The organism is Nocardioides panacis, from assembly GCF_019039255.1.
Taxonomy (GTDB): Bacteria; Actinomycetota; Actinomycetes; order Propionibacteriales; family Nocardioidaceae; genus Nocardioides_B; species Nocardioides_B panacis.
The window spans coordinates 1,756,039-1,812,045 of record NZ_CP077062.1; the positions used below are offsets into that span (position 1 = coordinate 1,756,039).

Consider the following 56,007-nt stretch of genomic DNA (forward strand, 5'->3'; position numbering starts at 1 on the left):
GATGGTGGACTCCTCGAAGTTCGAGGTCATCGAGGCCGGCCTCAAGTGCGTGCAGGGCAAGCCGATCGTGAACTCGATCTCCATGAAGGAGGGCGAGGACAAGTTCCGCGAGCAGGCCCGCCTGTGCCGCAAGTACGGCGCCGCGGTCGTCGTGATGGCCTTCGACGAGGACGGCCAGGCCGACAACCTCGACCGCCGCAAGGCGATCTGCCGGCGGGCCTACGACATCCTGGTCGACGAGGTCGGCTTCCCGGCCGAGGACATCATCTTCGACCCGAACATCTTCGCCGTCGCGACCGGCATCGAGGAGCACGCCAACTACGGCGTCGACTTCATCGAGGCGACCCGCTGGATCAAGCAGAACCTCCCGGGCGCGCTCGTGTCCGGCGGCGTCTCCAACGTGTCGTTCTCGTTCCGGGGCAACAACCCGGTGCGCGAGGCGATCCACTCGGTGTTCCTCTACCACGCGATCCGGGCCGGCATGGACATGGGCATCGTGAACGCCGGCGCCATGGAGGTCTACGACGAGATCGACCCCGAACTGCGCGAGCGGATCGAGGACGTGGTCCTGAACCGTCGGGCGAACGCCCTGGAGAGCACCGAGCGGCTGCTCGAGATCGCGCCCGACTTCGCCGGTGACGGCACCGTGAAGGAGGTCGCCACCGAGGAGTGGCGCTCGCTGCCGGTGTCCGAGCGGATCACGCACGCGCTGGTCAAGGGCATCGACGAGTTCGCGGAGTCCGACACCGAGGAGCTGCGGGCCGAGATCTCCGCGCGCGGCGGCCGGCCCATCGAGGTCATCGAGGGCCCGCTGATGGACGGCATGAACGTCGTCGGCGACCTGTTCGGCAACGGCAAGATGTTCCTGCCGCAGGTCGTGAAGTCCGCCCGCGTGATGAAGAAGGCGGTGGCCTACCTCATCCCGTTCATCGAGGCCGAGAAGAAGCCCGGTGACGTGGAGGAGAAGAAGGGCACGATCGTGATGGCCACCGTCAAGGGCGACGTGCACGACATCGGCAAGAACATCGTCGGCGTGGTCCTGCAGTGCAACAACTACGAGGTGATCGACCTCGGGGTGATGGTGCCCGCGCAGAAGATCCTGGACACCGCCCGGGAGGTCGATGCCGACCTGATCGGGCTGTCCGGGCTGATCACCCCGTCCCTGGACGAGATGGTCAACTTCGCCGCCGAGCTGGAGCGCCAGGGCTTCGACATCCCGCTGCTGGTCGGCGGGGCGACCACGTCCCGCGCGCACACCGCGGTCAAGGTCGACGGGAAGTACCACGGACCGGTCGTCTGGGTGAAGGACGCCTCCCGCTCGGTGCCGGTCGCCTCCGCGCTGCTCTCGGCCGAGCGCCGCGACAAGCTCATCGCGGACGTGACCGCGGACTTCGACTCGATCCGCGAGCGGCACGCCGCCAAGCACAACGACCGCAGGCTGCTGTCCCTCGAGGCCGCCCGCGCCAACGCCTCGCCGGTCGACTGGGAGGGCTACACGCCCCCCGCCCCGGCCGTCACCGAGCAGGTGACGGTGCTGGAGGACTACCCGCTCGCCGAGCTGCGCGACTACATCGACTGGCAGCCGTTCTTCAACGCGTGGGAGATGAAGGGCCGGTTCCCCGACATCCTGAACCACCCGGCGTCCGGCGAGGCCGCCCGCCGGCTCTACGACGACGCCCAGGAGATGCTCGACCGGATCGTCGAGGAGGGCTGGCTGCAGGCCAACGCCGTGCTCGGCCTGTTCCCGGCGAACGCCGTCGGCGACGACGTCGAGGTCTACACCGACGGCACGCGCACCGAGCGGCTCACGACGCTGCACCACCTGCGCCAGCAGGGCGAGCACCGCGCCGGCGTACCCCACCGCTCGCTGGCCGACTTCGTGGCGCCTCGCGAGACCGGCCTGCCCGACCACGTCGGCGCGTTCGCGGTCACCACCGGCCTCGGCAGCGAGGCCAAGGCCAAGGAGTTCAAGGAGCAGCTCGACGACTACTCGGCGATCCTGCTGGAGTCGCTCGCCGACCGGCTCGCCGAGGCGTTCGCCGAACGCCTCCACGAGCGGGTGCGCACCGAGTTCTGGGGCTACGCCCCGGACGAGAGGCTCGACAACCAGGCGCTGCTCAAGGAGGAGTACGACGGGATCCGGCCCGCCCCGGGCTACCCCGCGTGCCCGGAGCACACCGAGAAGGCCACCCTCTGGCAGCTGCTGGACGTCGAGAAGAACACCGGGATCACCCTGACGGAGAGCATGGCGATGTGGCCGGGCGCCTCGGTCAGCGGCTTCTACTACTCCCACCCGCAGTCGCAGTACTTCGTCGTCGGCCGGATCGGCAAGGACCAGGTCGAGGACTACGCCGCCCGCAAGGGCATGTCCCTGGCCGAGGCGGAGCGCTGGCTGTCTCCGAACCTCGGCTACGAGCCGGAGGACTGATGGGCAGGCCGGCAGCGGTGCTCTGGGACATGGACGGCACCCTCGTGGACACCGAGCCCTACTGGATCGAGTCCGAGTTCGAGATCGTCCAGGAGCACGGCGGCACGTGGAGCCACGAGCACGCCATGAACCTGGTCGGCAACGACCTGCAGGAGTCAGGCCGCTACATCCACCGGCACAGCGGGATCGACCTGGAGCCGGCCCGGATCGTCGAGGAGCTGCTCGATCGGGTCGTCGCCCGGGTCTCCCGCGAGGTGCCGTGGCGTCCGGGTGCCCTGGAGCTGCTGCACGACCTGCGCGAGGAGGGGTGCGCTGCGCGCTGGTGACGATGTCCTACCGGCGGTTCGTCGCGCCGATCCTGGCCACCCTGCCCGACGGCATCTTCGAGGTGATCGTCACCGGCGACACCGTCAGCCAGGGCAAGCCGCACCCCGAGCCCTACCAGAAGGCCGCCGCGATCCTGGGCGTCGACCCGGCGGACACGATCGCGATCGAGGACTCCAACACCGGCGCCCGCTCCGCCGAGGCGGCTGGCTGCACGGTCCTGGTCGTGCAGAACCACGTCCCGGTGCTGCCGGGGGAGCGTCGGATCTTCGTCGACACGCTGGCCGGGATGCTCACCGGCGACCTGCCGGTGCCCGGCGCCCCGGCGCCCGCCTGATGGAGACCGGGGTCCGGGTCACCTCGCTGCACCGCTACCCGGTCAAGGCCTGCGCGGGGGGAGCCGCTGGACGCCGTCGAGGTCGGGGTGGCCGGGCTGCGGCACGACCGTGGGCTGGCCGTCGTGGCCGACGGAGTCGTGCTCACCCAGCGCGAGCACCCGGTGCTGGCGCGGGTCCGTCCGGTCCTCGACGACGCGACCGCCCGGCTCACCCTGTCGTACGACGGGCGCGACCCGGTCGACGCGCTCGTGGACACCTCCGGCCGGACCCGCGAGGTCACCCTGTTCGACGAGACCGTCGCCGTCGTCGACCAGGCTCCGGAGCTGTCGGCCTGGTTCGGCGGCCTGCTCGGTCGGACCGTCCAGCTGGTCGGGGCGCCGGCCGGCACGCGACGTACCAGCCCGGGCGCGGTGCCGAGGCAGACGGTGCTCTCCGACGAGGGCTCGGTCTCGCTGCACTCCGAGGCGTCCCTCGAGCGGCTCAACGGGCTGCTCGCCGCACGCGGGGAGCCGCGGCTGCCGGCCGACCGGTTCCGGGCGAACGTCGTGGTGGGTGGCTGCCCGGCGCACGCCGAGGACGACGCCGCGACCTTCCGGGCCGGCGACGTGACGCTGGCCTTCGCGCGGCTCGACGAGCGCTGCGCGGTGACGACCGTGGACCAGCAGGCGGGGGAGCGGCGCGGCCCGGAGCCGCTGCGCACGCTCGCGACGTACCGGCGTCTCGACGGCGCAGGGGTGGCCTTCGGGGTCTACGCCGCGGTGACGGTCCCCGGCACCCTCCGGCTCGGCGACCCGGTGCTCCTGGACCGCAGGTCGTAGCACCACCGGACAATGGCGGGCTGCCCGTGCCGAGCGCCACGCTGGACCCTCGACCCGAGGAGACCGCCATGACCCGCACCCCCCGCAGGACGCTCACCGCAGCAGCCACGCTCGCCCTCACCGCCGCCCTGGTGGCCGGCACCGCCCCGTCTGCGCTGGCCGGGAACGACGACACGGTGCGCCGCGGGTCCTGCTCCGGTTCGACCGACTGGAAGATCAAGGTCGGGCCCGAGGACGGCCGCCTCGAGGTGGAGGCCGAGGTGGACAGCAACCGCAGCGGCCAGACCTGGCGCTGGCGGCTGACGCACAACGGCTCGCTGTCGGCGAGCGGGACGCGCGGCACCGGGGGACGCAGCGGGTCCTTCGAGGTGCGCCGCACCACCGTCGACTCCCGCGGTGCCGACGGGTTCGAGTTCCGGGCCCGCAACGTGCGCAGCGGCGAGCTCTGTCGCGGAACCGTGAACTTCTGACCCGGTTCGCCCGCATACTGGGCCGTCAGCTGGGCCACCGTCGTCGAGATCCCGGGAGTGTCGTGCGCTACGCGAGGAACCCCGTGGCGCAGTTCCTGGCCGCCGGCCTGGTGGTCCTGGTCGTGGTGGTCGTCGGCACCCTGCAGCTGAGCCGGCACGCCGCGGACGACGAGGCCGTCAACGATGCCCGGGCCACCACCGAGCTGCTCGCCACCTCGGTCGCCCAGCCGGCCATCCCGCGCGGGCTGGCCGCCGGCGAGTCCGGGGCGGTGGACCGGTTCGACCGCACCGTGCTGCGCCGGCTGCTGGTCGGCGACGTGCTGCGGGTGAAGATCTGGACCGCCGAGGGGCGGATCGTCTACTCCGACGAGACCCGGCTGATCGGCGACCGGTTCCCGCTCGGCCCCGAGGAGCTCGAGGTGCTGCACGGCGGCACCAGCGACGCGGAGCTCTCCGACCTCGCCGAGCCGGAGAACCGCTTCGAGAAGAAGGACGTCTCGCTGCTCGAGGTCTACACGCGGGTGCGCTCGCCCGAGGGCGAGCCGCTGCTCTTCGAGGCCTACTACTCCGCCGCCGACATCGCCCGCCAGCGCCAGCAGATCTACCACTCCTTCGGCCCGATCGCCCTCGGTGGCCTGCTCGTCCTGGTCGCCGTCACCACCCCGCTGCTGTGGGCGCTGACCCGGCGCCTCGAGCGCACCGGACGGGACCGGGCCCGGCTGCTGGAGACCGCCGCAGACGCCTCCGAGTCCGAGCGCCGCCGCATCGCGCGCGACCTGCACGACGGCGTGGTCCAGGACCTCGCCGGGACGTCGTACTCCCTGTCCGCGGCCGCCCGGGACCCGGGCACCGCACCGGACATGGCGCAGCGCCTCGAGCCGATGGCCGGCGCGTTGCGCTCCAGCCTGCGGTCCCTGCGCTCGCTGCTCGTGGAGATCTACCCGCCCGAGCTCGGCGCCGACGGCCTGGAGGCGGTGCTCGGCGACCTGGTGGCCACCGCCGCGCCGGCCGGCGTGCACGCCGTGGTCGAGGTGTACGGCGTGCAGGGCGCCTCCGACGACGCGGTCCGCCTCGTGTGGCGGGTCGCCCAGGAGGCGGTGCGCAACGCGCTGCGGCACGCCAAGGCCGAGAACCTCACCGTCCAGGTGGGCACGGTCGGGGAACGGCTCAGCCTCGACGTCACCGACGACGGCCTGGGCTTCGACCCGCACCGGCAGGCCTCGGGGCTCGGCCTGCGCAGCCTGCGCGACCTGGTCTCCGAGGCCGGCGGCCGGCTCGACGTCCGCTCCTCGACGGGCGAGGGCACCACCGTGCACGCGGAGGTGCCCCGATGACGCTCCCGACGACCGGACCGGCGACCGGACCCGCGACCGGTGCGGTCCGGGTGGTGCTGGTCGACGACCATGCGGTGGTCCGGACCGGTCTGGCCCAGCTGCTCACCGGCGCGGGCGGCATCGACGTGGTCGGCCAGGCCGGGGACGGCGCCGAGGCCCTCGAGGTCGTACGACGGACCCGGCCGGCGGTCGTGGTGATGGACCTGCAGATGCCCGGTGTGGACGGGGTCGCGGCCACCCGGTCGATCCTCGCCGAGGAGCTCGGCGCGGAGGTCGTGGTGCTCACGTCGTTCTCGGACAACGCCCGGATCGCCGCCGCCCTGGACGCCGGCGCGGTCGGGTACCTCCTCAAGGACGCCGACCCCGAGGACCTGATCGAGGGCATCCGAGCGGTCAGCCGGGGGGAGTCCCCGCTGCACCCCAAGGTCGCCCGGCAGCTGCTCACCGCCCGGCACGCCGCCCCGGCCAGCGTCGACCTGACGCCCCGCGAGCGGGAGGTCCTCGGCCTGGTGCGGGAGGGGCTGGCCAACAAGCAGGTCGCCCGCCGCCTGGGGATCAGCGAGCGGACCGTGAAGGCGCACCTGACCTCGGTGTTCCAGCGGATCGGGGTCACGGACCGCACCCAGGCCGCGCTCTGGGCCGAGCGGAACCTCTGAGTCAGTCGGTGTCCTCGGCCGACAGGCCGTCCGTGAGCCGCTCGACCGGCTCCGCCGCGGGCAGCGGCGGGGGAGTGCCGCCCCACTCGGGGCAGATCGACTGGTGCGCGCACCAGCCGCACAGCGGGCTCTTGCGGGGGGCGCCAGTCGCCGGTGTCCTGGGCGGTGCGGATCGCCTGCCAGAGCGCCTCGACCTTGCGCTCGGTGGCCAGCAGGTCGCTCTCGTCGGGGGAGTAGCGCAGCACCTCGCCGCTCCCGAGGTAGATCAGCTGGAGCATCCGCGGCACCACGCCCCGGGTCCGCCAGAGCACGAGCGCGTAGAACTTCATCTGGAACAGCGCCCGCGCCTCGTAGGCCTCGCCGGGCGCCCGGCCGGTCTTGTAGTCGACGACCCGGATCTCCCCGGTGGGGGCGATGTCGAGCCGGTCGATGAAGCCGCGCAGCAGCAGCTTGGACCCGAGCAGCGTCTCGACGTACAGCTCGCGCTCGGCCGGCTCGAGCCGGGTCGGGTCCTCGAGCGCGAAGTAGCGGCCCAGCGACTCCTGGCAGGAGGCCAGCCAGGCGCCGATCTCCGGGCCCGCGGAGCCGAACATCTCGGCGATCTCCGGCTCGGCCTCGAGGACCTGCTCCCAGGCGGGCTGCAGCATCTGCGCCGCCCGGTCGGGCGTCCGGTCCGCCGACGGCAGGTCGAAGAGGTTCTCGAGCACCTTGTGCACCACGGTGCCGCGCACCGCGTCCGGCGACGACGGCTCGGGCAGCCGGTCGATGGTGCGGTAGCGGAACAGCAGCGGGCAGCTCATGAAGTCACCGGCCCGGCTGGGGGACAACGACCCGATCACGTGGACGCCGTCCACGTGGGTCCGCTCCACCCCGTCGAGCACCGACGGTCCCGTGCTGCTGGTCATCTCCGCCACCTCACCCGCTCCGCCGCCCACGCCCTGCGGCCGGCCTGCCTCGACAGTAGGGGACCGCACCGACGGAACCGGGGGGCCCGCCGCGATAGCGTGGAGACGTGGACGACCAGCGCACCGCGGAGCCCGGGGGACCGACCGGACCGCGTCCCGACGCGCCCAGGCGCCCGCCCGGCACCCTCCGGATCGGCCAGATCGGCGGCGTGGACGTCCTGGTGCGGTCCTCGTGGCTGCTGGTCGCCGCGATCATCTCGGTGATGCTGGCCCCCGCCGTCGAGCAGGTCGAGCCCGGCCTCGGGGCCGGGAAGTACGTCGCCGGTCTCGCGTTCGCGGTGCTGCTCTACCTCTCGGTGCTGCTGCACGAGGCCTCGCACGCGCTGATGGCCCAGCACTACGGCCTGCCGGTCCGCTCCATCACGCTGCACTTCCTGGGCGGGGTCACCGAGATCGACGGCGAACCGGACACCCCCGGCCGCGAGTTCGGCGTCTCGGTGGTCGGCCCGCTCACCTCGCTCGCGGTCGGCGTGGCCGCGATCCCGCTCGCCGTGCTCGCCCCCGACAGCTCGCTGCTCGACCTGGCCGCCAAGGGCCTGGCCGGGGCGAACCTCGTGGTCGGCGTCCTGAACCTGGTGCCCGGGCTGCCGCTCGACGGCGGCCGGGTGCTGCGGGCGGTCGTCTGGAAGATCACCGGCAGCCCGCACCAGGGGACCGTGGTGGCCGGTTGGGGCGGACGGGTGGCGGCGCTGCTGGTGCTGGCCTACCCCTTCACCCGGCAGTTCCTGCTGGGCGTGCCCGCGGACCTCACCGACTACGTCTTCGCGTTCGTGATCGCCAGCTTCTTGTGGACCGGCGCCTCGGCCTCGATCATGTCCGCCCGGGTACGTCGCCGGCTGCCGTCCCTGCAGGCCCGGACGCTGGCCCGCCGCACGCTCATGGTCCCCGACGACCTGCCCCTCGCGGAGGCCGTCCGGCGCGCCCAGGACGAGCAGGCCGGCAGCATCGTGGTGCTGGACGCCCAGGGGATCCCGAGCGCGATCGTCAACGAGGCCGCGGTGCTCGCCACCCCCGAGGAACGCCGTCCCTGGCTGCCGGTCAGTGCGGTCGCCCGCTCCCTCGAGCCGGGCCTCACGTTCCCGGCCGACATCGCCGGCGAGCCGCTGATCCTGGCCATGCAGAAGGTGCCCGCGTCCGAGTACCTCCTCCTCGACGGGGACGGCAGCATCTTCGGCGTCCTGGTCACCGACGACGTCGACAAGGCCTTCGCCGCAGGCATCTGAGGAGGCCGCCGGGGCGCGTGAAAGAGTGCAGCCCATGTCCCCCGACACCCCTGAGAACTCCTGGTCCGGCGTACGACGCGGGCCCCTGCAGCCCGGCGAGTGGATCCGGCTCACCGACACCAAGGGCCGCAGGCACAACATCCAGCTGGTCGAGGGCAAGCAGTTCTTCACCAACCGCGGCTCGATCGACCACGACGACCTGATCGGCCGGCCCGAGGGGTTCAGCGTGACCTCGACCGCGGGCGGGGAGTACCTCGTCTTCCGGCCGCTGCTCAACGAGTTCGTCGTCTCGATGCCGCGGCAGGCGGCGGTGGTCTACCCCAAGGACGCCGCCCAGATCGTGGCGATGGCCGACGTCTTCCCGGGCGCCCGGGTGGTCGAGGCCGGGGTCGGCTCCGGGGCCCTCACCTGCTCGCTGCTGCGCGCGGTCGGCCCGGGCGGGCTGGTGTCGTCCTACGAGCGCCGCCAGGAGTTCGCCGACCAGAGCGTCCAGAACGTCGACCAGTTCTTCGACGGCCGGCACCCGGCCTGGAAGCTCACCGTCGGCGACCTCGTGGAGAGCCTCGACGACGAGGACGTGGACCGGGTGATCCTGGACATGCTCGCGCCCTGGGAGTGCGTGGACCGGGTCGCCGAGGCGCTGACCCCCGGCGGGCTGGTCTGCGCGTACGTCGCGACCACCACCCAGCTCGGCAAGACCGTGGAGACGCTGCGCGCGCACGGCGGGTTCACCGAGCCGCAGCCCTGGGAGTCGCTGGTCCGGGACTGGCACGTCGAGGGCCTCTCGATCCGCCCCGGCCACAAGATGATCGGGCACACCGGCTTCCTGGTGACCGCCCGCCGGATGGCGCCGGGGGAGACCGCCCCGGCCAAGAAGCGCCGTCCCGCACCCGGTGCCTACGGCGTCGACTACGACGGCCCGCGCCCCACCGGTCTGCCGCCGCAGGTCGCCGAGGAGCCCTTCGACGCCTGATCGGCCCCGTTCGGGGGTTGGGTGTTCCCGCTAGGTTTCCGGCAGGTCACGGTTGGGACAAACGTGACCGACACATGGGAGGTTCCCCACCGGATCCCCCCGCCCGCGAGTAGTGTCGAACGCATAGCACCCACGCTGTGGAGGTGACTTCAGTTGTCAGCATCAGACAGTGGTCAGGACCGGTCCGGGTCGCGCCCTGCCGAGGAGCTGCGCAGCCAGCTCGGGTTCCTCGAGGACGAGGTCACCGAGCTCCGGCGCCGGCTCGCGGAGAGCCCGGTGCACTCCCGCGCCGTCGAGCAGCGGCTCGCCGAGACGCAGCGGTCGCTCGCCGCGGTCACGGCCCAGAACGAGCGCCTGGCCCAGACGTTGCGCGAGGCCCGCGACCAGATCATGACGCTCAAGGAGGAGGTCGACCGGCTCGCGCAGCCGCCGGCCGGCTTCGGCACCTTCCTCGCCCGCAACGAGGACGACTCCATCGACGTGTTCACCGGCGGCCGCAAGCTGCGGGTGAACGTCAGCCCCTCGGTCGACCTCGACGAGCTGCAGCGCGGCCAGGAGGTCATGCTCAACGAGGCCCTCAACGTCGTCGCCGCCCTCGAGTTCGAGAAGGTCGGCGAGGTGGTGATGCTCAAGGAGATCCTCGCCGACGGCGAGCGGGTCCTGGTGATCGCCAATGCCGACGAGGAGCGCGTGGTCCGCATCGCCCAGCCGCTCAGCGAGACCAAGCTGCGCGCCGGCGACTCCCTGCTCCTGGACTCGCGGTCCGGCTACGTCTACGAGAAGGTCCCGAAGTCCGAGGTCGAGGAGCTCGTCCTCGAAGAGGTCCCGGACATCGACTACTCCGACATCGGCGGCCTGTTCGCGCAGATCGAGACGATCCGCGACGCGGTCGAGCTGCCCTACCTGCACCCCGAGCTGTTCGTCGAGCACGAACTCAAGCCGCCCAAGGGCGTGCTGCTCTACGGCCCGCCCGGCTGCGGCAAGACGCTGATCGCGAAGGCGGTGGCGAACTCGCTGGCCAAGAAGGTCGCGGCCCGCACCGGCCAGGAGGGCAAGTCCTACTTCCTGAACATCAAGGGCCCCGAGCTGCTCAACAAGTACGTCGGCGAGACCGAGCGGCACATCCGGCTGGTGTTCCAGCGGGCCCGGGAGAAGGCCAGCGAGGGCACCCCGGTAATCGTGTTCTTCGACGAGATGGACTCGCTGTTCCGCACCCGCGGCTCGGGGGTGTCCTCCGACGTCGAGAACACCATCGTCCCGCAGCTGCTCTCGGAGATCGACGGCGTGGAGACCCTGGAGAACGTCCTGGTCATCGGCGCGTCCAACCGCGAGGACATGATCGACCCGGCGATCCTGCGGCCCGGCCGCCTCGACGTGAAGATCAAGATCGAGCGCCCCGACGCCGAGTCGGCGCGCGACATCTTCTCCAAGTACCTCACCGCCAACCTGCCGCTGCACGCCGAGGACCTCGCCGAGTTCGGCGGGGACCGGGCGGCCTGCGTGGCCGGGATGATCCGGGCCACCGTGGAGCGGATGTACACCGAGACCGAGGAGAACCGCTTCCTCGAGGTGACCTACGCCAACGGCGACAAGGAGGTCCTGTACTTCAAGGACTTCAACTCCGGCGCGATGATCCAGAACATCGTCGACCGGGCCAAGAAGATGGCGATCAAGGACCTGCTCGACAGCAACCAGAAGGGGCTGCGCGTCACGCACATGCTCCAGGCGTGCGTCGACGAGTTCAAGGAGAACGAGGACCTCCCGAACACCACCAACCCCGACGACTGGGCCCGGATCTCCGGCAAGAAGGGCGAGCGGATCGTGTTCATCCGCACGCTCATCACCGGCAAGCAGGGCACGGAGCCAGGTCGGTCCATCGACACGGTGTCCAACACCGGCCAGTACCTCTGAGCCATGCCGGGGGGCGAGCAGATCGGACGCGAGGACGCCGAGGCGTTGCTCGAGGTGCGGCGCGAGCTCGGACCGTCGTACGACGAGGCGCTGGTGGACTCGTTCGCCGAACGCATCGAGCGGGCCGTCGCGGAGCGCGTCGAGGACCAGCTGGCGCGTCGGCGCGAGGTCACCCGGGCGGCCGCCGGCTCCGGTGGCCGCCAGCTGGCGCTGGGGATCGTCTCGATGGTGGCGGCGATCCCGATCAGCATCGTGCTCGGGGTCACCGGCAACTACGCGGCGATGCTCGTGGCCTGGGTGGGCATCGTGCTGGTGAACATGGCACATGCGCTGCAGGGCCGTCCCCGGTCCTGATCTAGCCTGGAACCATGTTCTTCTGGATCGGTGTCACCGTCGTGTTCGTGGTCTTCGTCGGGGTCGTCACCTGGGGCCTGCGCGGCATCGCCGGCCGCGCCCACGAGCCCGGCACCCAGCACCTCGACTGACCGGCGCACGACCGGCGTCCCCCGACCGGCGCGGCGTCGGTTGGATCGGTCGTTCGCGGGTAGAGGGTGAGGGCCCACACCACATCGGAGGCCCCGTGAAGACCATCCTCATCATCATCGTCGTCGTGCTCGTCGTGCTGTTCCTGCTCGGGAAGTTCCGTCCCGGCCGCAAGTGACCGCACCGGGTGCGCATCCACCGCGACGTCAGCGGGGGTCGGTGACGTCCGCGACCAGGGCGTCGAGCTTCTGCACGACCTCCGCGGCGTCGACGGTGACCGCGACACCCGGGGCGCCGGCCCCCAGCGAGACCGGACCGGACAGCGACGCGTCCGCGACCACCGGCCAGGCCGTGGTGCTGCCCAGCGGCGTGATCGTGCCCCGCACGTAGCCGGTCACCTCCAGCGCCACCTCGGCGCTCGGCATCGACAGCCGGTTCAGCCCGAGCACGGCCCGGAGCTTGGGCCAGGCGATCTCCCGGTCACCCGGCACCAGGACGAACCGGTAGTCGTCGTCGGCGAGCCGGACCACCAGCGTCTTCACGACCGCCGCCGGCTCGAGGCCGCGGGCCTCGGCCGCCTCCTCCAGGGACCGCACCGGTCCGTGCCGGGTCACCGTGTGCGCGAGCCCCAGGGACTCCGCAGCAGCCAGCGCGCGGGCCGAGTTGTCGTCGCTCATGCCCAGAATCGTAGGGCGCCGTAGTCGCCGACGCCGTCGCGCGCGAGTCGGCCGAGCAGCTGCCGGGTGTCCGGCACGAACAGCCAGCCGGGGTCGGTGAGCAGGGCGTCGAGCTCCTCCAGCGACCTCCAGGCGCCCCAGACCACCTCTCCGTCGGCGTGCCTGACCGGTCCGTCCCAGGTGGTCTCGTAGCAGTGCTCCACGCAGCGCGTCCCGTCGTCCTCGTAGACCGAGAGGCCCAGCGGCCGCAACGTGGCGCCGGTGACGCCGAGCTCCTCGGCGAGCTCGCGCGCGGCCGAGACGGCCGGCTCCTCGCCGTACCCCATGACCCCGCCGGCGGCGGCGTCGTGGTGGGAGGGTGCCCAGTCCTTGTCGGGCGAGCGCCGGTGCACGTAGATCCGCCCGGCCGGGTCGCGGACCAGCACCGCGGTGGCGGCGTGCAGCAGGTTCTCCCGGCGTACGACGGAGCGCTCGGCGGAGCCCACCACGGCGCCCGTCCGGTCCACCAGGGCCACGATCTCGGTCATGAACCCCATTGTCCCCGCGACGGGCCGCGTAGGCTCGGTGCCATGAGTGTGCGGCGCGTGATGGGGACCGAGACCGAGATGGGCATCTCGGTGCAGGGACAACCCACGGCCAACCCGATGGTGGCCTCCTCGCAGATCGTCAACGCCTACGCCTCGGCCACCCTGCGCGCCAGACGGGCCCGGTGGGACTTCGAGGAGGAGTCGCCGCTGCGCGACGCACGCGGGTTCGACATGTCCCGCGAGGTCGCCGACCCCACCCAACTGACCGACGAGGACCTCGGGCTGGCGAACGTCATCCTCACCAACGGCGCCCGGCTGTACGTCGACCACGCGCACCCGGAGTACTCCAGCCCGGAGTGCACGAACCCGCGGGACGTCGTGAAGTGGGACAAGGCGGGCGAGCAGGTCATGCTCGACGCGTCCCGGTTCGCGGCGGCGATCCCCGGCGCGGCGCCGATCCTGCTCTACAAGAACAACACCGACAACAAGGGCGCGTCCTACGGCGCCCACGAGAACTACCTGATGCGCCGGACCACGCCGTTCAGCGACATCGTCAAGCACCTCACCCCGTTCTTCGTCAGCCGCCAGGTGGTCTGCGGCGCCGGGCGGGTGGGCATCGGCCAGGACGGTCGCGAGCACGGCTTCCAGATCAGCCAGCGGTCCGACTACTTCGAGGTCGAGGTCGGCCTCGAGACCACGCTGAAGCGGCCGATCATCAACACCCGCGACGAGCCGCACGCCGACCCCGAGAAGTACCGCCGGCTGCACGTGATCATCGGCGACGCGAACCTCGCGGAGATCTCCACCTACCTCAAGGTCGGCACCGCCTCGCTGGTGCTGGCGATGATCGAGGACCGGTTCATCACCCGCGAGCTCTCGGTGCAGCAGCCGGTCCGCGCGCTGCGCGACGTGTCGCACGACCCGACCCTGCAGCACCTGCTCACCCTGACCGACGGGCGCAAGCTGACCGCCGTACAGCTGCAGATGGAGTACCTCGACCTGGCCCGCAAGTACGTCGAGGACCGGCTCGGGTCGAACGCCGACGCCCAGACCATCGACGTGCTGGCCCGCTGGGAGTCCGTGCTGAACCGGCTCGAGCAGGACCCGATGCTGTGCGCGCGCGAGCTCGACTGGGTCGCCAAGCTGCAGCTGCTCGAGCAGTACCGCGAGCGCGACGGGCTGGACTGGGACGACGCCAAGCTGCACCTCATCGACCTGCAGTACGCCGACATCCGGCCCGACAAGGGGCTCTACCACCGGCTGGTCCGGCTCGGCCGGATCGAGCGCCTGCTCACCGACGAGGAGGTCGCCGCGGCGATGCACCGGCCGCCGGAGGACACCCGCGCCTACTTCCGCGGCCGCTGCCTGGAGCAGTACGCCGACCAGATCGCCGCCGCCTCCTGGGACTCGGTGATCTTCGACCTGCCGGGCCGCGAGTCCCTGCAGCGGGTGCCGACGATCGACCCGCTGCGCGGCAGCAAGTCGCACGTCGGGGAACTGTTGGACCGTTGTGACACCGCAGAGGCCTTGTTCCGCGCGCTGACTCGGTAGGGTCGGACCCACGGCAGGTCAGAGCTCTCACAGGGAGACCGCATGGCACAGGAGCAGAAGCAACCGAAGAAGGCCTCGGAGACCGAGGACCAGACCGAGGCTGCGCCGCAGAGCGACGTCGCGGAGCGCAAGGAGCAGCTCGACGAGGACATCGACGCCATCCTCGGCGAGATCGACGACGTGCTCGAGACCAACGCCGAGGACTTCGTCAAGTCGTTCATCCAGAAGGGCGGGGAGTAGACGTTGTCCGACTCCCGGCTCGGCCCGGCGTTCCTGCGCGCGGGCTCCTCGTCGTTCGCCGACTTCCTGGGTGAGCAGGCCCCCGGGCTGCTGCCGAGCCGTCGCTCGCTGCCCGAGGGCAACGCCGCCGACCTGGCGCCGCACGGCACCACGATCGTCGCGGCGACCTTCCCCGGCGGCGTGCTGATGGCCGGTGACCGGCGCGCGACGATGGGCAACATCATCGCCCAGCGGGACATCGAGAAGGTCTTCCCGGCCGACGAGTTCTCCTGCGTGGGGATCGCCGGCACCGCGGGCATCGCGGTGGAGATGGTGCGGCTGTTCCAGACCGAGCTCGAGCACTACGAGAAGATCGAAGGCACCACGCTCTCCATGGACGGCAAGGCGAACCGCCTCGCCGCGCTGATCCGGGGCAACCTCGGCATGGCGATGCAGGGGCTGGCCGTCGTACCCCTGTTCGCCGGCTACGACCTCAACGCCGACCAGGGCCGGATCTTCTCCTACGACGTCACCGGCGGCCGCTACGAGGAGACCGCGTTCCACTCGGTCGGCTCGGGCTCGCTGTTCGCCCGCGGGTCGCTGAAGAAGCTCTACCGCGAGGACCTCGACGCCGAGGGCTGCGTCACCGCCGTGGTGCAGGCGCTGTACGACGCGGCCGACGACGACTCGGCGACCGGCGGGCCCGACGTGGCCCGGCGGATCTTCCCGGTGGTCGGCGTGATCACCTCCCACGGCTACCGCCGGCTGCCGGACACCGAGGTGGCCGCGGTCGCGGACCGGGTGATCGCCGCACGGATGAACCGCCCCGACGGCCCCTCGGCCCCCCTGACCTGAGCCTCGAAGGACCTCCACCCATGAGCATGCCGTTCTACGTCTCGCCCGAACAGCTGATGAAGGACCGGGCGGACTTCGCGCGCAAGGGCATCGCGCGCGGTCGTTCGCTGGTCGTCGTCCAGTACGCCGACGGCATCGTGTTCGTCTCGGAGAACCTCTCCCAGGCGCTGCACAAGGTCAGCGAGATCTACGACCGGATCGCCTTCGCCGCGGTCGGCCGCTACAACGAGTTCGAGAACCTCCGGATCGCGGGCGTGCGGCTGGCCGACATGCGCGGCTACGCCTACGACCGCCGCGACGTCACCGGTCGCGGCCTCGCCAACGCCTACGCGCAGACGCTCGGCACGATCTTCTCCAGCGGCGGCGAGAAGCCCTACGAGGTGGAGCTGTTCGTGGCCGAGGTGGGGGACACCGTCGCCGACGACTCGATCTACCGGCTGACCTACGACGGCCAGGTGGCCGACGAGCACGGGTACGCCGTGATGGGTGGCCTGGCCGAGCCGGCGACGACGTACCTCAGGGAGCACTACGTCACCGGCGCCTCGCTCGAGGACGCGGTGCGGACCGCCGTCCAGGCGCTCGGCCAGGGCGAGTCCGAGACCCGGGTGATCCCCTCGACGAACCTCGAGGTCGCGGTGCTCGACCGCACCCGCACCCAGCAGCGCAAGTTCAAGCGGCTCACCGGCGGCCAGCTCGGCGAGATCCTGGGCAACGGCGGCGGACCGGGCGAGGACCCCGGCGCCGGTCCCGGTGCGTCCGCGGCACCCACGGGCCCCGACGACCCCACCGACCCCACCGACACCGTGTCCGACGTCCCGCCCCTGGAGAACCCGGTCACCGGCGAGCCCACCGACCCACCCGTCGCGCCGCCCGCCTCCTGACCCGCCGGCGTGCTTGTGGCCCCTGCCTGCAGGTAGGTCCGCTTGTGGCCGATCCTCGCAACGACACGGCGCGGCGTACTGCGGCCAGGGGCCACGTGCTCCTCCACAGGCCGGCAGACGGGACTTCCACCCGGCTGGCCCAGGTCCGACCGTTGGGGCATGAGAGCAGATCGTGACGTCGTCGTCGGAGAGGTACGTCGCCTCGGCTGGCACCGGGTCGGGGTCGGGCTCTACCGCCGCGAGGGCGTGGCGGACGACCTGCGGGCCGATCTCCTTGCCTGGCAGCAGATCCTGCCCGCCTCGGGGTGCCTCACCCACCTGACCGGCGCGGTGCTGCACCGGATGTGGCTGCCGCCGCTGCCCGAGAACCTGCCGGTGTTCGTCAGCATGGCCAAGCGGGAGACCCGCCCCAAGCGGCCCGAGCTGGTGGTGATGCGGCACACCCAGCCGATCCGTACGACGCGGCGGGAGGGACTCGTCGTGGCCACACCCGACGAGGTGCTGCTGACCTGCGCGCGGGACCTGTCCCTGCTCGACCTGGTCGTGCTGGGCGACTCGGCGCTGCACCAGGGCCTGGTCACCCGCGACCGGCTCCTGGCCGCCGCGGCCCGGCGCCGCTGGGGTGCTGCCGCCCTGAACCGCGCCGTCGGGTGGATGGACGGTCGCGCCGAGTCGCCGTGGGAGTCGCTGCTGCGCGTGTTCCACCGGGCCTGCGGCATCCCGGTCGTCCCGCAGCACACCGTCCTCGACGACGCCGACGGACGGTTCGTGGCCCGGGGCGACCTGTGGATCGTGGCGTCCCGCATGCTGCACGAGTACGACGGGGCCGGGCACCGTGACCGTCGTACGCACCGGGACGACCTCGACCGGGACCGCCGGCTGCTGGCGACGCAGTGGCACCGGCGGGGGTACACCAGCACCGACCTGCTGCACCGACCCGAGGGCATCCTGCGCGACGCCGACCTCACCCTCGGGCGAAGGCATCGCGCCGACCGGCTGGACCCGTGGCTGCGGATGCTCGAGGAGAGCCTGTTCCACCCCACCGGCCTGGACCGCTTCGCCCAGCGCATCACCCCGCCCGGAAGTGGCCGCTCGCTGCGACGACACGCCGGCTGAGCGCGCGGGGAGCGGCCAGAATCGGAGCAACACGCGGGCAGAGGCCACAAAGCGGCCCACCGGGTTGCGTGGTGCGCCTACTCTGAGGAGGTGGACCGCCGGATCTTCGGGATCGAGAACGAGTACGGCGTCACCTGCACGTTCCGCGGGCAGAGGCGCCTCTCGCCGGACGAGGTTGCCCGCTACCTGTTCCGCAAGGTGGTGTCCTGGGGCCGCAGCAGCAACGTCTTCCTCCGCAACGGCGCCCGTCTCTACCTCGACGTCGGCAGCCACCCGGAGTACGCCACCCCCGAGTGCGACGACATCATCGACCTCGTCGCGCACGACAAGGCGGGGGAGCGGGTCCTGGAGGGCCTGCTCGTCGACGCCGAGCGGCGGCTGCACGACGAGGGCATCGCCGGCGACGTGTACCTGTTCAAGAACAACACCGACTCGGCCGGCAACTCCTACGGCTGCCACGAGAACTACCTGGTCAGCCGGCACGGCGAGTTCTCCAAGCTCGCCGACGTCTTGATCCCGTTCCTGGTGACCCGGCAGATCCTGGTCGGCGCCGGCAAGGTGATCCAGACCCCGCGCGGCGCGATGTACTCCGTCAGCCAGCGCGCCGAGCACATCTGGGAGGGCGTCAGCAGCGCGACGACCCGGTCCCGCCCGATCATCAACACCCGCGACGAGCCGCACGCCGACGCCGAGCGCTACCGCCGGCTGCACGTGATCGTCGGCGACTCGAACATGAGCGAGACGACCACCATGCTCAAGGTGGCCTCCTGCGACCTCGTGCTGCGGATGATCGAGGAGGGCGTGGTGATGCGCGACCTCACGATGGAGAACCCGATCCGGGCGATCCGCGAGATCTCCCACGACATGACCGGGCGTCGCAAGGTCCGGCTGGCCAACGGCCGGGAGGCCAGCGCCCTGGACATCCAGCAGGAGTACCTCACCCGCGCCCGGGACTTCGTCGACCGGCGCGAGATCGAGACCCCGCTGATCGCCCGCGCCCTCGACCTGTGGGAGCGCACGCTCAAGGCCGTCGAGTCCGAGGACTTCGGCCTGGTGGAGCGGGAGATCGACTGGGTGATCAAGTGGAAGCTGATCGACCGCTACCGCGCCCAGAACGGCCTGCCGCTGAGCCACCCACGGGTCGCCCAGCTCGACCTGGCCTACCACGACATCCACCGCGGCCGCGGGCTCTACTACCTGCTGGAGAAGCGCGGCGCGGTCACCCGGGTCACCAACGACCTCCAGGTCTTCGAGGCCAAGTCGGTGCCGCCGCAGACCACCCGCGCCCGGCTCCGCGGCGAGTTCATCAAGAAGGCCCAGGAGCGGCGCCGCGACTTCACCGTCGACTGGGTGCACCTCAAGCTCAACGACCAGGCGCAGCGCACGGTCCTGTGCAAGGACCCGTTCCGGGCCCACGACGAGCGGGTCGCTAAACTCATCGAAGGCATGTAGGCCTTCCGGCGCCGTCTGTGGGCGCTCTCAGGAAGCCCCGTTATCGTTGCCGGACCGTCTTTCCACTCGTATCTGAGGTGTTCTTCCGTGCGTCGTCTGCTTGCCCTGCTCATGGCTTCACTCCTGCTGTTCGCCACCGCTGCCTGCGGCAACGACTCCGGCAAGACGAAGGCCGCCGACGTCGACCTGGGCGAGAAGATCAGTGGGCTCTCCGTCTCCGGCGCGTTCGGCGCCGAGCCGAAGGTGACCGTGGAAGCCCGCGATCAAGGCCGACAAGCCGACGACGCAGGTGATCTCCCAGGGTGACGGCAAGCCCGTGGTCGCCAACAAGAAGGCGATGTTCGACATCTTCCTCGCCAAGGGTGACGGCACGAAGCTCTACAGCAGCACCGACCAGGGCACCCCCACGCAGGTCTCGATGAACGAGAAGGAGTTCTTCAAGGTCATCATCGACGGCCTGGTCGGCAAGCCGCAGGGCTCCCGCGTCGCGATCGCCGCGACCGTCAAGGACGTGTGGGGCTCGGCCGGCGCTCCGCAGCTGAAGCTGAAGACCACCGACACCGTGCTGTTCGTGCTCGACGTGCTCTCCGTGGAGCCGACCGACGTGCTCGACGCCCCGCAGGGCAAGGACGTCGCGGCCCCGGCCGGCGCGCCCACGGTCCAGGAGAGCGGCAACAAGGTCACCGGCCTGGACTTCTCCAAGGCCCCGAAGAAGGCCCCGGCCAAGCTCCAGGTCATCCCGCTCGTCGAGGGCGACGGCCCGAAGGCCGAGTCCGGCCGCCTGGTCACGTTCAACTACTACGGCGCCGTGTGGGGCTCGAAGAAGCCGTTCGACTCCTCGTTCAGCCGCGGCGCCCCGGTGCCGTTCGGCGTCGGCGTCAAGGGACTGATCCCCGCGTGGGACAAGGTGATCCCGGGCCTCAAGCAGGGCAGCCGGGTGCTGATCATCGCCCCGCCCGCCGACGGGTACGGCTCCCGCGCGCAGTCGGGCATCCCGGCGAACTCCACGCTGACGTTCGTCGTCGACGTCCTCGGTGTCGACTCCTGATCGGTCAGGTCCGCTGGGGTAGGTTCCTTCTCCAGTGACGATCGTCGGGACCGGGAGCGCAGGTGGGTGTGGACATGACCGCTCGCAAGAGTGAGCGTCTGATGAACCTGCTCATCACGCTCCTGGTCTCACGCACGTACGTCACCAAGGACCGGCTCCGCGAGGCCGTCGAGCCCTACCGCGAGGCGGGCGACGAGGCCTTCGAGAAGATGTTCGAGCGGGACAAGGAGGAGCTCCGCTCGCTCGGCATCCCGATCGAGGTCGGCTTCGTGGACCGTGCGTTCGAGGACGAGCCGGGCTACCGCATCGAGCGCTCCGCGTTCGAGCTCCCGGAGATCGACCTCGCACCCGAGGAGGCGGCCGTGATCGGCCTCGCGGCCCGGGTCTGGCAGCACGCCGGGCTGGCCGCCGCGACCTCCGACGCGCTGGTCAAGCTCAAGGCCGCCGGTGTCACCGTCGACCGGGCCGCCCTCGACGTCGTCCAGCCCACGCTGAGCGCCGAGGAGCCGGCCTTCGAGCCGCTCTGGAACGCGACGCGCACCCGCACGCCCGTCCGGTTCGGGTACCGCACCTCCTCGGCCCCGAAGCCCGCGACCCGGCACCTGCAGCCCTGGGGCGTGGTGTCCTACCGCGGCCGCTGGTACGTCACCGGGCAGGACACCGACCGGGGCGGGCCGCGGGTCTTCCGGCTCTCCCGGGTGCAGGGCGAGGTGACCCCGGACGGCGCCGCCGGCTCCTTCGAGGTGCCGCCGGGCACCGACCTGCGTGCGATGACCCGCTCCCTGGCCCCGCAGCCGGAGGACCGCACGGCCCGGCTCCTGCTCCGCCGGGGCACCGGGCACGGCCTGCGCCGGCACGCCCGGGTGCTCCTCCCCGACGACCCCGACGGCATCGACGGCACCGGTCACGGCGACGTCCCCGAGGGCTGGGAACGGCTGGAGGCGACGTACGGCGCGACGGAGGCGTTCGAGGACGAGGTGCTGGGGTACGGCGCCGACGTGGTCGTCGAGGCGCCGCAGGACGTGCGCGAGTCCGTCGTCCGCCGGCTGCGCGAGGCCGCGGGAGAGGTGGCGTCATGAGCCCGTCGACACGTTCCGGAGGGTCGGGTGCCCGCGACCAGGTCGGCCGGCTGCTGGCCCTGGTGCCCTACATCCAGGCGCGCCGCGAGGTGGAGCTGGAGCAGGCGGCCGGCGACTTCGGCGTCAGCGAGGCGCAGATCGTCAAGGACCTCAACGTGCTGTGGTTCTGCGGGATGCCCGGTCTGGGCATGGGGGACCTGATCGACGTCGACATGGACGCGCTGGAGGGCGAGGGCGTGATCCGGCTGTCCAACGCGGAGTACCTCACCCGGCCGCTGCGCCTGGACAGCTCGGAGGCCTCCGCGCTGATCGTCGCGCTGCGGGCACTGCGCGAGGGCGGCGACGACGACGTGCGCCCGATCGTGGACCGCACCCTGGACAAGCTGGAGGCTGCGGCCGGCGAGGCCGCCTCGGTCGCCGCCCAGGTCGACATCCGGATGCCCGAGCAGGCCGGCCGGGTCGCCGAGCTGCGCGACCGGCTCACCCGGGCCGTCGAGGATCGCCGGCAGGTCCGCCTGGACTACTACGTGCCGGCCCGCGACGAGTCCACCGAACGGGTGGTCGACCCGCTGCGGGTGGTCACCGCCGACGGGAACACCTACCTCTCGGCCTACTGCCACCTCGCCGAGGACCAGCGGCTGTTCCGCCTCGACCGGATCTCCACGGCCGAGGTGCTCGACACCCCGGTCGGGGAGCACGCCGACCTCGAGCCCCGCGACCTCGCCGACGGGATCTTCCAGCCGTCGACCGACGACCTGCTGGTGACGCTGCACCTCCGGCCGGGCGCCCGCTGGGTGGCGGAGTACTACCCGGTCGAGGAGACCCGCGAGGCCCGCGACGGCGGGCTCACCGTCCGGCTCCGGGTGGGGGACCCCGCCTGGCTGGTCCGGCTGATGCTGCGGCTCGGGTCGAACGCGGAGCTGGTGGACCCTCCGGACCTGGCCGACAGCGTTCGCCGGGTGGCCACCCAGGCGTTGCACAACTACGCCTGAGAAGGTGCCCGACGGCCATCCGACCCTCCCACGGTGACGAACCATCCGCGCGTACGATGGTCAGCGCACTCGACTAGCAAAAGAGGTAGACATGACTCCGGTTCTTCCGCTGGCCCTCGGACTCGGGCCGCCCGAGATCATCTTGATCATCGTGGTCGTCGTGCTGCTCTTCGGTGCCAAGAAGCTTCCCGAGCTCGCGCGCGGCAGCGGTCGGGCCCTGCGGATCTTCAAGGCCGAGACCAAGGGACTGCTCGACGACGACGACGACGTCAAGGACAGCGAGAAGACCGAGGCCCAGCTCCAGCTCGACGCCCAGCGTCGCGCCGAGGCCGCGCAGCGCCTGGAGACCCCGGTCCAGCAGCCGGTGCACCCGGTGCACCCGGTGCACCCGGTGCAGCCCGTCCAGCCGCCCGTGGAGCAGCCCCGTCCCGACAGCGACCGCTGACCGCCCGGTCCGCGCACCCGACCAGCTGAGCTGACATGTCATTCGCCGGAGTCATCGGGCTGTTCCGCGCCCGGCCGCAGAACCCCGTCGGCGCCGACGGGCGGATGGCGCTCGCGGACCACCTGCGCGAGCTGCGCGCCCGCCTGCTCCGGGTCGTGCTGGTGCTGGTGCTCGCCGTGATCGTGGCGCTGTTCTTCTACGACCAGCTGCTCGCGGTGATCTACGACCCCTACGAGGCGGCCGTGTCGCAGCTCGGCGCGGGCACCACCACCGTCGCGACCATCAACGGCGTCGGTGGTCCGCTGCTCCTGCAGCTGAAGCTGTCCGGCCTGGCCGCGGTGGTGATCACCAGCCCCTACTGGCTGCTGCAGATCTGGGGCTTCATCGTGCCCGGGCTGCACGCCCACGAGAAGCGGTGGAGCCGGATCTTCGCGGCGATCGCCGGGCCGCTGTTCCTGGTCGGCGTCGCGGTCGGCTACTACGTGCTGCCCAAGGGCCTCGCGGTACTGATCGGCTTCACCCCGGTCGACCTGACCAACCTGGTGGACTTCGGGGAGTACTTCTCGTTCATGACCCGGATGCTGCTGGTGTTCGGCGTCGCGTTCGAGATCCCGTTCTTCGTGGTGCTGCTCAACCTGGCCGGCGTGGTCTCCGGCAAGACCCTCGGCAACTACCGGCCGTGGATCATCATCGGCACCTTCGTGTTCGCCGCGGTCGCGACGCCCTCGACGGACCCGTTCTCGATGCTGATGCTCGCCGTGCCGATGACCGTGCTGTTCATGCTCTCCGAGGTCATCGCCCGGCTGGTCGACAAGCGGCGCCGGACCAGGTCCGTGCTCGCCGGGCTCGACGACGACGTGGCCTCGCCGATCGACGGCCCGGACGCGATCCGGCGCTCGCGCCTCGACGAGGACGAGGACTGATCCCCGGTGACGGCCCCGTGATGACCCGGTGACCCACGACGTGCGGGAGGTCGACCCGTTCGACCTGCCCGACTGGCTGGGCACCAGCGACGTCACCTGGACGGCGCTGACGACGGTCCGCGGGGCCTCGCGGATCGAGGGCCGGCTCAGCGGTGCGGGGGAGGAGCTCGACTGCGACCTGCTCGCCGCCGACCTCGCCTACCCCGAGCCGCTGCTGCAGGGCGCGCTGCGCCGGCAGGCCCACCAGTCCTGGACCCACGGCCAGGTGCTGCTCGTGGAGTACGACGGCCGGCTGACGCTGGCCGTGCCGGGCACCGCGTACTCCGCCGACGGTGTGATGGAGACCGTCGCGCGGCTGGCCAAGGCCGTCGGCGTCCGACCCGGCCGGTTCGTGGTCTGCCTCCGCCTGTGACCCGCCGGCCAGGAGCGGCTCGGATCGGCTCGTCCCGCCGGGGGCGGGAATTCCTCGAGGTGCTTGGTTGCTGCAACCTCTCGTGACCGACACCCAGAGCAGCCAGGTCAACCGCCGGGACATCGGCCTGCGCTCCGCGCGCGGACCGGTGCTGATCGCGGTGATGCTGTCGACCGCGCTGGTGGCGCTCGACCAGACGATCGTCTCGACCGCGGTCCCGTCGATCGTGCGGGACCTCGGCGGGTTCCGGGAGTTCCCGTGGCTGTTCTCGGTCTACCTGCTCGCGCAGGCCGCGACGGTCCCCGTCTACGGCAAGCTCGCCGACCAGTTCGGCCGCAAGCCGCTGATGTACTACGGCATCGGGGTGTTCCTGCTCGGCTCGGTGCTCTGCGCGGTGGCCTGGAGCATGCCGGTGCTGATCGTCGCCCGTGGCCTGCAGGGCCTCGGCGCGGGCGCCGTACAGCCGATCGGGATGACGATCATCGGCGACATCTACACGCTGCGCGAGCGCGCCAAGGTGCAGGGGTACGTCGCCAGCGTCTGGGGGATCTCCTCGGTCATCGGCCCCACGTTCGGCGGCGTGTTCAGCCAGCTGCTGACCTGGCGGTTCATCTTCTGGGTGAACGTCCCGCTCTGCCTGCTGGCCGCAGTCATGCTGCGCCGCTTCAGCGAGAAGGTGGAGCGCGGCCACGTCAAGGTCGACTACGCCGGCGCCGCGCTGCTCACGGTGTCCACCACGCTGGTCGTGCTCGGCCTGCTCGAGGGCGGCCACTCCTGGGCCTGGACGGCCTGGCAGACCCCGGCGATCTTCGGCGCCGCCGCGCTGACCCTGGTGGGCTTCGTGCTCGTCGAGCGGGTGGTGGCCCAGCCGGTGCTGCCGCTGTGGGTGTTCGGCAGCCGGACGCTGCGGACCACGAGCGCGCTCTCGCTGCTGGTCGGCGGCCTGATCCTGGGCCTGTCGTCCTACGTGCCGACCCTGGGCCAGGACGTGATCGGCGCCTCGGCGATCGTGAGCGGCTTCGCGCTCGCCGCGCTGACCCTCGGCTGGCCGGTGTCGGCGGCGCTGTCCGGCCGGCTGTACCTCAGCATCGGCTTCCGGGCGACCGGCCTGCTCGGCGTCAGCCTGGCGGTGGCCGGCTCGCTGGTGCTCGCGCTGATGGACCCGGCCGGCTCGCTGTGGCACGTGGCGCTGGGCTGCCTGCTGATCGGCTTCGGGATGGGCTGGGTCGCCGCCCCGGCCCTGGTCGTCGCCCAGTCGAGCGTCGCCTGGGGCGAGCGCGGGGTCGCCACGGCCACCAACATGTTCTCCCGCTCGGTCGGCTCGGCCATCGGGGTCGCGGTATTCGGGGCGATGGTGAACGCCGTGGTCGGCGACCACCCGACGGCCGCCACCCTGGCGACGGGGGTGCACCGGGTGTTCATCGGCATCCTGGTGCTGGCGCTGGCGATGGGCGTGCTGGAGCTGTTCATGCCCAAGCGGGTCAGCCCGCCCGCCTGACGCCGCCCGGGACCGTCCTCAGCGCAGGCCGGCGATCTCCAGCAGGTCGTCGAGGATCGTCGGCATGCTGGCGAACAGCGAGATGTGCCCCTCGCCCTGCGCGAAGTGCGCGTGCACGCCCGGGATGTTCGCGGCCAGCCACTCGGCGTGCGCGAAGGGCACCATCATGTCCTCGGTGCCCTGCCAGACCGCGACGGGCACCGCGATCTCCTTCACCGAGAAGCCCCACGGCCGCAGCATCGTCAGGTCGTCGTCGTGCCACCCCGCGATGCCCTGCTCGCCGGCCCGCCGGAAGGTCGCCGCGATCACCTCGGCCAGGTCCCCGGTGAGGGCGGCCCGGTCGACCGGGGGAGCCAGGCTGCCCAGCGAGTCCGCCACGTCGGCCGCGGTCGCCGCGAACACGCCCGGCGCGTAGTCCTCGAGCAGGGCGGTGAGCTCGGCGGAGCCGGCCATCGCGGCGGTGAACTCCGCGACGTTCTCCTCGCCCATCCCGTCACGGATGTCCCCGTCGTACTCGGCAGGCGGCACCAGGCCGACGCCGCACACCGCGGCGCGGCACCGGTCGGGCAGCACCGCCGCGCAGGCCAGGCTCCGGGGACCGCCGCCGGACCAGCCCACGCTCAGGAACTCCCCGAGCCCGAGGTGGTCCAGGATCACCGCGACGTCGGCGGCGTCGTCGGCGACCGTCGCGGTGGTCGCCCCGTCGGCGCGCCGGGTGGAGCCGCCGTACCCCGGCCGGGACCAGGCGACCACCCGCAGCCCACGCTCGGCGGCGGCACGCTCCAGCAGCGGGTCCGGTACGGCGGCCTGCGGCGTGCCGTGGTGGAAGACCAGCGGGAAACCGTCGTCGGGGCCGGACAGGAGGACCTCGAGGAGCCGGCCGTCGGGGGCGGGCACGTGCAGCGTCATGCCGTCACGGTAGTGGGCGCCCGCGACCCGAGCGTCGCGACGTACCGGTGACCGGGCGCCGCGTAGGCTCGCCGGGTGGCCAGAGAGATCGCGCTCCTCACGAACCCGACCTCCGGCAAGGGGCGCGGCACGCGCACCGCGGCGATCGCGCTGCCGCGCCTGCGCGAGGCCGGCTTCCACGTCCGGAACCTCGCGGGCCGGGACGCCGACGAGACCCTGGAGCTGGCCCAGGGCTGCGTGGCGGACGGCGTCGAGAGCCTGGTGGTGGTGGGCGGCGACGGCATGGTGCACCTCGCGGTCCAGGCGCTCGCCGGCACCGAGACCGCGCTGGGGATCATCCCGTCGGGCACCGGCAACGACGTGGCGCGCTACCTCGACCTGCCGCGCAGCGACCCGCAGGCGGCCGCCGACGTGGTGGTCGGCTCCCGGACCCGGCGCATCGACCTGGGCCGCGCCGGGGGGCAGTACTTCGTGACCGTGCTGGCCGCCGGCTTCGACTCCAAGGTCAACGAGCGCGCCAACGCGATGTCCTGGCCGCGCGGGCAGATGCGCTACAACCTGGCGACGCTGGCCGAGCTGCGGGTCTTCGACCCGCTGCCGTACACCCTCGAGCTCGACGGGGAGGTGCGGCAGGTCGAGGCGATGCTGGTCGCGGTCGGCAACGGCGAGTCGTTCGGCGGCGGCCTGCGGATCACCCACGGGGCCTCCCTCGACGACGGCTGGCTCGACGTGGTGGTCATCAAGACCATGAGCAAGCTCGGCCTGGTGCGCACCTACCCCCAGCTGTTCACCGGGAAGCACACGCGCCATCCGCAGTACGAGCACCACCGCGTCCGCAGCGTCACCGTCGCCGCGCCCGGCATCGTGGCGTACGCGGACGGCGAGCGCATCGGCGCGCTGCCCCTGACCGTCGACGTCGCGCCCCTGGCGCTGAAGGTGCTGGTGCCCTGATGCCGTCCCCGTCCGAGAGCTACGCCCGCTACCGGCGCGAGAAGAGCGCGCCGGTCTTCGCGGACTTCGTGCAGATGTACGACTTCGCGCTCGACGACTTCCAGGTCCGGTCCTGCAAGGAGCTCGAGGCCGGACGCGGCGTGCTGGTCGCCGCCCCGACCGGCTCGGGCAAGACGATCGTCGGCGAGTTCGCCGTCCACCTGGCGCTCTCCCAGGGCCGCAAGTGCTTCTACACCACCCCGATCAAGGCGCTGTCGAACCAGAAGTTCGCGGACCTCGTGCGCAGGTACGGCGCCGACCAGGTCGGCCTGCTCACCGGTGACAACACGATCAACGGCGAGGCGCCGATCGTCGTGATGACCACCGAGGTGCTGCGCAACATGCTGTACGCCGGATCCTCCACGCTGACCGGTCTCGGCTTCGTGGTGATGGACGAGGTGCACTACCTCGCCGACCGGTTCCGCGGCGCGGTCTGGGAGGAGGTGATCATCCACCTGCCCGAGTCGGTGGCGCTGGTCTCCCTGTCCGCGACGGTGTCCAACGCCGAGGAGTTCGGCGAGTGGCTCGAGACGGTCCGCGGCGAGACCACCACGATCGTCGAGGAGCGCCGCCCGGTCCCGCTCTACCAGCACGTGATGGTCGGCAAGAAGATCTACGACCTGTTCAAGGACGACGTCTCCGACACCCCGCAGGTCAACCCGGACCTGATGCGGATCGCCCGCGACGACTTCCGGTCCACCCGCACCCGCGACCACCGCACCAAGCGCAACGCGCCCCGCACCCGCGCCGGCGCCCGCGGCCAGGGCCCCTCGCGGCAGTACCTCCCGAGCCGGTACGACGTGGTGGAGAAGCTCGACGGCCAGGGCCTGCTGCCGGCGATCATCTTCGTGTTCAGCCGGGTCGGCTGCGACGCCGCGGTGACCCAGTGCCTGAACGCCAACCTCAAGCTGACCTCCCCGGAGGAGCGCGAGCAGATCCGGACGTTCGTCGAGGGACGCTGCCGCAACATCCCGCACGAGGACCTGCACGTGCTGGGCTACCACGACTTCCTCGAGGGCCTGATGCGCGGCGTCGCGGCCCACCACGCCGGCATGCTGCCGACCTTCAAGGAGTGCGTCGAGGACCTGTTCACCAACGGGCTGTGCCGGGTGGTGTTCGCGACCGAGACGCTGGCGCTGGGCATCAACATGCCGGCCCGCTCGGTGGTCATCGAGAAGCTGTCCAAGTGGAACGGCGAGACGCACGCCGACATCACCCCGGGGGAGTACACCCAGCTCACCGGTCGTGCCGGGCGCCGCGGCATCGACGTCGAGGGCCACGGCGTCGTGCTGTGGCAGCAGGGCTTCGACCCCAAGGCGGTCGCCGGCCTGGCCTCGACGCGCACCTACCCGCTCAAGTCGTCCTTCCGCCCGTCGTACAACATGGCGGTGAACCTCGTGCACCAGGTCGGCCGGGCCACCGCCCGGGAGCTGCTCGAGTCGTCGTTCGCGCAGTTCCAGGCGGACAAGGCGGTCGTCGGGCTGGCCCGGCAGCTGCGCAAGGCGGAGAACGCGCTGGAGGGGTACGCCGAGGCGGCCACCTGCCACCTCGGCGACTTCATGGAGTACTCCCGGCTGCGCCGGCGGCTCTCCGACGCGGAGACCGCGCAGGCCAGGACCAAGCGGGCCGACAACCGGGACCAGGTCGTCGCGTCCCTGGAGGCGCTGCGCCCCGGCGACGTGATCGAGGTGCCGGCCGGCAAGTTCTCCGGCATGGCCGTGGTGATCAACCCGGGCATGCGCTCGGACCGGGACGGCCCCCGGCCCTACGTCCTGACCGCCGACCGCAACGCGCGCCGACTCTCGATGGTGGACTTCCCGGTCCCGGTCGAGGCGTTCACCCGGATGCGGATCCCCAAGACGTTCAACGGCCGCAACCCCCAGTCCCGGCGCGACCTGGCCTCGGCGCTGCGGGTCCGCACCCAGGGCTTCCACGCCGCCCCCGCGACGAGCGGCACCGGCCGGCGGACGCGGCCCGGCGGTGCGCCCCGAGGCCGACGGCGAGCGGGAGATCTCCCGGCTGCGCGCCGAGCTGCGGGCGCACCCGTGCCACGGCTGCTCGGACCGCGAGGACCACGCCCGCTGGGCCGAGCGCTACCACAAGCTCGAGCGGGACACCCGGACGCTGCAGCGGCGCATCGAGCAGCGCACGAACACGATCGCCCGGCAGTTCGACCGGGTCTGCGACGTGCTGACCGCGCTCGGCTACCTCGAGGACGACGAGGTCACCGAGACCGGCGCCCGGCTGATGCGGATCTACACCGACATGGACCTCGTCGCGGCCGAGTCGCTGCGCAACGGCCTGTGGGACGGCCTGTCGCCCGCCGAGCTGGCGGCCGCGCTGTCCGCGCTGGTGTTCGAGAGCCGGCGCCCCGACGACGCGGCGGCGCCCCGGCTGCCCGGCGGCCGGCTGCAGGGCGTGCTCGCCGAGATGGTCGCGCTCTGGGCGGACCTCGACGCGCTGGAGCGGGAGAACAAGCTGGACTTCCTGCGCGAGCCGGACCTCGGGTTCGCCTGGGCGGCCTACCGGTGGGCCGAGGGCGCCAGCCTCGACGAGGTGCTCTCCGAGACCGACCTGGCGGCCGGCGACTTCGTGCGCTGGATGAAGCAGCTGCTCGACGTCACCGACCAGGTCGCCGACGCATCCGGCGACGGCGTCCTGCGCAAGGCCGCCCGCGCCACCTCGGCCGCCCTGCGGCACGGCGTGGTCGCCTACTCCTCCGTGTCGGAGTAGGCGAGCCGAGGGGACGGTCGACCCGGGCCTGGGACCAGGTCGACCCGGGCCTGGGACCAGGTCGACCCGGGCCTGGCACCAGGTCGACCCGGGCCTGGCGTTCAGCTGCTGACCGGCCGGCCCTCGTAGGGAGTCGAGAGGACGATCGTCGTCCGGGTGGAGACGTTGGCCACCGCACGGACGCGGGCGAGCAGCTCCTCGAGGTCCGAGGGCTTGGCCACCCGGACCTTGAGGATGTAGGACTCGTCGCCGGCCACCGACCAGCAGCTCTCGATCTCGGTGATGGCGCTCAGCCGGTCGGGCGAGTCGTCGGGCTGCGAGGGGTCGATCGGCCGGATCGAGATGAACGCGGTCAGCGGCAGCCCGACCTGGTCGAAGTCGACCGTCGCGCCGTACCCCTTGATCAGGCCGCGCTGCTCGAGGCGCTTGACCCGCTGGTGGACGGCCGAGGTCGAGAGCCCGGTCGCCTTCCCCAGGTCGGTGAACGACATGCGGCCGTCGGAGGCGAGGAGCGTGAGGATGCGCCGGTCGAGGTCTTCCACGAGCGCCACCCTAACGGTCCCGAGTGCGGTGATCCGGTGTCCCGCCATGGAAGACTCGGGGCGTGACCTCGCGCCTTATGCTGCTCGACACGGCCTCGATGTACTTCCGCGCGTTCTACGGCGTGCCGGACTCGTTCAAGGCCCCGGACGGCACCCCGGTCAACGCCGTGCGGGGCCTGCTGGACTTCATCTCGCGGCTGGTCACGGACTACCGGCCGACGCATCTCGCGTGCTGCTGGGACAACGACTGGCGTCCCCAGTGGCGGGTCGACCTCATCCCGTCGTACAAGGCGCACCGCGTGGAGTACGTCGTCACCGACGGTCCCGACGTCGAGGAGGTGCCCGACGCGCTGGAGATCCAGGTGCCGGTCATCCGCGACGTGCTGGCGGCCTTCGGGATCGCGGTGGTCGGCGCCGACGGGTACGAGGCCGACGACGTGATCGGGACGCTGTCGAAGGACGCCGGCATGCCCGTCGACGTGGTGACCGGGGACCGGGACCTGTTCCAGCTCGTCGACGACGACCACGAGGTGCGGATCCTCTACATCGCGCGGGGGGTCGGCCGGCACGAGCGGGTCACCAACTCCGTCGTACAGGAGAAGTACGGGATCGACGGCCGCCAGTACGCCGACTTCGCGGCGCTGCGCGGGGACGCGTCGGACGGCCTGCCCGGCGTGAACGGGATCGGGGAGAAGACCGCGGCGACGCTGCTGCAGCGCTTCGGCGACCTGCCCGGGCTGCGGGCCGCGGCAGCCGACCCGGACTCCAACATCGCGCCGAGCCCGCGCCGCAAGATCATCGACGCGGGGGACTACCCCGAGGTGGCCGCGCACGTCACGCGGGTCGCCCGCGACATCGACCTGGGGAAGCCGGAGCTGCTGCTGCCGCTGAGCCCGGTGGACCCCGAGGCGCTCGTCGCGCTGTCGGAGAAGTGGAACCTGGAGAGCCCCATCGCCCGGCTCGTGGAGTCCCTCACCAACCTCCGCTGACCCGGGCCTCCCACCAGGTCGACCCGCGCCTCCCGCAAGCTCGACCCGGGCCTCCCACCAGCTCGAGCCGGGCCTCCCGCAAGCTCGACCCGGGCCTCCCACCAGCTCGAGCCGGGCCTCCCGCAAGCTCGACCCGGGCCTCCCGCCAGGTCGAACTTCCCTCAGGCCCGGGTCACCATGAACTTGGGCCCGGGTCGACATGAACTCAAGCCGGGTCGACATGAACTTGGGCCCGGGTCGACAGGAACTGAGGCCCGGGTCGGGTCCGGGTCGGGTCAGGAGAGGGTGAGGGTCTTCTGTGCCTCGGCTGCGGTGCGGGAGGCCTCGGCCGAGCGCTCGGCCTCGGCGAGCACCACGTCGGGGTCGCCGGCGTGCTGGCGCCACCACTCCTGGCCGGCCTCGGGCAGGGTGTGGATCGGGTCGTAGTAGGCGTAGGTCCGGCTGAGCGCCTCGGGGTCGGCCGCCTCGATGGAGGTGCGGTAGTTCTTCGTCCAGTAGGAGATGCCGCGCTCGGTGTCGTAGTCGGCGATCTGGTGCACCCAGCGCTTGCCCACGAACGGTACGTCGCAGACGATCCGCGGCGTCGCGAAGCCGGGGAGGTAGCCCATGATGTGGTGCTGCAGCCGCTGCGCGTCGGCGACCGAGACCCGCCAGTGCTCCGAGAACGGGATCATGTCGCACATGTAGAAGTAGTAGGGCATGATCTGCGCGCCGTCGAGCAGCGTGAAGCAGAGGTCGAGCAGCGCGTCCGGGTCGGCGTTGACCCCGTCGAGCAGCACGCCCTGGTTGCGAACGTCGCGCAGGCCGGCGTCGAGCATCGCCTTGGAGGCCTTGGCGACCAGCGGCGTCACCGACGCGGCGTGGTTCACGTGGGTGTGCATCGCCAGGGACACGCCGCGGTCGCGGGCGGTCCGGGCGACCCGCTCGACCCCGGCGCGGACCTCGTCCTGCAGCCAGTGCTGGGGGAGACCCATCAGCGCCTTGGTGGCCAGCCGGATGTCCCGGACGTTCTCGATCTCGAGCAGCCCGGTCAGGAACTCCTCGAGGCGCGGCCAGGGCATGTTCGCCACGTCGCCGCCGGAGACCACGACGTCGCGCACGGACGGCGTGCGACGGAGGTAGGCCATCATCTCCGCGTGCCGGTCGACCGGCTTGCCGAGGAACTTCAGCTTCTCGATCGTCGGCGTCGAGTTGCCGACGAGGTCCATGCGCGTGCAGTGGCCGCAGTACTGCGGGCAGGTCGGCAGCAGCTCGGCGAGCACCTTGGTGGGGTAGCGGTGCGTGAGGCCCTCGGCCACCCACATGTCGTGCTCGTGCAGCGAGTCGCGGGTGGCGTGCGGGTGCGACGGGAAGTCGGTGCGCCGGTCGGAGAACACCGGGAGCATGTAGCGACGGACCGGGTCGGCGTACATCGCCTCGGTCAGCGACCCCGGGCCGCGGGGCGTCTCGCGCGGCGCCATCGTGTTCATCATCTGCGGCGGCACCAGCATCGACATGGTGGCCCGCTCGGCCTGGTCGCGCTCCATGTCGGCGTAGAACGCCTCGTCGAGGAGGTCGCCGAACAGCGCACGCAGCTGGCGGACGTTCTTGATGCAGTGCGCACGCTGCCACTGCACGGACTCCCACTGCTCGGACGTCACGTCCTTCCAGCCCGGGAAGCGGGTCCAGTCCGGCTCGACCAGCTCGACCCGGCGGTAGGGGTAGGGCTGACCGGTCTCCAGACCGATCGACGTCTCGATGCTCATCACGTGCTCCGTGTTCGAAGAAGAGTGCGCGTCGGGTTTGTACGACGCATCCCGTGCGTGCCACGATACGCAAAGATTCTCCGGCCTGTCGAACGAACCGCCGAAGGATTTCCCGTCATCGATCGACCTGTCAGAGAGGACAGCCGTGAGCGAGCAGGGCAGCCCCGTCGGCCTCCACCGGGTGGTCGCGCCCGCCGGCGTGCTGCCGCAGGCCGCCGAGCGCCTGGACACCCGTCGCGAGCTGTGGCCCGACGAGGTCCGGGTGCGCGTCGAGCGGCTGAACCTGGACGCGGCGTCCTTCCGGCAGCTCGAGCGCACCCACGACGGGGACGGCGACCGGGTCCGCGAGGCGGTGCTGGGCATCGTCGCCGCCCGCGGGAAGATGCAGAACCCCGAGACCGGGTCCGGTGGGATGCTGGTCGGCACGGTCGAGGAGGTCGGGCCGGACTCGCCGCTCGGCCTGCAGGTGGGGGACCGGGTCACCACGCTGGTCTCCCTGACCCTGACGCCGCTGGTCATCGAGGACGGCCTCGCGCGCTGGGACGGCCGGAGCGAGCAGGTCCCCGCGGACGGGTACGCCATCCTCTTCGGCCGCTCCATCGTCGCGGTGATCCCCGACGACCTGCCCGCCGAGCTGTCGCTGTCGGTGATGGACGTCTGCGGGGCGCCGGCCCTGACCGCCCGGGTCGTCGGCCAGTACGTCGCGTCCCTTGGGGGCGCCCCGTCCCTCGACTCCGCAGGACAAGCGACAGGCTCGACGCACGGACCGGTGGTCGCCGTGATCGGCGGCGCCGGCAAGTCCGGGTCGCTGTCGCTGGCCGCGGCCAAGCAGGCCGGCGCGCGCCGCACCGTGGGCGTCGTCCCGCACCAGGCCGAGGCGGACCTGCTCACCGGTGCCGGGATCGCCGACGTGGTCGCGGTCGCCGACGCGCGGGACCCGGTCGCCCTGTCCGCGGCCGTGCAGCAGGCCGGTGGCCCCGCCGACGTCACGGTGGTCTGCGTCGACGTACCCGGGTGCGAGGGCGGCGCGATCCTCTCCACCGCCGACCGCGGCACCGTCATCTTCTTCTCGATGGCCACCTCGTTCAGCGCCGCGGCCCTGGGCGCGGAGGGTCTCGCCGCCGACGTGACGATGCTGGTCGGGAACGGCTACGTCCCCGGGCACGCCGACTTCGCGATGTCCCTGCTGCGCGGGCACGCGGGGGTGCGCAGCCTGTTCGAGCGCCGGCTGTGAGGATGGGGAGGTGACTCGCATCCTGCTCCGCGGTGGCTACGTCCACACGCCCGCCGACCCGCACGCCACCGCCCTCTGCGTCGAGGACGGCACGATCGTCTGGACGGGGGACGACGACGCCTCGGTGCACTTCGCCGACAACGCCGACCGCATCGTCGAGCTCGACGGCCGGCTGGTCACCCCGGCCTTCGTCGACGCCCACGCACACCTGGCGCAGACCGGGTTCGCCGCCGTGAGCGTGGACCTCACCGGGGTCGCCAGCCTGCACGAGGCGCTGGACGCCCTCGCGGCGCACACCCGGGCCACGTCCTCCCCGGTCGTGCTCGGCCAGGGCTGGGACGAGACGCTGTGGCCCGAACAGCGACCGTTCACCCGCGAGGAGGTCGACCGGGCCACCGACGGCCGCCCCGCCTACCTCGGCCGGGTCGACGTGCACTCCGCCGTGGTCAGCACCGCCTTCCTCGACGCCTGCCCGGAGATGGTGCACGCCGAGGGGTACGACGCGAGCGGGCTCGTCTCGCGCGACGCGCACCACCTGGCCCGCGAGGGGCTGTTCCGGCTGCTGCCGCCCTCCGCGCGCGAGGACGCGATCCTGCGCGCGCTCCAGGACGCCGCCCGGCACGGCATCGGCATGGTCCACGAGCTCGGCGCCCCGCACATCTGCCCGCCCGAGGACCTCCAGATCTCGGCTGCCCTGACCGCGCGGGCGACGCTGCCCGAGGTGGTCGGCTACTGGGGCGAGCTCGGCGCCGTCGACACGGCCGTCGCCCTCGGCTGCGCGGGCAACGCCGGCGACCTGTGCATGGACGGCTCGGTCGGCTCGCGCACGTCGGCGCTGCACGCGCCGTACGCCGACGCGGAGACCTCGGGCCACCTGTACCTCGACGCCGGGCAGGTCACCGAGCACGTGGTGGCCTGCACCCGCGCCGGCCTCCAGTCCGGCTTCCACGTCATCGGCGACCGCGCCGTGGCCGAGGTGGTCGCCGGCCTCCGCGCGGCCGCCGAGCTGCTCGGCGCGCCCGCGATCGTGCAGGCCCGGCACCGGCTCGAGCACGTCGAGATGGCCAGCCCGGCGGAGATGGCGGTGCTCGGCGAGCTCGGCGTGACCGCCAGCATGCAGCCGATGTTCGACGGCTACTGGGGCGGCACCGACTCGCTGTACGCCCAGCGCCTCGGCGCCGAGCGCGCCCTGCCGATGAACGCGTTCGCCTCGATGAACCGCGCCGGCGTCGCGCTGGCCTTCGGCTCGGACACCCCGGTCACCCCGTTCGAGCCCTGGGGCGCCGTGCGCGCCGCGGCCTGGCACCACACCGACACCGAGCGGATCACCGTGCGGGCGGCGTTCAACGCGCACACCCGCGGTGGTTGGCGCGCGGCCCGGCGCGACGAGGGCGGCGTGATCGCGCTCGGCGCCCCGGCCAGCATCGCCGTGTGGGACGTGCCCGGCTCGCTGACCGTGCAGACGCCCGACTCCCGGGTCGCCGCGTGGTCCACCGACCCGCGCGCCGGCGTCCCCCAGCTGCCCGACCTGGCCCCCGACACCGAGCTGCCGGCCTGCGTGCTGACGCTGGTCGCGGGGGAGATCGCCTACGAACACGAGGGAGCACTGACCTGATGGTCTCGACAAGCTCGACCGGCCGGACCCCGAGGGGCAAGCTCGACCTCGACCCGGCCACCGTCCGCAAGGCGCGGACCCTGGCCCGGCAGGCCGGCCGTCCGATCGTGAACCTGGCCAAGAAGCACACCACCGTCTCGGTCGAGCGGGCCACCCTGCGGCTCGCCGGCCTGCAGGGCGCGGACGCCGACGGCATCCCGTGGGTGAACCGGCTGCTGGACGCCGTACGCGGGGATGTCGGGCTCGAGCACGGCATCGCGCTCCCGGTCTGGGACGCGCTGGTCCGCGGCGAGGCCGAGGACCTGTCCGTGCTGGCCCAGAAGGCGTCCGCCGGCGGCGTGCGCTTCCGGCTGCCCGAGGGCCGCGACCTGACCCGGGCCCGCACCGCCGCGGGCAAGCAGGTCGGCGCGGGCATCCGTCGCGTCGACGCGCGCCGCCGCGACCGCGACCGGATGGTCAAGAGGCACGGCGACCCGCAGCACCAGCCGTGGATCTACCTGATCGTCGCGACCGGCGACATCTACGAGGACATCCCGCAGGCCCAGCAGGCGGCCCGCGAGGGCGCCGACGTGATCGCGGTGATCCGGTCCACCGGACAGTCGCTGCTCGACTACGTCCCCGAGGGCGCGACCCGCGAGGGCTTCGCCGGCACCTACGCCACCCAGGAGAACTTCCGGCTGATGCGGGCGGCGCTCGACGAGTCGAGCAGGGAGCTCGGCCGCTACGTGCGGCTGACCAACTACGCCTCGGGGCTGTGCATGCCGGAGATCGCCGCGCTCGCCGGGCTCGAGCGGCTGGACATGATGCTCAACGACTCGATGTACGGCATCCTCTTCCGCGACATCAACCCGATCCGGACGTTCGTCGACCAGCGGTTCAGCCGCCAGGTGCACGCCCGCGCCGGCATCATCATCAACACCGGTGAGGACAACTACCTCACCACCGCCGACGCCATCGAGGCGGCCAACACGGTGACAGTGAGCCAGCTGCTCAACGAGTACTTCGCCAAGGAGGCGGGCCTCGAGGACTGGCAGCTCGGACTGGGCCACGCCTTCGAGATCAACCCCGAGGTGCCGGACAGCTTCCGGATGGAGCTCGCGCACGCCCTGCTGGCCCGCGAGCTGTTCCCGAAGGCGCCGCTCAAGTGGATGCCGCCCACCCGGCACATGACCGGCGACGTGTTCCGCGGCTACCTGCTCGACGCGTTCTTCAACCTCGCCGGGGTGCTCACCGGCCAGAGCATCCTGCTGGTCGGGATGATGACCGAGGCGGTGGTCACGCCGTGGATCTCCGACCGCGACCTGGCCCTGCAGAACGTCCGCTACGTCATGGAGGCGGCCGGCAACCTGCACGAGGACTTCGTGCCGCGCCCCGACGGCTTCATCGTCCAGCGCGCCAACGAGGTGCTCGCCGAGAGCATCGACCTGCTGGAGCGGATCCTGGCGCACGAGTCCAGGACCGGGCTGCTCGACGCGATCGCGGACGGCACGTTCGGCCTGATGAAGCGGCCCGCCGACGCCGGACGCGGGCTCGAGGGCGTGGCCCAGAAGGCACCCGGCTACTTCAACCCCGCGACCGAGATCCTGGAGGCGTGATGACCATCCTCAGGCCGTACGGCGACACCACCGGCGACGGCATGGTGCAGGTGTCCTTCACCCTCCCGATGGCCAACTCCAAGGTCGCCGAGGGCGCGGCGGCGCAGCTCGCCAACAAGATGGGCATCGAGCCGGCGCTCGTCGTGCACGCCAAGGCGATGGGCCCGGACTTCACGTTCTTCGTCGTCTACGGCCGGGTCAACCACCTGGTCGACACCTCCACGGTCGAGATCGTCGAGCGCGACTACCCGCTGATGACCCCCAAGGAGGTCAACGCGGCGATCAAGAGCGGCCTGCGGCGCCGCCTGACGGTCGTCGGGGCCTGCATCGGCAGCGACGCGCACACCGTCGGCATCGACGCGATCATGAACATCAAGGGGTTCGCCGGCGAGAAGGGCCTGGAGTACTACCGCGAGATCAAGGTGGTGAACCTCGGCGCCCAGGTGTCCGTGCCGCAGCTGGTCGCCCGGGCGCGCGAGGAGAGGGCCGACGCCATCCTCGTCTCCCAGGTGGTCACCCAGCGCGACGCGCACATCGTGAACACCAAGGAGATGTCCGCGGCGTTCCGGGAGTCCTACCCGAGCGACCGGCGGCCGCTGCTGATCGTCGGCGGCCCCCGCTTCGACGAGAAGATGGCCGGCGAGCTCGGCGTGGACCGGGTCTTCGCCCGCGGCACGACGCCGGGCGAGGTCGCCTCCTACCTCACCCACCAGCTTGTCTCGAACCGGAAGAAGGTCGGCGCATGAGTGGTCTCGACAAGCTCGACCAGCCGGGGGACAAGCTCGACCAGCCGGGGGACAAGGTCGACCGGCCGGGCACGAGGGACCGGGGGGAGATCGTGGGCACGCGGGTGACGCACCGCCGCTACGTGCCCTACTCGCACGCGCACTACGCCGGGAACCTGGTCGACGGCGCCTACTCGCTGGGCCTGTTCGGCGACGTGGCGACCGAGATGTGCATCCGCACCGACGGCGACGAGGGGCTGTTCGCGTCGTACTCCGACGTGCAGTTCCGGGCCCCGGTGCGCGCCGGCGACGTCCTGGAGATCACCGCGGAGGTGGTCACGGCGGGCCGCCGCTCGCGCACCCTGGAGCTGCAGGCCGTGGTGGTGGCCCGGGGCCGGCCGGACCGGTCGGAGTCGTCCGCGGAGCTGCTCGCCGAGCCGGTCGTCGCGACCACCGCGACGGGCGTCGTCGTGGTGCCCGCGCGCCCATGACACACCGGTCCGGCGTGTCGGCGGACGACACGCCGCGCGACGCAAAAAACACGTCCGCACGACCGGTGCAGCGGAAGGGCCGATGACCTGCGCTTTTGGGGCGAACCGCCTGGTCAGGGGGAGGTTGACACCTCCCCGGTCGGCCAGACAGTCTCTCCGGGTTCCATCGAGCAGGCCGTCGTGTCGGGCTGACGTCCAGGTGGCCGCGTGACCGGGTCGGGTACCACGAACCCGGTGCCACGCGGGTCCCGGAGGTCGGCGCGAACTCGGGGGGATGGCACACGAACAAGAGCCCGGCGCCCAGTAGACAACGGCACCGTCCTCCGCACCCAGCGGCGGCGTGGTCGGTCCGAAGGGTCCGGGCTCTTTTCGCGTCCGCCGGTAGGTTGGGCACCCGCACCAGGCGGACGGGACCACTCAGGAGGACATGCGGTGAGGCTGCTCGCCCGCAGCGTGCTGGCCGCACTGGCCGGCGTCGCCGCCGCCCTGGCCTTCGAGCCCTACCACTGGGTCCTGCTGCTGCCGCTCGCGGTCGCCGCGACCACCCTGCTCGCCGCCCGTGCGCCGCGGCCGCGCTCCGGCTTCTGGGTCGGCTTCGTGTTCGGTACGGCGTTCATGCTGGTGCTGCTGCCGTGGCTGCAGGTGATCGGCGTCTACGCGTGGATCCCGCTGGCGGTCCTGGAGGGCCTGTTCTACGGCCTGGCCGGACTCGCCACCCGGGTCGTCGTACGCCTGCCGTGGTGGCCGCTCTGGGCCGCCACGGCCTGGGTGGCGGTCGAGGCGCTGCGGTCGGTCGTGCCGTTCGGCGGCTTCCCGTGGGGCCGGCTGTCCTTCGCCGTCGAGGACACCCCGGTCGCGGCCGCCTTCGCCTACGTCGGCGCCCCCGGCACCACGTTCCTGGTCGCCCTGCTGGGCACCACGCTGGCCTGGGCGGTGCTGCACGGCCGCCGGGCACCCGTGCGCGCCGCCGCGGCAGTGGTTGCCGCCGGGGTGCTGGCCTGCGTGGCCTCGCTGCTGCCCTGGCAGCCGCCGGCTGACGCGCCGCGGGCCACCGTGGCCGCCGTGCAGGGCAACGTGCCGGGGGAGGGCCTGGACGCGTTCTCCGAGCGCCGTGCGGTCCTCGACAACCACGTCGACGCCACCTTCGGGCTGGCGGCCCGGGTGGACGCCGGCACGGCGCCGCGCCCGGACCTCGTGGTGTGGCCGGAGAACTCCTCCGACATCGACCCCTACGCCGACCCGAGCGCGGCCGCGGCGATCGGCGGGGCCGCCCGCGCGGTCGGCGCGCCGCTGCTGATGGGCGCCGTGGTGGGGGACCGGGTCGACCAGGGCTGGTTCAACCGGGCCATCGTCTGGTCGGCCGACGGCACGCCGGGCCGGTACTACGACAAGACCCACCCGGTGCCGTTCGGCGAGTACATCCCGCTCCGGTCCGTGCTCGCCCCGCGCGTCCCGGCGCTGAACCAGATCCCCAACGACATGGTCCGCGGCACCCGGCCCGGCGTGCTGGGGGTCGGACCCGCCACGGTCGGCGTGCTGATGTGCTTCGAGGTCGCGTACGACGGGCTGCTGCACAGCCTGGTCGACGACGGCGCGAACGTCGTCGTGGTGCCGACCAACAACGCGACGTACACCGGGACCGGCCAGATCGAGCAGCAGTTCGCGATGTCCCGGCTGCGCGCGATCGAGACGGGTCGCTGGGTCGTGGTGGCCTCCACGAACGGCATCTCCGGGATCGTCGCCCCCGACGGCCACGTCGTCGAGCGGGCGCCGTCGAGGCAGCGCGCGGTGCTCGAGCACCAGGTGGGCCTGGTCAGCGCGCGGACCCCGGCCGTGGTGCTGGGTCCGTGGCCCGAGCTCCTGCTGTCCGGGCTCGCGGCGGTCACGGTCCTGCTCGGTCTGCTCGTGGGCTATCGTCGTCGGCCGCGCCACAGCCACGACCACGACCACGGGGGAACGCACCGATGAGCACGCACGACGCCGGGGCCCTCGGCCGCGTCCTGATGGTCGTCCCGACCTACAACGAGTGCGACAACGTCGAGTGGATCGTGCGCCGGGTCCGGGTCGCGAACCCGGACGTCGACGTGCTGGTCGTGGACGACGGCTCGCCGGACGGCACCGGCGAGCTGGCCGACGCGCTGGCCGCCGCCGACCCGCACGTCACGGTGCTGCACCGCACCGAGAAGGCCGGCCTCGGCGCGGCGTACCTGCACGGCTTCCGGGTCGCGCTCGACCGCGGCTACGACGTGGTGGGGGAGATGGACGCCGACGGGTCCCACCAGCCCGAGCAGCTCCCGGCCCTGCTGGACGCGTTGCGCGACGCCGACCTGGTGATCGGCTCGCGCTGGGTCCCCGGCGGCCGGGTGGTGAACTGGCCGCTGTCGCGCAAGCTGCTGTCGGTCGGCGGCAACCTCTACGCCCGCCTGCTGCTCGGCATCCCGCTGCGCGACGTGACGGCCGGCTACCGCGTCTTCCGGCGGACGACCCTGGAGTCGATCGACCTGGCCAGCGTCGAGTCGGCCGGGTACATCTTCCAGACCGACCTGGCGTTCCGCACGCTGCGCGCCGGTCTCCGGGTCGTCGAGGTGCCGATCGAGTTCGTCGAGCGGGTCCGCGGCGAGTCCAAGATGACCCGGGACGTGGCCACCGAGTCGCTGCGCCGGATCACCGCCTGGGGCCTGCGGGAGCGCGGTCGTCAGGTCCGCGACGTATTCTCGAGGGCACGACGCGGCCGCAGGTAGGCCGCCGGTCCCGAGGAGCGGCGATGAGGCGATGGGTCCCCTGGTGGGTGCTGGCGCTGCTGTTCGTGGTGCTGCCGGTGCTGGAGATCTACGTGCTGATCCAGGTCGGCCAGGTGATCGGCGCGTGGTGGACGGTGCTGCTGCTGATCGCCGACGGCTTCCTGGGCAGCTGGCTGATCAAGCACGAGGGCACCCGCGCCTGGGGTGCGCTCCAGGAGGCCCTCCAGCAGCACCGGATGCCCGCCCGCGAGCTCGCCGACGGCGCGCTGATCCTGGTGGGCGGCACGCTGCTGCTGACCCCGGGCTTCCTCTCCGACGTCGTCGGGTTCTTCTGCATCCTGCCGGTCACCCGGCCGCTGGCCCGTGCGGCGCTCACCCGGTTCCTGACCCGCAAGTTCCTGTCCGGGCCGGGTGCTCCCGGCTTCGGGCGCCCCGGGTCGGCCACGGTCGGGGGAGACGGGGCCCGGACGCGACAACGCCCCGGACCAGATGGTGTGGTCCAGGGCGAGGTCGTCGACTGACTGTCCTCGAGGTCGAGGTCAGGCCGACTTGGCCTTCTTCTTCGACGGCCGGTGCAGGTGCGCCGGGCCGATCTCGCCGCCGCGGAGCAGCTCGAGGCGCTCGGTGAGGATCTCCTCGAGCTCCTTGATGGAGCGACGCTCGAGCAGCATGTCCCAGTGCGTGCGGACCGGCTTCTCGACCTTGGCCTCCTTGGTCAGGCCGTCGCGGTTCAGGGCCTCGGCACCGCAGCGCGGGCACTCCCACACCGCCGGGACGTCGGCCTCGACCGACATCGGGACCTCGAACTCGTGCCCCTGCGGGCACGCGTAGCCGACGTTCTGGCGGGCAGCGAACTCGATCCCGCGCTCGTCCTCGAAGCTCTGGCCCCCAAGGCGGGCGCCGCGCAAAGTGCGCTCTCCCATGAGCCACCTCCTGGTTTGTGTTTCCCCGTGTGTACGCCGTGCGGCACGAACCAGCCGCCCCGACGCCTTCCACCCCTCCCAACGAACCAGGTGCGGAGGAGATTCCCTCCGCTCCCTCGGTGTGACGGGTGCCGTGCTCTGGGTTCAGTTACCCAAACCGGGCCACGCCACACGCGGGGAACGCGTGACGACCAGCATACCGGCGCCCCGGACCGCTCCCGCGCCGGAAACCGCCGCCAGCTGGTCCAGCCCGCGGCCGGTCCCCGCCCGGCGCCTAGACGACCGACGGCAGGGCGTTGCCGGCCTCGCGGATGCCGCGCTTCGGGTCCAGCCGGAGCAGGAAGAACGCGCCCAGCACGAAGAACACGACCAGCGCGACGATCGCCGGGCGGTAGGACCCGCTGAGCTGGAACACCAGGCCGAACAGGAACGTCCCGAACCACGACGTCCCGCGCTCGCAGGCGTTGTAGAGCGCGAAGTACTCGCCCTCGCGCCCGCGCGGGATCAGCAGGCTGAAGAACGACCGGGAGAGCGCCTGGGTGCCGCCGAGCACGATCGCGATGGCCACGCCCAGGGTCAGGAACAGCGCGACGTTCTTCTCGGGGAGGAACATCGCCAGCACCACGATCACCATCCAGGCGTAGGTGCCCCCCCAGGATCGACCGGTAGGACCCGTAGCGCGCCGCGAGCCGTCCGAACAGCAGCGCCCCGCCGTACGCCACGAACTGGATCAGCAGGATCGTGGCGATCAGCACCGACTGCCCGAAGCCGAGCTGCTTGGAGCCGTACGTCGAGGCGACGCCGATCACCGTCTGGATGCCGTCGTTGTAGAACAGGAACGCGAGCAGGAAGGTCAGCGTCATCGGGTAGCCGCGCATCTCCCGCAGCGTGGTGAACAGCTGGCCGAAGGAGCGCTGCAGGAGGCCGCCGGACTCGGCGACCACGTGGTGCGGCGGGTGGTCGCGCAGCCGGAGCACCGGGATCAGCGTGAAGCCGGCCCACCACACGGCCGCGGACAGCAGGGAGAGCCGCACGGCCAGCTCCTGGGACAGGCCGAGCGCGTCGTGGCCGAGGAACATCACCAGGTTGACCAGGAGCAGCAGCCCGCCGCCGAGGTAGCCCCACGCCCAGCCCCGCGAGGAGACCCGGTCGCGCTCCTCCTCGGTGGCGATGTCCACCAGGATCGCGTAGTAGCTGACCAGCGAGCAGCCGCCGAGCACGCTGCTCAGCACGATCGACACGGCGCCGATCTGCCAGTGGTCGCCCTGCATGAAGAACAGCAGCGCGGTGAAGAAGGAGGCGGCCCAGGCGAACCCGGCCATGTGCAGCTTCTTGCGCCCGGACCGGTCCACGAAGGCGCCGACGACCGGCAGCAGGAACGCGCTGGCGATGGTCGCGAAGCTGGTCAGGTAGAACGGCAGCGAGCCGGCGGCCAGGTGCAGCCCGAGCACGCTGACGGTCTTGGAACAGGTCTCGTCCGGGTCGACGCAGCCGGCGGCGCGGCCCGCGACGGTGATCATGTACGGCGCGAACATCACGCTGAGCACGGTCGTGTAGTACGCCGAGTTGGCCCAGTCGTACCAGTTCCACGCCTTCTGCTGGCGCTGGCGGGCCAGCGGCTCGAGGTTCGCGATCCCGCCCGGGCTGGTCACGTCGGTCATGGTGTCCCCCTCCACAGCCCGCGGTCCACCAGGACCTCGCGCAGCACGTCGGTCCGGTCGGTCATCAGTCCGTCGACCCCGAGGTCGAGCAGCTCGTGCATCTCGGCCGGGTCGTCGACGGTCCACACGTGGACCGGCCGGCCCGCCGCGTGCGCCCGCTCGACGAAGCCCTCGGTCACCAGGGTCGCGCCGCGGAGCCGGTGCGGCACCTGGAACGCGTCCCCGCGGCCGCGCAGCACCATCTCCGCGAGCAGCCGCGGGGCGAAGCGTCCGAGGCTGACGCCGAGCGGTCCGTACGACGTGGCCACCGGCCGCGACACCCGCCGGCGGAAGTCGCGCAGCCGGGTCTCGGAGAACGACCCGATGCCGACCCGGTGGTGGGCGCCGGTGCGCTCGACGAGGGCGGCCAGCACCGGCACCGCGGCGTCGGACTTGAGGTCGATGTTGAAGCAGGTGCGCGGGAACTGCTCGAGCAGGTCGGCCATCAGCGGGATCGGCTCGCGTCCGCCGATCAGGGCGTCGGCGAGGTCGACGTACGCCAGGTCGGCGATGGTCCCGGTGCTCGTGGTGACCCGGTCCAGCACCCCGTCGTGGAAGGCCAGCAGCACCCCGTCGCTGGTCAGGTGCACGTCGGTCTCGAGGTGGGTGTAGCCGAGGCCGACGGCGTGCTCGAACGCGGTCAGGGTGTTCTCCAGGCCGACCAGGTCGGGGTGGTGCGCGCCGCCGCGGTGCGCGAACGCGAGCACGCCGCCGCTGTCCCGACCGGCGTCGAGATACGGGAACCCGGTGTGCGGTCGCGTCACGCGAGCAGTATCCACGTCCATGCGACCACGATGGCCGCGAATCGCGGCCGCGCGCATCCGCGTTCGTACTCAGGGCAGCGTGGCGGGGGAGCGCCCCGAGCCGGTCGGGAGTACCGTCGGCCCCATGTCCCAGGACGCCGAGATGACCTGCCCTCAGTGCCAGTCCCCGATGTCCGCGCGCACGCTCGGCGACGTCACGGTCCACCAGTGCACGTCGTGCGAGGGGGTCTTCCTCGAGCGCGCCGACCTCGGCAACCTGATCGAGGCCGAGAACGACTGGCACCGCGACAGCGGCCCCAAGACGATGCCGCTGCCGCGGATCACCGCCGACATGACCGTGCCGCCGCCCAGCCGCCCGGTGACCCGCGCCTACATCGAGTCGCTCTTCACCTGACCCGGCGACTCTGGCGGCCACAGGCACGCCGACCCGGCGACTCTGGCGGTTCGCGCGCGCTGACCCGGCGTGTCTGGCGGTTCGCGCGCGCCGACCCGGCGACTCTGGCGGTTCGTCGCCGCCAAAGGCGCCGGGTCGGCCGCTTTTCCCCGCCGAAGTCGCCGGGTCAGATGTCGCGGAAGGTCTCGATGCTCGCGCCGAGGGCGTTGAGCCGGGTCGCGAGGTCCTCGTAGCCGCGGTTGATCACGTAGACCGACCGGAGCACCGAGGTGCCCTTCGAGGCCAGCATCGCCAGCAGGATCACGACCGCGGGACGCAGCGCCGGCGGGCAGATCATCTCGGTGCCCCGCCAGCGCGTCGGGCCCTCGATCATCACCCGGTGCGGGTCGAGCAGCTTGACCGAGGCGCCCAGCTTGGTGAGCTCGGTGAGGTAGATCGCGCGGTTCTCGTAGACCCAGTCGTGCAGCAGCGTCTGGCCCTCGGCCACCGCGGCGATCACCGCGAAGAACGGCAGGTTGTCGATGTTGAGGCCCGGGAACGGCATCGGGTGGATCTTGTCGATGGGGGAGTGCAGCTCGGAGTGCCGGGTGGTGATGTCCACCAGCCGGGTGTGCTGGTTCGCTGCGACGTACTCCTCGCTGCGCTCGTAGCGCAGGCCCATCTCCTCGAGCAGCGCGAGCTCGATCTCGAGGAACTCGATCGGCACCCGGCGGATGGTGATCTCCGAGTCGGTGACGATCGCGGCGGCGAGCAGCGACATCGCCTCGATCGGGTCCTCGGACGGCGCGTAGTCGACGTCGACGTCGATCTCCGGGGTGCCGTGCACGGTCAGCGTCGTGGTGCCGACGCCGTCGATGCGCACGCCGAGCTTCTCCAGGAAGAAGCAGAGGTCCTGGACCATGTAGTTCGGGCTGGCGTTGCGGATCACGGTGACGCCGTCGTGGCGGGCCGCGGCCATCAGGGCGTTCTCGGTGACGGTGTCGCCGCGCTCGGTCAGCACGATCGGCCGGGACGGGGAGATCGCCCGGTTGACGGTGACGTGGTAGCTGCCCTCGGTGGCCTTGACCTCCAGGCCGAAGGGCCGCAGCGCCGCCATGTGCGGCTCGACGGTCCGCGTGCCCAGGTCGCAGCCGCCGGCGTAGGGCAGCTCGTAGACGTCCTGGCGGTGCATCAGCGGGCCGAGGAACATGATGATCGAACGGGTACGACGGGCCGCCTCCTCGTCGATGCGGTCCAGGTCGAGGTCGGCCGGCGGGATGATCTCGAGGTCGTTGTCGTCGTTGAGCCAGCGGGTCTGCACGCCCATGCTGGCGAGCACCTCGAGGAGCCGGTTGACCTCCTCGATGCGCGCGACCTTGAGCAGCGTCGTACGCCCGCGGTTGAGCAGCGAGGCGCAGAGCAGTGCGACGCCGGCGTTCTTGGAGGACTTCACGTCGATCGACCCGGAGAGCGTGGTGGGGCCGGTGACCCGCAGGTGCGTCGGGCCGGCGCCGAGCGAGACGATCTCGGAGTCGAGGGCCTCGCCGATGCGGGCGAGCATCTCCAGGGAGAGGTTCTGGTGACCGCGCTCGATGCGGTTGACGGCGCTCTGGCTGGTGGACAGCGTGTCGGCGAGCTGCTGCTGGGTCCAGCCGCGGTGCTTGCGGGCGTCGCGGATGAGGTTGCCGATCCGGGCGAGGTAGTCATCGGTCATGCGGCGGACTTTATCTCACATGTGAGATACGCAAAACCACCGATACCGCGTGTCGCGCGACGGACCTCTCCGGCCTCCGATGGTGCCATGGACAGCGGGGGAGCCGGGTGCCAGGGTTCGACTGATGTCCCGCCTCCGCGCCGCCGCCCTCGCCGCTGCGGCCCTGCCCCTGGCCGTGCTCGCCGGCTGCTCGGCCGACCGGCCGCCCGCGACGCCGGCCACCTCGACCGCGCCCCTGCACCTGGACGCCTCGGTCGCCCAGTTCCGCTTCGACGAGGGCACCCGCAACCTCAAGGCCGGCGTCACCAACGACAGCGACCACGACATCCGGGTCAGCCGGGCCACGATCTCCTGGGACGGCTTCGCGTTCCCCACCGTCCCGATCCCCGACGACGCCGTGCACCCGGGGCAGACGGCCGCCTTCACGATCGCGTACGGCGCGGCGCGGTGCAGCCGGCCACCGGCCACCGACCCGGTGCTGGTCGCGGTCGTCGACGGCCGGACCACCCGGCTGCCGCTGCGCGTCGAGGACCCGGGGCTGCTCGACCGGTTGCACGCCAAGGCCTGCGCGGCCCAGGTGCTCGACCGGGCCGCGTCGGTGCACCTGCGGCTGGCGACGTACACCGAGAGGCTGCGCGGGGAGGAGTACCTGCCCGGCCGGCTGGTGATCCGGCACCGTCCCGGGGCGACCGACCGGGTGCGGCTGGTCGACCTCGGCGGGAGCGTGCTGCTCGACCTCGTGCCGCGGGCCGGGCGCCGCGCGCTGCCGGGGGAGCTCGCTCCGGACGCCGACGTGCTGGCGTTCCCGGTGCTGATGGGATCCGCGCACCGCTGCGACGCGCACGCGCTCGGGCAGAGCTCGCAGACGTTCCTGATCAGCGCCTACGTGCGGCTGGGCAGCGGACCGGTGCAGCGGGTGGTCCTGCCGCTGTCGACCGCGGAGCGCGGCCGGCTGACCGGGATCCTCGACCGCGACTGCCACTGAGCACCAGAGTCGCCGGGTCGGCGGGCTTTCCGCCGCCAGAGTCGCCGGGTCGGCAGGCTCTGCGCCGCCAGAGTCGCCGGGTCAGCGGCGGCCGTCGGTGACGCAGCCCTCGACGAGACCGACCCGGTTGAGGCCGGACAGGTCGCCGGCGCCCCAGCTCGTGTCCACCGCGGCGTTCGGGATGATCTCGCTCATCTTCTGGTTCCCGTCGGTGACGGCGCCGAGGCCGAGGGACGCGGCGAGCTCGTGCATCAGGCTCCAGCTGCGCAGCTCCAGCGCGCCGCTGGTCGGGTCCGGGGCGGCGTCGAGGACGACGCCGGCGCGGGTGATCCGCCGGACCGGACCCTGGGCGTCGTGGGCGGTGCGGGTGGCCAGGATGCCGCTCTGGGAGTAGATCGCGAAGCGCGGGTCCCCGCCGAGCTCGTAGAACGTCTGGGTGGCGTCCGGCTTCGCCCAGGCCACCACGATCGTGCTGTCGGTCGGCCAGGGGGTGGGGGCCGCGCCGCGGGGGCGCGGGAACGCGGTGGTGTAGCCGAGGTTGCGGAACGTGATGCCGGTGGCCTCGCCGAGCCGCTTGAACGCGGCGGTGACCATCGCCGAGGAGGCCGCGCCCGAGGTCGGCACGCCGGGGTTGATCCGGTAGGTGACCGGGGCGCAGGGGTTGACCCGGGTCTCCTGCCCCGCCACCGCCGGCTTCCAGGAGTAGCGCGAGGGGGCCGGGGCGGAGGCCGGGGTCACCGTGAACGTGCGCGGCTTGGTGACGACCGCCTGGGCGCGGCCGGTGGCGGGGGAGCGCAGCTGCACCGGGCGGGAGTAGTAGTAGCTCGTGGGCAGCGTGACGGAGAACTTCCCCGACGCCGTCGACCGGGTCGAGCCGGCCAGCCGCCAGCCGGACTTCAAGGAGACGTACACGCTGACCTTGCGGGCCTCGAGCCGCTTGCTGGTGACCGTGCCGTGCACGGTCGCCGTCTGGCCCAGCGTCGCCGTGGCGGCCGGCCAGGTGGCGGTGACCCGGCTGACGGTCTTCTTGCCGGCGCCGTCGGCGGCGGGCGTGAGGACCAGCAGGGTGGCGGCGGCGGTTGCGACCGCGACGAGGGCACCGACGACGGCGCCCGGCCTGGATGCGTGCATGTCTCCCCCAAGAGGATCGAGCCCACCACGACCCGCGCGGCGAGGATTCTTTACCTTATCCGGGCAGCACCCGCCTCCGTCGTACAAACGGGGCAACTCGTCGGGCCGGCCGCCCCGTCCCGGATCGGACGGAGGCGGCCGGCCCGCGCGGGTCGGGGGCTAGCGGCGGCTGGCGGCCAGCACCGCGACCGTGCCCTTGGCCGGCACGGTCACCCGGGCGACGCCGCTGCCGTTGACGGCGACCACGGTGCCCGAGCAGCTGCGGCCGCCGGTGACCACGTCGCAGTAGCGGCCGCGGGCCAGGCCCGTCTGCACGCGCACCGTCCTGGCGACGGTGTTGTTGTTCATCGCCACCCAGCCGCGGTCGCCGCGGCTGAAGGCGATCACGTTCGCGCCGTCGTCCCACCAGTGCGCCTGCGGGGCCGCGCCCACCCCGTTGTGCCACCGGACCAGCGCGGTCACGCCGCGGTCGCGGTGCGCGCAGGTCCAGCCGGAGCCGCAGGCCGCGTCGGTGATCATCCCGTCGGGGGTGGCCGGCGGCGAGTCGTCGGCGGTGGTGAAGCTGAAGGCGGAGTACACCTGCGGACGGCCGTAGCCGGCGGCCAGGAGGTACTGCGTCGCGAGCCGGTTGGTGGCGCCGTCCTTGTAGCTCAACGCGTCGCCGTTGCGCTCGGTGTCGTGGTTCTGCACGAACGACAGCGTGCGGCGGCTCGGGGTCAGGCCGGAGTCCTCACCGAAGTCCCGCAGCGTGGCGATGCTGCCGGCGGCATCGGTGGGGTAGCTCTTGAACGCGCTCTTGAGCTGCTTGACGCCGTCGAGGCCGAGGACCACGCCACTGCGCACGAACGCGTCGGGGGCCAGCCGGCCCGGGCCGCCACCGAAGACCTCGAGCGCCCAGTAGGGACGGGTGCCGTCCTTCGTGTCGTGCAGCCGCGCGTAGATCGCGTCCAGGTCGGCCTGCCCGACGTGCTTGGCCGCGTCCACCCGGAAGCCGGAGACGCCGTAGCCGAGGAGCTTGTTGAGGTACGCCGCCACCCGGGACCGTACGACGCTGGTGTCGGTGCGCAGGTCCGCGAGGCCGACGAGCTCGCAGTTGAACACCTGCTGCAGGTTGTTGAAGTCCTCGATGCCGCCGGACGCCGACGGGCAGTCGCCGGAGTACTTGTGGAAGTTGCCCTGCCCGTAGAGCCCGGCGTAGTCGTAGCGGGCGTACTTCACGCCGCCGTAGGACGTGTCGCCCTGCCCGGTCATGTGGTTGACCACCGCGTCGACGTACACCTTCACGCCGGCCCTGCGGCAGGTCGACACCATGGACCTGAACTGCGCCTCGTTGCCCATCCGGCTGGTCAGCGCGTAGTCGACGGCCTGGTAGACCTCCCACCACGGGTGCAGGATCGTGTCGCTGCCGTCGCCGAGCCGCTGTCGCTTGACCGAGTCCTGCGGCGGCGCGACCTGCACGCCGCCGTACCCCTTCGGGCCGAGCTGGGTGGTGCACTCGCGGGCCACCGAGGGCCAGTTCCACTCCCAGAGGTTGGCGATCACGTCACGCCCGCCGACCGGGTTGGACGGGGCGGCCCGGACCGCGGGCGCGGCCTCGGCGGCGACGGGCGTGCTGACGCCGACGCAGGCGGCGAGCAGACCGGAGACGGTCAGGGCGGCGAACCGCCGGCGCCCGCGCAGGGGCGACGTACGTGGATGCGTCATGATCAGAGGGCTCCCGAGATCGTTGGACTTCAGCGCGAACCCCCATTCGTAGTGACCCCGGTCACACCACGTCAAGGCGGCGCGCGGTGAGCCCGCAGCCGGGCCTCGCCGGCAGGAGGACCTCACCGTGCTGGTCGACGGCCACCCCGCCGGGGTGCGCGAGGTCGAGGGCGACGACTGGTCGCGCCGGGCCGCGCCGCGGCGTGTTACGTCTGCGTCAACTCTGGCCCGGCACTCTCGCACCGGCGTCCGGGGGCGGTCGATACTCGCGGCATGACTGAGCGCGAGACGCTGACCTGGGAGCTGTACGGCGAGGCCTCGGCCGCCCTGGGACGGCAGGTGGCCGACAGCGGGTTCGTGCCGGACATCGTGCTCGGCATCGCGCGCGGGGGACTGGTGCCGGCCGCGACCCTGGCCTACGCGCTGGAGTGCAAGAACCTCTTCTCGATGAACGTGGAGTTCTACACCGGGGTGGGCACCACCCTCGACGCGCCGGTGATGCTCCCGCCGCTGCTGGACACCGCGGACCTGGTCGACATGGCGGTGCTCGTCGTCGACGACGTCGCGGACAGCGGGAAGACCCTCGAGCTGGTCCGGGACTTCTGCCGCGGTCACGTCGCCACCGTGCGGTCCGCGGTGCTCTACGAGAAGCCGAGGACCATCGTGGAGGCCGACTACGTGTGGCGGCGCACCGACCGGTGGATCGAGTTCCCTGGTCGTCGTGAAGCAGGGGTTTGGCCCGGGCCGCAGCGGGTAACCGCCGTGCATGACTGAATCGAACACGCATTCGAACGACCAGGCTCCCGTCGAGGAGCAGCCGATGCTGGGCGCCCCGCAGAGCGGGACGGGGGGGCACCACCGAGAAGGACCCCGACGACTGGGTGACCGGCGACGAGCCGATGACCGGGGCGCAGCGCAGCTACCTGGACACCCTGGCGCGGGACGCGGGGGAGCAGCTCACGCCCGACCTGACCAAGGCGGAAGCCTCGGAGCACATCGAGCGCCTGCAGGCGAAAACGGGACGCGGCACTTCCTGACGAGGCGTACGACCCTCGGTTTCGTCCCGCCTGCCGGGACGCCGAACTGATCCGGTGGCGGGTTCCCGCCAACCGGCGCGGTCCTGCGGACGCAGCGGCCCTCCCTCGGCGACAGTTCTCCTGCGTGCCGGGCACGACAGGCCGCGTACGGGGGACGAGGTCTGTCGGTCCGGCCGCACGCGTCCCTCCAGGGCGTCCGCGACCCCGGCGTTCTGACAGGATCAGTGAGTGGACGACAGCACGCGCGAGCCCGTCGAGGTGCGGGAGCTCCGCGCCCTGGCGGACAGCGTCCGTGCGGCGCTCGGGGAGCCGTCCCGGCGCACCAGCCGCGACCTGCAGCACTGGCGGGGCCTGGACGCGAACCTCGACGCGCTGGACGGCATCGAGCGCACCACCACCCGGTCCGTCTGGAACATGCAGCCGCGCATCCAGTTCGACCCGGAGGACCCCGCCCCTGGCGCGGGCGGCTCGTCCGAGGCGCGTGGTGTCGAGACCGTGCTGATCACCCGGCCGGCCACCCTGGACGTCAACCCGCTGCTGCCCTCGATCCACCCGGACGCCCGGGTGGGCCCGGTCTTCCTGCGCGGGGTGGTGCTGGACGAGGAACGGGTCGTCATCGAGGGCCTGGACACCGCGGACGGCGAGCCGACCGCGTGGCTCACCGACCGTCCGCACCTGGTGGTGCTGATGCTGGAGCTCTGGCACCGCACGCTCGCGCTCTCCGCGCCGGTGCTCGCCCCGGGCCAGCAGCCGCTGCTGTCGCCGCGTCGGCTGCGGGTGGCGCGCCTGCTGGCGATGGGCGAGAAGGACCAGGCGATCGCCCGGCAGCTGGAGATGTCCGGCCGGACCGTCGAGCGTGAGGTCCGGGCGGTCCTCGAGGCCCTCGGCGCGCGCAGCCGCACCGAGGCCGTGCTGGCGATGAGCGGACGCGCATCCAACAGCCGGACCCGTCCGACCCGCTGACGGTGGGCTGTCGCCCCGGCTCAGTGGCTGTCGGCCGACTCCGCCGCCAGCACGGCCGCCCCGACGATGCCCGCCGTGTTGAGCAGCGCGGCGGGCACGATCCGGGTGTCGATACCCAGCAGCGGCAGGAACTTCTCGGCGTTCTTGCTCACGCCTCCGCCGACGACGAACAGCTCGGGGGAGAAGAGCCGCTCGAGGGTTCGGTAGTAGGTGGTCAGCCGCTCGGCCCACTCGGACCAGCTCAGGTCCTTCTTCTCGCGCACGCTGTTGGCCGCGACGGCCTCCGCGTCCTTGCCGTTGATCTCGAGGTGGCCGAGCTCGGAGTTCGGCACCAGCACGCCGTCGTACACCAGGGCTGTGCCGATGCCGGTGCCGAGCGTGGTGACGATCACCAGGCCGGCCTGGTCGCGCGCCGCGCCGTAGCGGACCTCGGCGAGCCCGGCGGCGTCCGCGTCGTTGACGACCACCACGTCGCGGTGCAGCTTGTCCCGGAACATCGTCACGGCGTCGGTGTAGATCCAGGACTCGTCGATGTTGGCGGCCGACTTCACCACGCCGTGCACGACGACCCCCGGGACGGTGATGCCGATCGGCGCGCCCTTGTCGGCGCCTCGGACGACGAGCTCGGAGACGACGTCGGCGACGTCCTGCGGCCTGCCGCCCTTGGGGGTCTCGACCCGGGTGCGGTCGGCGGCGAACTCGCCGGTGCCCAGGTCGACCGGAGCGCCCTTGATGCCGCTCCCGCCGAAGTCGATGCCGAACGGGTGAAGGGCGGACGTCACAGTCATGCGGGGACGCTACCAACCGCGGGCCCCGCGGCGACACCGCCGGCGCTGGGCACGTCCGTGTCGGCGTGGCACGATTCCCACGTGACCAGCAGACCGGCCCCGGAGCAGCGCCTCCAGGACCTCGCGCGGCTGCGCCGGGTGCGCGACCGCATGGACCGGGAGTACGCGCAGCCGCTGGACGTCGAGGCGCTGGCCCGGGGCGTGCACATGTCCGCCGGGCACCTCAGCCGGGAGTTCCGGGCCGCGTACGGCGAGTCGCCGTACAGCTACCTGATGACCCGGCGCATCGAGCGCGCGATGGCGCTGCTGCGCCGGGGCGACCTCAGCGTCACCGAGGTCTGCTTCGCCGTCGGCTGCGCGTCGCTGGGCACCTTCAGCACCCGCTTCACCGAGCTGGTGGGAGTGCCGCCGAGCGTCTACCGGCGCGAGGGCGTGCACTCGACGGCCGGCATGCCGCCGTGCGTGGCGAAGCAGGTCACCCGACCGGTCAGGAATCGAGAAGCGACGGATGCCCGGCGGCAACTAGCGTGAGCGGCATGAACCTCAGCATCCACACCACGGTCCTCCCGCATGACGACCCCGACGCCTCGGTGGCCTTCTACCGTGACGTCCTCGGCTTCGAGGTGCGCAGCGACTTCGGCCAGGGGCAGATGCGCTGGATCACGGTCGGCCCCCAGGGCCAGCCCGACACCTGCCTCCTGCTGGCTCCTCCGGCCGCCGACCCCGGCGTCACCGACGACGAGCGCCGCACCATCGTCGAGATGATGGCCAAGGGCACCTACGGCTGGATCCTGCTGGCCACCCCCGACCTGGACGCCACCTTCGAGCGCCTCCAGGCCGGCAACGCCGAGGTCATCCAGGAGCCGATGGAGCAGCCGTACGGCGTGCGCGACTGCGCCTTCCGCGATCCCGCCGGCAACCAGATCCGCATCCAGGAGCTCTCGTGAAGACGATGACCTGCCGGCAGCTCGGCGGCGCCTGCGACCTGCCGCTCCGGGGAGAGACCGCCGACGCGGTGATCAAGGCCCAGGACCGGCACCTGAAGGAGGCGGTGGCCGCGGGGGACAGCACCCACCAGGCGGCCCTGGACGACATGAGGGGCCGGTGGAAGCACCCGGTCAAGGGCATGGGCTGGTACAAGAGCACCAAGCGAGAGTTCGCCGAGCTGCCCGAGGACTGACCGCCCCGACCGCCCCGGACGAAAGAGGACCGACCTGCATGCCCCAGACGACGACGCCGCCGCACGACGCGGACAGCCACGACCTGATCCGCGTGCAGGGCGCACGCGAGAACAACCTCAAGGACGTCGACGTCGAGATCCCCAAGCGTCGGCTGACCGTCTTCACGGGTGTCTCCGGGTCGGGCAAGAGCTCCTTGGTCTTCGGCACCATCGCGGCCGAGTCGCAGCGGATGATCAACGAGACCTACAGCGCCTTCGTGCAGGGCTTCCATGCCCAACCTGGCCCGTCCGGAGGTCGACCGGCTCGAGGGCCTGACGACCGCGATCATCGTGGACCAGGAGCGGCTCGGCGCGAACCCCCGGTCCACGGTCGGCACCGCCACCGACGCCAACACGATGCTGCGCATCTTGTTCAGCCGGCTCGGCGAGCCGTACGTCGGACCGCAGACGGCCTTCTCCTTCAACGTCCCCACCCGCAAGGCGAGCGGCGTCATGTCCACCGACCGTGGCGGCCGCGTCGAGAAGAGCGTCGTCCGGGACGCCGTCTACCTCGGCGGCATGTGCCCGCGGTGCGAGGGCATGGGCAACGTCAGCGACATCGACCTCACCGCGCTGTACGACGAGACCAAGTCGCTCAGCGACGGCGCGCTGACGATCCCCGGCTACTCGATGGACGGGTGGTACGGCCGGCTGTTCGAGGGCGTCGGGCTGCCGATGGACAAGCCGATCGCGAAGTTCACCAAGAAGCAGCTCGACACGATGCTGTACGCCGAGCCGACCAAGATCAAGGTCGAGGGCATCAACCTCACCTTCGACGGGATCATCCCGAAGCTCCAGA

Annotated in this window: 54 protein-coding genes and 5 pseudogenes (2 of these 59 cut by a window edge); 45 read left to right on the top strand and 14 right to left on the bottom strand. The window is 72.0% G+C overall.

What is annotated here, in order from left to right:
* The 6 genes and pseudogenes from metH to KRR39_RS08500 form a co-directional block, all read left to right on the top strand.
* On the top strand, window positions 1–2,428 hold the 3' portion of the coding sequence (gene metH, locus KRR39_RS08475; RefSeq protein ID WP_302053583.1) for a methionine synthase. Its footprint begins 1,310 nt before the window's first position; only the last 2,428 of its 3,738 coding nucleotides appear in the window; its start codon lies off the left edge, out of view; its stop codon occupies window positions 2,426–2,428.
* Between the two features lie 29 nt (window positions 2,429–2,457).
* Window positions 2,458–3,089: pseudogene (locus KRR39_RS08480) on the top strand (HAD family hydrolase).
* A gap of 66 nt (window positions 3,090–3,155) precedes the next feature.
* On the top strand, window positions 3,156–3,908 hold the full coding sequence (locus tag KRR39_RS08485) for an MOSC domain-containing protein (RefSeq protein WP_302053584.1): 753 nt from the start codon (window positions 3,156–3,158) through the stop codon (window positions 3,906–3,908).
* 68 nt (window positions 3,909–3,976) lie between these two features.
* On the top strand, window positions 3,977–4,378 hold the full coding sequence (locus KRR39_RS08490) for a hypothetical protein (RefSeq protein ID WP_216941606.1): 402 nt from the start codon (window positions 3,977–3,979) through the stop codon (window positions 4,376–4,378).
* Window positions 4,379–4,461: 83 nt separating this feature from the next.
* On the top strand, window positions 4,462–5,712 hold the full coding sequence (locus tag KRR39_RS08495; RefSeq protein WP_216941607.1) for a sensor histidine kinase: 1,251 nt from the start codon (window positions 4,462–4,464) through the stop codon (window positions 5,710–5,712).
* Complete coding sequence (locus KRR39_RS08500) at window positions 5,709–6,368, top strand: response regulator (protein WP_216941608.1); 660 nt, start codon at window positions 5,709–5,711, stop codon at window positions 6,366–6,368. The genes KRR39_RS08495 and KRR39_RS08500 overlap by 4 nt, the downstream gene beginning before the upstream one ends.
* Before the next feature lie 227 nt (window positions 6,369–6,595).
* Here the strand turns inward: KRR39_RS08500 and KRR39_RS25590 are convergent.
* Window positions 6,596–7,273: pseudogene (locus KRR39_RS25590) on the bottom strand (RecB family exonuclease); the annotation flags it as partial.
* A gap of 107 nt (window positions 7,274–7,380) precedes the next feature.
* Between KRR39_RS25590 and KRR39_RS08510 the strand changes: the two are divergent.
* From KRR39_RS08510 to KRR39_RS08525, 4 genes are all read left to right on the top strand, one after another.
* Window positions 7,381–8,556 (top strand): site-2 protease family protein, encoded by a 1,176-nt coding sequence (locus KRR39_RS08510; protein ID WP_254185609.1) that lies wholly within the window; start codon window positions 7,381–7,383, stop codon window positions 8,554–8,556.
* Window positions 8,557–8,590: 34 nt separating this feature from the next.
* Complete coding sequence (locus tag KRR39_RS08515) at window positions 8,591–9,529, top strand: tRNA (adenine-N1)-methyltransferase (RefSeq protein ID WP_216941609.1); 939 nt, start codon at window positions 8,591–8,593, stop codon at window positions 9,527–9,529.
* 153 nt (window positions 9,530–9,682) lie between these two features.
* Entirely contained in the window at window positions 9,683–11,440 is a 1,758-nt protein-coding gene (gene arc / locus KRR39_RS08520; RefSeq protein ID WP_216941610.1) for a proteasome ATPase, read from the top strand.
* 3 nt (window positions 11,441–11,443) lie between these two features.
* Window positions 11,444–11,794: a hypothetical protein gene (locus tag KRR39_RS08525; protein ID WP_216941611.1), complete on the top strand. Its 351-nt coding sequence runs from the start codon at window positions 11,444–11,446 to the stop codon at window positions 11,792–11,794.
* A 335-nt stretch (window positions 11,795–12,129) separates the two neighbouring features.
* Here KRR39_RS08525 and KRR39_RS08530 read toward each other — a convergent pair whose 3' ends face one another.
* Together KRR39_RS08530 and KRR39_RS08535 are read right to left on the bottom strand one after the other, a co-directional pair.
* Window positions 12,130–12,600: an aminoacyl-tRNA deacylase gene (locus tag KRR39_RS08530; RefSeq protein ID WP_216941612.1), complete on the bottom strand. Its 471-nt coding sequence runs from the start codon at window positions 12,598–12,600 to the stop codon at window positions 12,130–12,132.
* Window positions 12,597–13,127: an NUDIX hydrolase gene (locus tag KRR39_RS08535; protein ID WP_216941613.1), complete on the bottom strand. Its 531-nt coding sequence runs from the start codon at window positions 13,125–13,127 to the stop codon at window positions 12,597–12,599. The genes KRR39_RS08530 and KRR39_RS08535 overlap by 4 nt, the downstream gene beginning before the upstream one ends.
* Before the next feature lie 42 nt (window positions 13,128–13,169).
* Between KRR39_RS08535 and dop the strand changes: the two genes are divergently transcribed.
* The 14 genes from dop (at window position 13,170) to KRR39_RS08605 (ending at window position 25,598) form a co-directional block, all read left to right on the top strand.
* A complete protein-coding gene (dop, locus tag KRR39_RS08540) occupies window positions 13,170–14,678 on the top strand; it encodes a depupylase/deamidase Dop (RefSeq protein ID WP_302053567.1) in 1,509 nt (502 codons plus the stop codon).
* A gap of 42 nt (window positions 14,679–14,720) precedes the next feature.
* A complete protein-coding gene (locus tag KRR39_RS08545) occupies window positions 14,721–14,918 on the top strand; it encodes a ubiquitin-like protein Pup (RefSeq protein ID WP_216941614.1) in 198 nt (65 codons plus the stop codon).
* Between the two features lie 3 nt (window positions 14,919–14,921).
* A complete protein-coding gene (gene prcB, locus KRR39_RS08550) occupies window positions 14,922–15,752 on the top strand; it encodes a proteasome subunit beta (protein ID WP_216941615.1) in 831 nt (276 codons plus the stop codon).
* Window positions 15,753–15,772: 20 nt separating this feature from the next.
* Window positions 15,773–16,633: a proteasome subunit alpha gene (gene prcA / locus KRR39_RS08555; RefSeq protein WP_216941616.1), complete on the top strand. Its 861-nt coding sequence runs from the start codon at window positions 15,773–15,775 to the stop codon at window positions 16,631–16,633.
* A gap of 159 nt (window positions 16,634–16,792) precedes the next feature.
* Window positions 16,793–17,749 (top strand): hypothetical protein, encoded by a 957-nt coding sequence (locus KRR39_RS08560; RefSeq protein ID WP_216941617.1) that lies wholly within the window; start codon window positions 16,793–16,795, stop codon window positions 17,747–17,749.
* A 90-nt stretch (window positions 17,750–17,839) separates the two neighbouring features.
* Entirely contained in the window at window positions 17,840–19,201 is a 1,362-nt protein-coding gene (pafA, locus tag KRR39_RS08565; protein ID WP_216941618.1) for a Pup--protein ligase, read from the top strand.
* 87 nt (window positions 19,202–19,288) lie between these two features.
* Window positions 19,289–19,507, top strand: coding sequence for a hypothetical protein (locus KRR39_RS08570; protein ID WP_216941619.1), 219 nt, complete (start codon window positions 19,289–19,291; stop codon window positions 19,505–19,507).
* Window positions 19,491–20,249, top strand: a complete 759-nt coding sequence (locus KRR39_RS08575) for an FKBP-type peptidyl-prolyl cis-trans isomerase (protein WP_254185610.1) — start codon at window positions 19,491–19,493, stop codon at window positions 20,247–20,249. Before KRR39_RS08570 ends, KRR39_RS08575 begins: the two co-directional genes overlap by 17 nt.
* Before the next feature lie 101 nt (window positions 20,250–20,350).
* Window positions 20,351–21,328: a helix-turn-helix transcriptional regulator gene (locus KRR39_RS08580; protein WP_254185611.1), complete on the top strand. Its 978-nt coding sequence runs from the start codon at window positions 20,351–20,353 to the stop codon at window positions 21,326–21,328.
* Window positions 21,325–22,320 carry a helix-turn-helix transcriptional regulator gene (locus KRR39_RS08585; protein ID WP_216941621.1) on the top strand — a complete coding sequence of 332 codons (996 nt, stop codon included), beginning with the start codon at window positions 21,325–21,327 and terminating at the stop codon, window positions 22,318–22,320. The genes KRR39_RS08580 and KRR39_RS08585 overlap by 4 nt, the downstream gene beginning before the upstream one ends.
* Window positions 22,321–22,411: 91 nt before the next feature.
* On the top strand, window positions 22,412–22,765 hold the full coding sequence (tatA, locus tag KRR39_RS08590) for a Sec-independent protein translocase subunit TatA (protein ID WP_216941622.1): 354 nt from the start codon (window positions 22,412–22,414) through the stop codon (window positions 22,763–22,765).
* 35 nt (window positions 22,766–22,800) lie between these two features.
* Complete coding sequence (tatC, locus tag KRR39_RS08595) at window positions 22,801–23,688, top strand: twin-arginine translocase subunit TatC (protein ID WP_216941623.1); 888 nt, start codon at window positions 22,801–22,803, stop codon at window positions 23,686–23,688.
* Between the two features lie 28 nt (window positions 23,689–23,716).
* Window positions 23,717–24,100, top strand: a complete 384-nt coding sequence (locus KRR39_RS08600) for a hypothetical protein (protein WP_216941624.1) — start codon at window positions 23,717–23,719, stop codon at window positions 24,098–24,100.
* Window positions 24,101–24,167: 67 nt separating this feature from the next.
* On the top strand, window positions 24,168–25,598 hold the full coding sequence (locus tag KRR39_RS08605) for an MDR family MFS transporter (protein ID WP_254185612.1): 1,431 nt from the start codon (window positions 24,168–24,170) through the stop codon (window positions 25,596–25,598).
* An 18-nt stretch (window positions 25,599–25,616) separates the two neighbouring features.
* On the opposite strand, the gene KRR39_RS08610 is transcribed toward KRR39_RS08605, so the two are convergent.
* Window positions 25,617–26,507: an alpha/beta fold hydrolase gene (locus KRR39_RS08610; protein WP_216941625.1), complete on the bottom strand. Its 891-nt coding sequence runs from the start codon at window positions 26,505–26,507 to the stop codon at window positions 25,617–25,619.
* Between the two features lie 75 nt (window positions 26,508–26,582).
* Here KRR39_RS08610 and KRR39_RS08615 point away from each other — a divergent pair, with 75 nt between their 5' ends.
* From KRR39_RS08615 to KRR39_RS24600, 3 genes and pseudogenes are all read left to right on the top strand, one after another.
* Entirely contained in the window at window positions 26,583–27,458 is an 876-nt protein-coding gene (locus tag KRR39_RS08615) for a diacylglycerol kinase (RefSeq protein ID WP_216941626.1), read from the top strand.
* Between the two features lie 74 nt (window positions 27,459–27,532).
* Window positions 27,533–29,359 (top strand): annotated as a pseudogene (locus KRR39_RS26635) (DEAD/DEAH box helicase); the annotation flags it as partial.
* A 403-nt stretch (window positions 29,360–29,762) separates the two neighbouring features.
* Window positions 29,763–30,230, top strand: coding sequence for a hypothetical protein (locus tag KRR39_RS24600; RefSeq protein ID WP_254185704.1), 468 nt, complete (start codon window positions 29,763–29,765; stop codon window positions 30,228–30,230).
* Window positions 30,231–30,331: 101 nt separating this feature from the next.
* On the opposite strand, the gene KRR39_RS08625 is transcribed toward KRR39_RS24600, so the two are convergent.
* Window positions 30,332–30,820, bottom strand: a complete 489-nt coding sequence (locus tag KRR39_RS08625) for an Lrp/AsnC family transcriptional regulator (protein ID WP_436972043.1) — start codon at window positions 30,818–30,820, stop codon at window positions 30,332–30,334.
* A 14-nt stretch (window positions 30,821–30,834) separates the two neighbouring features.
* Between KRR39_RS08625 and KRR39_RS08630 the strand changes: the two genes are divergently transcribed.
* The gene (locus tag KRR39_RS08630) at window positions 30,835–31,761 is read left to right on the top strand and encodes a 5'-3' exonuclease (protein ID WP_367303716.1); all 927 of its coding nucleotides are present in this window, start codon (window positions 30,835–30,837) and stop codon (window positions 31,759–31,761) included.
* Window positions 31,762–32,036: 275 nt separating this feature from the next.
* Here the strand turns inward: KRR39_RS08630 and KRR39_RS08635 are convergent, their stop codons facing one another.
* A complete protein-coding gene (locus KRR39_RS08635) occupies window positions 32,037–33,506 on the bottom strand; it encodes a KamA family radical SAM protein (RefSeq protein WP_216941628.1) in 1,470 nt (489 codons plus the stop codon).
* Window positions 33,507–33,651: 145 nt separating this feature from the next.
* Here KRR39_RS08635 and kdd point away from each other — a divergent pair, with 145 nt between their 5' ends.
* The 8 genes from kdd (at window position 33,652) to KRR39_RS08675 (ending at window position 42,428) form a co-directional block, all read left to right on the top strand.
* Window positions 33,652–34,740 (top strand): L-erythro-3,5-diaminohexanoate dehydrogenase, encoded by a 1,089-nt coding sequence (kdd, locus tag KRR39_RS08640; RefSeq protein WP_216941629.1) that lies wholly within the window; start codon window positions 33,652–33,654, stop codon window positions 34,738–34,740.
* Window positions 34,741–34,750: 10 nt separating this feature from the next.
* Entirely contained in the window at window positions 34,751–36,355 is a 1,605-nt protein-coding gene (locus tag KRR39_RS08645; protein WP_216941630.1) for an amidohydrolase, read from the top strand.
* The gene (gene kamD / locus KRR39_RS08650; RefSeq protein WP_216941631.1) at window positions 36,355–37,950 is read left to right on the top strand and encodes a lysine 5,6-aminomutase subunit alpha; all 1,596 of its coding nucleotides are present in this window, start codon (window positions 36,355–36,357) and stop codon (window positions 37,948–37,950) included. Before KRR39_RS08645 ends, kamD begins: the two co-directional genes overlap by 1 nt.
* Window positions 37,950–38,696, top strand: a complete 747-nt coding sequence (gene kamE, locus KRR39_RS08655) for a lysine 5,6-aminomutase subunit beta (RefSeq protein ID WP_216941632.1) — start codon at window positions 37,950–37,952, stop codon at window positions 38,694–38,696. The genes kamD and kamE overlap by 1 nt, the downstream gene beginning before the upstream one ends.
* On the top strand, window positions 38,693–39,166 hold the full coding sequence (kal, locus tag KRR39_RS08660; RefSeq protein ID WP_216941633.1) for a 3-aminobutyryl-CoA ammonia lyase: 474 nt from the start codon (window positions 38,693–38,695) through the stop codon (window positions 39,164–39,166). Before kamE ends, kal begins: the two co-directional genes overlap by 4 nt.
* A gap of 432 nt (window positions 39,167–39,598) precedes the next feature.
* Complete coding sequence (gene lnt, locus KRR39_RS08665) at window positions 39,599–41,134, top strand: apolipoprotein N-acyltransferase (RefSeq protein WP_216941634.1); 1,536 nt, start codon at window positions 39,599–39,601, stop codon at window positions 41,132–41,134.
* Window positions 41,131–41,907 (top strand): polyprenol monophosphomannose synthase, encoded by a 777-nt coding sequence (locus tag KRR39_RS08670; RefSeq protein ID WP_216941635.1) that lies wholly within the window; start codon window positions 41,131–41,133, stop codon window positions 41,905–41,907. The genes lnt and KRR39_RS08670 overlap by 4 nt, the downstream gene beginning before the upstream one ends.
* A gap of 23 nt (window positions 41,908–41,930) precedes the next feature.
* Complete coding sequence (locus tag KRR39_RS08675) at window positions 41,931–42,428, top strand: FxsA family protein (RefSeq protein ID WP_216941636.1); 498 nt, start codon at window positions 41,931–41,933, stop codon at window positions 42,426–42,428.
* 18 nt (window positions 42,429–42,446) lie between these two features.
* Here the strand turns inward: KRR39_RS08675 and KRR39_RS08680 are convergent, their stop codons facing one another.
* From KRR39_RS08680 to KRR39_RS08690, 4 genes and pseudogenes are all read right to left on the bottom strand, one after another.
* The gene (locus KRR39_RS08680) at window positions 42,447–42,830 is read right to left on the bottom strand and encodes an RNA polymerase-binding protein RbpA (protein WP_216941637.1); all 384 of its coding nucleotides are present in this window, start codon (window positions 42,828–42,830) and stop codon (window positions 42,447–42,449) included.
* Between the two features lie 274 nt (window positions 42,831–43,104).
* Window positions 43,105–43,464, bottom strand: a complete 360-nt coding sequence (locus KRR39_RS24605; protein ID WP_254185614.1) for an MFS transporter — start codon at window positions 43,462–43,464, stop codon at window positions 43,105–43,107.
* 70 nt (window positions 43,465–43,534) lie between these two features.
* Window positions 43,535–44,491 (bottom strand): annotated as a pseudogene (locus KRR39_RS08685) (MFS transporter); the annotation flags it as partial.
* A complete protein-coding gene (locus tag KRR39_RS08690) occupies window positions 44,488–45,237 on the bottom strand; it encodes a glycerophosphodiester phosphodiesterase family protein (protein WP_436972052.1) in 750 nt (249 codons plus the stop codon). The gene KRR39_RS08690 and the pseudogene KRR39_RS08685, both read right to left, overlap by 4 nt.
* 181 nt (window positions 45,238–45,418) lie before the next feature.
* Between KRR39_RS08690 and KRR39_RS08695 the strand changes: the two genes are divergently transcribed.
* A complete protein-coding gene (locus KRR39_RS08695; RefSeq protein ID WP_216941639.1) occupies window positions 45,419–45,688 on the top strand; it encodes a TFIIB-type zinc ribbon-containing protein in 270 nt (89 codons plus the stop codon).
* A 166-nt stretch (window positions 45,689–45,854) separates the two neighbouring features.
* Here the strand turns inward: KRR39_RS08695 and KRR39_RS08700 are convergent, their stop codons facing one another.
* Window positions 45,855–47,381, bottom strand: a complete 1,527-nt coding sequence (locus KRR39_RS08700) for a helix-turn-helix domain-containing protein (protein ID WP_216941640.1) — start codon at window positions 47,379–47,381, stop codon at window positions 45,855–45,857.
* 124 nt (window positions 47,382–47,505) lie between these two features.
* Between KRR39_RS08700 and KRR39_RS08705 the strand changes: the two genes are divergently transcribed.
* Window positions 47,506–48,366: a hypothetical protein gene (locus KRR39_RS08705; protein ID WP_216941641.1), complete on the top strand. Its 861-nt coding sequence runs from the start codon at window positions 47,506–47,508 to the stop codon at window positions 48,364–48,366.
* A gap of 81 nt (window positions 48,367–48,447) precedes the next feature.
* On the opposite strand, the gene KRR39_RS08710 is transcribed toward KRR39_RS08705, so the two are convergent.
* Both KRR39_RS08710 and KRR39_RS08715 read right to left on the bottom strand, forming a co-directional pair.
* Window positions 48,448–49,497 carry a hypothetical protein gene (locus tag KRR39_RS08710; RefSeq protein ID WP_216941642.1) on the bottom strand — a complete coding sequence of 350 codons (1,050 nt, stop codon included), beginning with the start codon at window positions 49,495–49,497 and terminating at the stop codon, window positions 48,448–48,450.
* Between the two features lie 159 nt (window positions 49,498–49,656).
* A complete protein-coding gene (locus tag KRR39_RS08715; RefSeq protein WP_216941643.1) occupies window positions 49,657–51,201 on the bottom strand; it encodes an alpha-amylase in 1,545 nt (514 codons plus the stop codon).
* Window positions 51,202–51,474: 273 nt separating this feature from the next.
* Here KRR39_RS08715 and KRR39_RS08720 point away from each other — a divergent pair, with 273 nt between their 5' ends.
* The 3 genes from KRR39_RS08720 (at window position 51,475) to KRR39_RS08730 (ending at window position 53,201) form a co-directional block, all read left to right on the top strand.
* Window positions 51,475–51,975, top strand: coding sequence for a phosphoribosyltransferase (locus tag KRR39_RS08720; RefSeq protein ID WP_216941644.1), 501 nt, complete (start codon window positions 51,475–51,477; stop codon window positions 51,973–51,975).
* 11 nt (window positions 51,976–51,986) lie between these two features.
* Complete coding sequence (locus KRR39_RS25595) at window positions 51,987–52,238, top strand: DUF3072 domain-containing protein (RefSeq protein ID WP_302053585.1); 252 nt, start codon at window positions 51,987–51,989, stop codon at window positions 52,236–52,238.
* 228 nt (window positions 52,239–52,466) lie between these two features.
* Complete coding sequence (locus KRR39_RS08730; RefSeq protein ID WP_216941645.1) at window positions 52,467–53,201, top strand: helix-turn-helix transcriptional regulator; 735 nt, start codon at window positions 52,467–52,469, stop codon at window positions 53,199–53,201.
* 20 nt (window positions 53,202–53,221) lie between these two features.
* On the opposite strand, the gene ppgK is transcribed toward KRR39_RS08730, so the two are convergent.
* Entirely contained in the window at window positions 53,222–53,989 is a 768-nt protein-coding gene (ppgK, locus tag KRR39_RS08735; protein ID WP_216941646.1) for a polyphosphate--glucose phosphotransferase, read from the bottom strand.
* Window positions 53,990–54,070: 81 nt separating this feature from the next.
* Here ppgK and KRR39_RS08740 point away from each other — a divergent pair, with 81 nt between their 5' ends.
* From KRR39_RS08740 to KRR39_RS08755, 4 genes and pseudogenes are all read left to right on the top strand, one after another.
* Entirely contained in the window at window positions 54,071–54,520 is a 450-nt protein-coding gene (locus tag KRR39_RS08740) for a helix-turn-helix transcriptional regulator (RefSeq protein WP_216941647.1), read from the top strand.
* A gap of 5 nt (window positions 54,521–54,525) precedes the next feature.
* Window positions 54,526–54,936, top strand: coding sequence for a VOC family protein (locus KRR39_RS08745; RefSeq protein WP_216941648.1), 411 nt, complete (start codon window positions 54,526–54,528; stop codon window positions 54,934–54,936).
* A gap of 5 nt (window positions 54,937–54,941) precedes the next feature.
* On the top strand, window positions 54,942–55,169 hold the full coding sequence (locus tag KRR39_RS08750; RefSeq protein WP_254185706.1) for a hypothetical protein: 228 nt from the start codon (window positions 54,942–54,944) through the stop codon (window positions 55,167–55,169).
* A gap of 38 nt (window positions 55,170–55,207) precedes the next feature.
* Window positions 55,208–56,007: pseudogene (locus KRR39_RS08755) on the top strand (ATP-binding cassette domain-containing protein) (it continues 1,574 nt past the right edge of the window).

Excerpts from the sequence above, each read along its gene's own strand:
- KRR39_RS08695 (WP_216941639.1), top strand. The coding sequence starts at position 45,419 with ATGTCCCAGGACGCCGAGATGACCTGCCCTCAGTGCCAGTCCCCGATG.
- KRR39_RS24605 (WP_254185614.1), bottom strand. The coding sequence starts at position 43,464 with ATGGTGATCGTGGTGCTGGCGATGTTCCTCCCCGAGAAGAACGTCGCG.
- KRR39_RS08535 (WP_216941613.1), bottom strand. The coding sequence starts at position 13,127 with ATGACCGAGATCGTGGCCCTGGTGGACCGGACGGGCGCCGTGGTGGGC.
- kal (WP_216941633.1), top strand. The coding sequence starts at position 38,693 with ATGAGTGGTCTCGACAAGCTCGACCAGCCGGGGGACAAGCTCGACCAG.
- KRR39_RS08670 (WP_216941635.1), top strand. The coding sequence starts at position 41,131 with ATGAGCACGCACGACGCCGGGGCCCTCGGCCGCGTCCTGATGGTCGTC.
- KRR39_RS08715 (WP_216941643.1), bottom strand. The coding sequence starts at position 51,201 with ATGACGCATCCACGTACGTCGCCCCTGCGCGGGCGCCGGCGGTTCGCC.
- KRR39_RS08560 (WP_216941617.1), top strand. The coding sequence starts at position 16,793 with ATGAGAGCAGATCGTGACGTCGTCGTCGGAGAGGTACGTCGCCTCGGC.
- KRR39_RS08585 (WP_216941621.1), top strand. The coding sequence starts at position 21,325 with ATGAGCCCGTCGACACGTTCCGGAGGGTCGGGTGCCCGCGACCAGGTC.
- KRR39_RS08490 (WP_216941606.1), top strand. The coding sequence starts at position 3,977 with ATGACCCGCACCCCCCGCAGGACGCTCACCGCAGCAGCCACGCTCGCC.
- KRR39_RS08635 (WP_216941628.1), bottom strand. The coding sequence starts at position 33,506 with ATGAGCATCGAGACGTCGATCGGTCTGGAGACCGGTCAGCCCTACCCC.
- KRR39_RS08610 (WP_216941625.1), bottom strand. The coding sequence starts at position 26,507 with ATGACGCTGCACGTGCCCGCCCCCGACGGCCGGCTCCTCGAGGTCCTC.
- KRR39_RS08680 (WP_216941637.1), bottom strand. The coding sequence starts at position 42,830 with ATGGGAGAGCGCACTTTGCGCGGCGCCCGCCTTGGGGGCCAGAGCTTC.
- KRR39_RS08545 (WP_216941614.1), top strand. The coding sequence starts at position 14,721 with ATGGCACAGGAGCAGAAGCAACCGAAGAAGGCCTCGGAGACCGAGGAC.
- prcA (WP_216941616.1), top strand. The coding sequence starts at position 15,773 with ATGAGCATGCCGTTCTACGTCTCGCCCGAACAGCTGATGAAGGACCGG.
- ppgK (WP_216941646.1), bottom strand. The coding sequence starts at position 53,989 with ATGACTGTGACGTCCGCCCTTCACCCGTTCGGCATCGACTTCGGCGGG.
- dop (WP_302053567.1), top strand. The coding sequence starts at position 13,170 with ATGAGTGTGCGGCGCGTGATGGGGACCGAGACCGAGATGGGCATCTCG.
- KRR39_RS08750 (WP_254185706.1), top strand. The coding sequence starts at position 54,942 with ATGACCTGCCGGCAGCTCGGCGGCGCCTGCGACCTGCCGCTCCGGGGA.
- tatC (WP_216941623.1), top strand. The coding sequence starts at position 22,801 with ATGTCATTCGCCGGAGTCATCGGGCTGTTCCGCGCCCGGCCGCAGAAC.
- KRR39_RS08580 (WP_254185611.1), top strand. The coding sequence starts at position 20,351 with ATGAACCTGCTCATCACGCTCCTGGTCTCACGCACGTACGTCACCAAG.
- KRR39_RS08530 (WP_216941612.1), bottom strand. The coding sequence starts at position 12,600 with ATGAGCGACGACAACTCGGCCCGCGCGCTGGCTGCTGCGGAGTCCCTG.
- kamD (WP_216941631.1), top strand. The coding sequence starts at position 36,355 with ATGGTCTCGACAAGCTCGACCGGCCGGACCCCGAGGGGCAAGCTCGAC.
- kamE (WP_216941632.1), top strand. The coding sequence starts at position 37,950 with ATGACCATCCTCAGGCCGTACGGCGACACCACCGGCGACGGCATGGTG.
- tatA (WP_216941622.1), top strand. The coding sequence starts at position 22,412 with ATGACTCCGGTTCTTCCGCTGGCCCTCGGACTCGGGCCGCCCGAGATC.
- KRR39_RS08675 (WP_216941636.1), top strand. The coding sequence starts at position 41,931 with ATGAGGCGATGGGTCCCCTGGTGGGTGCTGGCGCTGCTGTTCGTGGTG.
- KRR39_RS24600 (WP_254185704.1), top strand. The coding sequence starts at position 29,763 with ATGGACCTCGTCGCGGCCGAGTCGCTGCGCAACGGCCTGTGGGACGGC.
- KRR39_RS08720 (WP_216941644.1), top strand. The coding sequence starts at position 51,475 with ATGACTGAGCGCGAGACGCTGACCTGGGAGCTGTACGGCGAGGCCTCG.
- KRR39_RS08525 (WP_216941611.1), top strand. The coding sequence starts at position 11,444 with ATGCCGGGGGGCGAGCAGATCGGACGCGAGGACGCCGAGGCGTTGCTC.
- KRR39_RS08745 (WP_216941648.1), top strand. The coding sequence starts at position 54,526 with ATGAACCTCAGCATCCACACCACGGTCCTCCCGCATGACGACCCCGAC.
- KRR39_RS08625 (WP_436972043.1), bottom strand. The coding sequence starts at position 30,820 with ATGGCGGGACACCGGATCACCGCACTCGGGACCGTTAGGGTGGCGCTC.
- KRR39_RS08515 (WP_216941609.1), top strand. The coding sequence starts at position 8,591 with ATGTCCCCCGACACCCCTGAGAACTCCTGGTCCGGCGTACGACGCGGG.
- KRR39_RS08710 (WP_216941642.1), bottom strand. The coding sequence starts at position 49,497 with ATGCACGCATCCAGGCCGGGCGCCGTCGTCGGTGCCCTCGTCGCGGTC.
- KRR39_RS08705 (WP_216941641.1), top strand. The coding sequence starts at position 47,506 with ATGTCCCGCCTCCGCGCCGCCGCCCTCGCCGCTGCGGCCCTGCCCCTG.
- KRR39_RS08500 (WP_216941608.1), top strand. The coding sequence starts at position 5,709 with ATGACGCTCCCGACGACCGGACCGGCGACCGGACCCGCGACCGGTGCG.
- KRR39_RS08700 (WP_216941640.1), bottom strand. The coding sequence starts at position 47,381 with ATGACCGATGACTACCTCGCCCGGATCGGCAACCTCATCCGCGACGCC.